Here is a 41315-nt window from a genome sequence, read left to right as displayed (position 1 = left end):
CAACGCTGATAAGACATACAAATACGATTTGTCAAACGCGAATGCTGCAATTGTTGGTGTTACAGGATTGACTTTAACTGCCGATCAAGTTTCTGCAACAGGTACTCAAAGTGCCACTGATGTCAAGATTGGTAAGTTTGCTTTCGGTGTAGGTGACAATGCACGACTTTCTGGAGAAGCTATTACCTTCAATAAAGACGCTAATCAAATTAGTTTCAGCGGTAGCAACATCAGCGCACTTGTTGGTAACGGCGCCAGCACCACCGATACCAGCGATGACCAAGGCTTGTCTCTATTAGGTGCAACACTTAGTGTCACTCTCAACGCTGATAAGACATACAAATACGATTTGTCAAACGCGAATGCTGCAATTGTTGGTGTTACGGGGCTAACCCTTGAAGCTAAGGGTGTTAGTGCGTCGGGCGACAACACCAGCACCAATGTCAAGGTAGGTAAATTTGACTTTGGTGTTGGTAATAATGCAAGACTTTCTGGCGAAGCGATTACCTTTACTAAAGATGCTAACCAAATCAGCTTTAGTGGTAGCAATATCAGCGCATTAGTCGGTAACGGTGCCAACACAATTGATACCACGGATGACCAGGGATTATCTCTATCAGGCGCAACACTTAGTGTTATTCTCAACACTGACAAGACTTATAAGTTTGACCTGACAAATGCTAACGCTGCACTTGTTGGTGTTACAGGACTAACTCTTGACGCTAAAGGAGTTAGCGCGTCGGGTGACAACACCAGCACGCTAGTCAAAGTAGGTAAATTTGACTTTGGTGTTGGTAATAATGCAAGACTCTCTGGCGAAGCGATTACCTTCACTAAAGATGCTAGTCAAATTAGTTTCAGTGGTACTAATATCAGCGCGCTTGTAGGTAACGGCGCCAGTACCACCGATACTACAGATGACCAAGGTTTGTCTCTATCGGGTGCAACACTTAGTGTCACTCTCAACGCTGATAAGACATACAAATACGCTCTGTCAAACGCTTCGGCTGCAATTGTTGGTGTTACAGGATTGACTTTAACTGCCGATCAAGTTTCTGCAACAGGCACTCAAAGTGGCACTGATGTCAAGATTGGTAAGTTTGCTTTCGGTGTAGGTAACAATGCACGACTTTCTGGAGAAGCTATTACCTTTACTAAAGACGTTAACCAAATTAGTTTCAGCGGTACTAGTATCGAGGCGTTTGTTGGTATTGGAGCAGATACAGCTGATACTCAAGATGATGTAGGGGCAAAACTCAGTAATGCTGCATTTAGCTTTAACCTCAACCCTGATAATACTTACAGCTATAACATTACTAATGCAGATATAGCGCTCGTTGGCATAGATTTATTCAATTTCTCTGGTAAAGCTAGTGCTATTGGAGATCAGAACAAAGTTAGTCTCCAACTAAACGACCTCAACTTATCAGTTTCTGACTATGCAAGGGTCAACGGTAACTTTAGCTTTGATGTCACCTCAAATAATGGCGCCCAATTCATTAACTTAAGCGCTACTAATGCATCCGCATTCGTTGGTATTGGCGCCAGCACCTTAGATGAAAAAGATGATGTGGGTCTCAAGCTCAGTAGCGTTAATGGTGGCTTACAACTACAGAAGAGTCAGGATGGTAAGAGCGCTATTGCTTACAGTCTATTAGGTGATGTCGCAATTGTTGGTGTCAATGGCTTAACCCTCAAAGGCAGTGTCGCTGCCCAAGCGAATAAGACAGGTGCAGATGTCACTATCAGTAATACCACCATTGCCGCTGGTGTTAATCAAGTCAGCGGTACAGGTCTGGAATTAAGCATTGCTGACCTGACGAGCCTCAAGGGTGATGTCATATTTAATATCCGTGAATCCGATGGAGCAATAGTAGCAGCAGGTAAAAACCTATCGGCATCGGTGAAACTATCGGATGGTTTAGAAGGTGGTTTAAGTGATGGCACCTTGGGGATGGTAATGTTCGGTGGTGGACGCTATGCCCTCCAAGGAAGTGGTAAAGCGAACCTAGCACTGGGAGCTGATTTACAATTTACAGGCGATTTGGGTATAGAAGTTAACCGCACTGGTAAAATCGTCGATGAAAAGATTCAAATCGGCAACCAAACTGTAGCAGTTAACTTTGTCAGTGCTAGCGATATCACCCGCTTCAATGCCTCGAACTTAGATATGCTCCTAACTCAGGCTATTAAAGATGCCCTGATTAGCGGCGCCGATAAGTTAATTGACCTCAAAGCTAGCTTGACACCTAAATACGCCAAAGATGGCACATTAATTTCCGAAAGCTTGCTGTCTAAATCATTGCCAGGTACTAATGCCACCATTGATAGCATTTTAGGAATTAGCACCTATCTCTCCCTTGGCGATTCAATAAAAGGTTATATTTCCCCCACCACTGCTAACCAAAGTACTCCACAGACCTTACAAGGATTAATCAAACAATTACGAACAGCTTGGTTGCCTACCCTACCTATCGCCAAAGGTCTTGATTTTGTTATCGGTCAAAGTGGCTTCTCGCTATCCTATGCAAGTGATAGTAAGTTTAAACGAAATATCGGTTTATCGCTCGACCAAGAAGCTAATCTATTTGGTTTGGAATTAGAAGGTCAAGCAAATGTTGAATTTGGCGTTGATTTGGGTATCAATTTTGACCTTAGCTTCGACTGGAAGAAATTTACTTCTAACTTTAACCTTAATAAACTTTCCTTCAAGGCGACTGCTGCGGCAAATGATATAGTTCTGGGTGGTTATTTTGGTCCAGTTGGTTTAAGCATTGGTTCCAATGAAGTTGGTAAAGAGAAAGGTAAGGCATCTCTAAGCCTCGGTGGTAGCATCTCTTATGTAAATAGCGAATTTAAAGTCAATACCAACGACAACCGTATTGATGTTGTCCTCCCCGTGTACGCAACTTTGGCAGGTAACGATTTATCGGGTGGAGCAGCACCAGCCAAGGCATATCTAGAAGGTCAATTATTTGGCGGTACTGGCGTTAAATTCCGTCACGAGAACTTTGATAAACTGCTTAACTTCCGCAGCTTCGGCATTGGCGATGTACTGGTGATGTTTAAAGATTTGGTGGGCTGGGCGCAACAGTACCGTGAATACGACATTATGCAAACGGAGATTCCGTTTGTAGACCTCTCGCTCGGTAGTGCCCTTGATTTTGCAACTGCCATCAACGATAACGTTCTCTCGAAGATTGATTTTTATCGTCCACGGGTAGATTTGATGTCGGGTGTAGGTGCTGGAATTAGCGGTGGTAAGTTGACGGCATCGGGTGCAAACTTTGGTAGCAATTTAGCAGGCAAGTTTGTAACGATCAACGGCGCCTCCTACCAAGTTAAGTCGGTAGAAAATAGCACTACTCTCGTTATTGATAGTAGCGCCGATGTAAGCATTACAGGCAAGGACTTTGTAGTCCACGAGAAGCGCCAACTCCTCCGCACATACCAGGAATTAATAGTAGCAATTAACAACTCCGGTATCTTACCGTTGAGTGTGCCGCTAACCTACGACCCAATTAAAAATGAGCTTGTAATACCGTTTAGCTTCCGCAAAGACCTACCGGTGCTGAACAACCAACCGCTAAACTTGGGACTTGATTTAGGTGATGTGGCATCGCTTTCTACCAGTGCCAAAACCTCAATTAACGCTGGTGTTGATGGGCGCATGGATTTTGTCATCAACTTTGGCACAACTCCTGGTAGTCAAGGTGTCAATCTATTTATCGACAATGTAGAACTCAACGGTCGGGCAAGCTTAGAAGTTACAGATTTGGAAGTGGCGGCGAAACTGGGCTTTGTCGGCTTAAAAGCAGGTGGAATTGGTACAGGCTCAGGGGTAAGAATGGCTGCCTCAGTCTCAACTGGTCTCGATCGTGACCCGAATACAGTCACTCCAGGCGACCGTCGCTTTAGTTTTAGCGACCTAATGAGTGGCGACCTCCTCAAGTCGTTCTACTTCAAGTTGGACGGTGATGCCCAAGCTAAACTAAAGGGTCTCAAGGTCAATGGTGGTTTTGGCGATATCTCCATCGCGCCGAACGCCGAACTATCGGTTTACGTACCTACACTGACTAAGTTTAAAGCTGGTGTACAAACTGTAAACCAACCAGTTACTCAAGCATTTGACCTCAAAGCAGCCATCGCCAGTGGTAAGGTCAAAAACGAAGGCATTGTTGTAGTAATGCCCGATGTATCTGACCTCCTCAGCCTCAAGAACCTCAGCTTTGAGACGGTTATTCAGGGTGTGCGTGCGGGTATCGACTTTATGAGCGATTCCTTAGCAAATGAATCGTTCTACAACACACCTATTCCAGTTATTAATCGCTCGTTAAGCGAAACCTTTAATTTCCTCGATAGTCTGGCAGCCAAGCTAGAAATCGCAGCGAAAAATCCTGCTGGCATGATTCAGGAAGTTGAAAATACTATCGAATCTGCTCTCGGTATTAACGATAACAACTCCTTGGCTGCTGACCAGCAGAAATTCTCTCTCTCCCTCGCGAATGGCGCCTTAAATGTCCGCTTTAATTGGGAAGCAGTATTCTCTGATAAATTTGACTTCAACCTTGATTTAGACACCTTTAAGCAACTATCTGGCAATGTTGGTGCGGCGGCACTTGATGCGATTGATGCCCTAGCCGACCTCAAAGGTGGTGGTAAGCTAACCCTAGAAGCGATAGCCAAACTCAACTTTGATATTGGCGTTGACCTGAACAGTATCCTTCAAGGCAGTCCCAAGATTTTCCTACGAGACTATAACGCCCAAACAGGCAAGGGTACTCACGCTCAAATTGGCGCCCGTCTTGTTGGTACTGGACTAGATTTAGACTTCAAAGCAGGTCCAATCAACATTGGTATTGATAACGGTACTGTCGTACTTGATGCAGATGGTAAGGCTGATACCAAAGACTACGCAGGTCTATTAGTTGCAATTGACCAAAAAGCAGGTGCGTTAACTGACGACGGATTATTCTACATTGGAAAGGAATCCTTTAAGGACAACTTACAAGTCAAACTTCAAGGTGCCTTTGATGTCAACTTGCCAGTACGGATGGAAATAGCTGGTGCTGACTTCAAACTTAGCCCAATCCAAGTTAAAACCAACCCAGTCTATGGTGACCAAGGCTTAGTACAATTGTTTAAACATTTGGCTAAGTCTGCTGACAAAGGACAGCAAGACCCCCTCGTCATGAGCTTCCCAGATATTCGCGGCGAGTTTGCGAAACTGGGTGGTCAATTCTCACTGCTTGGCTTAATCAACGACCCATCGTTTATTCTCGATAGCGTCGATACTGCAGTAGGTACGCTACAAGATGTCCTCAGTTCCAATTTAGCGCAGGATATCCCGCTGATTGGCGATAAGTTAGGTGACGCGGCTTCGTTCCTACGGGATATGCGCCTGGGTATATTGAGTGACCTACGTAAGAAATTAAGCGGCAACGGTAAGGCGATTGAGTTTATCCGTGAAACCTTATACAACATTCTTGGTCCCGATAAACTCAACATCCTACTTGATACCAACAAGGACAGTCGTATCTCTATTGACGACGTAATGGTGGGTTGGTACGACAAGTTTGGTAACTTGATGCAAAATTGGCAGGTTGGCGGCGCCTTAGTAACTGGAGCAGACGCAATCCAATTTGATATGGATTTGGGTGGAAGGTTAGTAGGTACAGGTATAAACTTACCGCTTGACTTCAGTATCCCTGGCTTTAGCCTTGATATAAATGGTGGTTTTGCACTCGATATTGGTTGGAAATTTGACTTCGGCTTTGGCTTTAGTCTCCAAGATAGTTTCTATCTTTCTACCAACAAAGATGGTAGTAAACCAGAACTTGAAGTTGGTATCAAAGCTTACTTAGACGGTAGCCCCACTGACCCCAATGTCATCACTCCTTTTAGTGGAGAAGGTAAGTTGTTGTTCTTTAAAGCCAACATGAAGGACAATAACCCAGGTGGTAAAGCCAGTGGTATATACGGTGGGCTATCGCTTGACCTTAAAGGTGACAGTCGCGGTCGGATGGCGATGGGACGTATCCTCTCAGGTCGCACTAAAGACTTATTTGGTATCAGTTTTGGGGTCGATACCAAGTTAGACATCGGCATGACCCTAGAAATAGATGGCGCCAAAGGACTGCCAAGGATAGGTGCCGACCTAGAGTTTGATTGGAGTTGGAAACTAGGTCAAAAAATGATGGCTCCCAGCTTTGGTCTGCGTAATATGCGGATTGACATGGGTAGTTTCGTAAGCGACTTCTTGACACCTATAGCTGAGAAAGTTCGCGATGCCCTTAAACCAATGGAGCCGTTGATTGATGTTCTCGATGAGAAAATAGCTGGTTTAGATAAGCTTATTCCTGATGACCCCACCCTCAAGGGATTAATCAATAAAATCATGGTGCTGAAGGGTCGCAAACCAATTGATTGGAGTTTCATCACCGAAGCCAAGCAAATGCTCAAGTTGGTAGACCAAATTGCCTCCTTAAAAACAGGTGAATGGCTCCCATTAGGTAGCATTATGGGGCTGGGCACCAATAATGTTCAAACGGTAGCGGCTACCAATGTTCCCCAGTCCACCGAGGTTGATCAATTCCTCGCAGCAAATACCCGTCAAGCTGGTTCTGTAAATAAGAGTTCTGGAACAAACAAGACACCTCGCTCTGGCTTCCGAATTATGGAGTACATCAAGGATATCTCCAATTGGAAGAATATTATGACTGGGGGAAGCGCAACACTGTTTACATACGAACTACCCTTGTTAGAGTTTAGCGCTGACTTTGATGCACTACTAGCAGTAATTCCTTTAGTTCCGACTCCAGCTACAGTTAATGTTTCTGCTAGAGGTAGCTTTAGTGCCAAAGCTGATTTAGGTTTTGGCTACGACACCTCCGGTATTCAAAAAGCAATTAAGTCTAAGAACCCGCTGGATGCTTTTGATGGCTTCTTCCTGACAGACTTTACCATTCCTACCCAGAAGGGTGTGAAGCCAAAAGAAAAGGATGAGTTTACTGTTGATGCTTATTTAGGTTTAGAAGCCGCTCTGGCACTAGGCATTCTTGAAGCAGGTATCGGTGGTGGTATTAAGGTCAAGATGGGTGTTGATTTACAGGACATTTCTAAACCTAAGCTTACTAAAGATGAGTTAGGGTTTGTGACAAATCAAACCTGGGAGAGTGATGGCAAGATTCATCCTTCGGAAATTGCCACAATGTGGAGCTATGACCCCAACAATGATGGTCAAGCAGGGGGTATTAAGAACTTGGCAAACGTCAAGACCGAGGTAGACTTGTTGATCAATGCCTTTGTAGCTCTGAATTTATTCGTTGGCAAGACTCGGATATTAGACGTTAAGTTGATTGAAGCCAATTTGCTCACGTTAGAGTACAAGGCGCCTAATGTGCAGCCTCACTTAGGAAAAGTCGAAAATGGTGTGCTGTACCTCAATAGCGGTAGCCGCTCTAGTCTCCGTAAATATGGCGACACTACAGATAGGAGTGAAACATTTACCCTATACGGGCAAGGCGACAAAGTTTATGTTGAATTTGAGGATTATTATCAGGAATTTACAGGGGTAACTAAAGTTGTTGCCGATGGTGGTGCAGGCGATGATACCTTCGATGCAACTCGTTTATTTGGCATTGGGGTTGAGATTACTGGTGGCGCCGGCAAAGATACTATTCTCCTTGGTACTGGCGGAGGTATCGCTGACGGTGGCGATGGTGATGATGTACTCGATGCATCGGTTTCTTGGCTTCTCGACACTAAAGATGCTCGATACCAGCAATATCGCAACACCTTTAAAGGTGCAACGTTAATAGGTGGCGCAGGAAGAGATAAATTAACTGGCAGTATTGCCAATGACGTGCTGCGTGGTGGCATTGGCATTGATAATCTGTCTGGTGGTGAAGGTGATGATACTTACCTATTTGAGGATGACTTTGCACTTGATAGAATCAATGACAATGAAGGTAACAATACCCTTGACTTCTCGCTAGCTACTAAACAACTCAATGCTACTGTCAATGCCCGTGGTTTTGCCGTCACTCAAGGTGAAGGAAACGAAATTAAGGGTAATTTGACCTTTAATCGCCTAGTTATGGGTGGCGGTAATGACCTAGTAAACATTACGGACTTTGGCAACCGTACTATCTTTATCGACGACAAAGGCGGTAACGATACTTACTTCGTGCGCTTGGGCCGCGCGCAAGGTTCCGGCGCAGATAGCATCATCAACTTGAATGATACGGCAGGAGATTTTGATGAGGTTATCGCCGAGCAGATGATGGTAGATGCAATTGCTCTCAACCAGAACCAGCTTCGCAACGGTCGTGAGATTCTCAACTACACCAGTGGCTTAGACCGCCTCACGCTCATTGGTCGAGCAGGTAAGGTAGATGGCACAAATATTCTCGATTTTGGTGGTAATGTCACGCTAAACAACACTGACAACAACGGTATATCTCGCAACAGCACCACTGATGTCAGGGTCGTTGCTTCCCAGGCTAACTTCCAAAGTCAGATTAATGCCGATGCGATTATCGTAGAAACCCTCAAGAATATTACAGTCACCAAAACCCTTAACGCAGTACAGAATGGTTACGTAGATTTACGTACCTATGGTGATAAGTCTAATATTCTCCTTGAGTCTAATATCAAGGTTTCTACAGGTGAGAGCGAAGATGGAAAAGGCAGCGGTTGGGTACGGTTGATAGCCGCAGATGGTGCGATTATTAATTCCAACGCCTCTAGCATTGTTGGTAGTGATAGCCACTTAATATTGAAAGCGAAGAACGGTATTGGCAGCGACAAAGCCGCCCTATTAACAGAAGTCGGAACATTAACTGCTGCAACATCACTCCACGGGACAGGCAATATCGTAATTGAAGAAGTCGATAGCTTAAAACTTACTAACTTAGAAAAGACAGCAACGGTTGTTAACAAAGGACTAACAATTCCTACTGTTAGCGTCACACCTGCTTGGATGCAGAAAAATCAATGGGTAACATCACTAAGTGACGACTGGCGCAGTTTGATCACAGATGGTAATGAAACCTATGCAGTTGCTGCGGGTAATGGCGATATTAGCCTCACCCTCAAGAAAGCTGATGCCTTATTGAGCCTCGATAGCGGTAGCTTGGTAAACCGTAAGGCAGGCGGTAATATTACGCTAACAAGCGATGATATCAACTTCCGCAGTGGTATCAACCAGGTACAAGGTAGTGGCAATCTTACCATCCAAGCTAACCAAATGGCATGGCAATATCGTTTAGGCGGCGCCGCTGAGAATGCTTGGGGTGAAGATTTGATTGACCTTAACCTTGAAGATGCCATCCCAGCGATGGAACTTTCTAACCGTGATTTAGCTGCCTTAGCCGATGGCTTTGCTTCCGTCACTATTGGGCGCCGAGATGCAGGTAACAAGATGGTCTTGGGTGATATCTTCAAAGGTGATATCGTTCGCGTTGGTACCGATAGCGTAACTCGCCCTCGTAAAGCATTTGCAACACAACCAGAATTCCGCGATACTACAATCCTACTAACAGATGAGTTAGACGTATTCGGTGATGTACGTGCAACTGGCGAAAGTTTGACAGTTAAAGCAAACAATGCAGTAGTTAGAAGACAAAACCAATATATGGTTCCTGGTGCCGGTATTACAGCTGGTAAACTCCAGGTTAATATCGCAGAACAAATCACAGTCAGTGGCTGGCTACGGGCAACCGAAAGCATCAATATAAAAGCTGGTCAATTAATCAGTGATATCGGTAGCGATATTACTATTACCCAAGCTGGTGGTCGCATCGATAGTACTACTACCGACTACACCAAGATTGCTGGTTTAGTTGAAGCAAAAGGCGCCTCCTCACAAGCGAATCTTTACGCAGCTACTAATTTAACTGTGATGGAAGGTGGTATAGTAGCTGCCCGTGATCAAGAAGGACAAATTAATATTGGTGCAGGTAAGGTTGTCACAATTGAAGCTGGTGGTGCTGTCACCGCAGGTGCCCGCTTCGATGATGTTGACGGCAAACCAGTAGCAGTTAAGACTGGTGACGGTGCAGATGTACGGATTATTTCGCCTCATGAGTTAGTAATTAAAGGCACTGTTACTTCTAGCGACCAAATGTTGCTATCTGCGGGTACACCTCTAAACAGTTACTACGATAGCTACTTTAGTAACTTACCTACTGACAGTAGAGGCAATGACCACTATCTCAAACAAATTGGCGAAGACAAATTTAGTATCCTGCTAACTGGTACATTAACCAGCCTTGCGGATAATACTACCCTTGATTTAGCAGCTAAAGACGACATTATTATTCGCGGTAACATCAACGTCTTTGGTCAAAACTCGAACCTGAATGTGCGTTCGGAAGGTTGGATTTACCACGAAGGCATGATGGATGTGCAAAATAACATCACCATTAAAGGTGGATTTGATGCTGAAGATAAATTAACAGGTGGCGCCAATAGCGAAGGCTCAAGTGTCTATGTCCACACTACATCTCGTACAAATACGAAGCAGGCAGGTAGTAAGATACTCATCGAAGGTACGAAAGATGTAGACATCATGGGCGCCGTTGTTGCTGGTGGTACCATTGGTGAAAATGGTGTAACTTGGGCAGGCAATGACTCAGAAGTAATAGTTATCGCAGGTGAGCAAGTATATCTAGATTCAGGTTTGCTTGGCTCAAGGTCGGTAACAGTTCGCGGCGGAATTGGCGGCGCTGATGATAGAGGTCTAGGTGTACTAGTAACAACCGCAGGTGGTGTTACCGCAGGTGGTTACGCATCTGACAACAGTGGCGGTACCATCAACATCTTCAGTGATAGCAACCTAGAAATAATGGGTACCTTGGTATCCGCTGGTAAGCTGTTGCAAGAATTTGATGATAACGGCAAACTCAAGAAACAAACCATTGACTGGTCAGGTAATAACGGTAAAATCCGAGTTGAAGCAGAAGGACAAGCCTTTATTGGTGGCAATACAACTAATAAACAGGGCCAGGCAATTCAAACCGGTGGCTATTTATTCGCAAGTGAGCGCATCGAAGTAGTTGGTAAACAAGCTAACGGTACAGGTGTATTTGTTCAAGCAGCCAGTGAACTTGTTACCCATAACGCTAATAGCTCAATCTTTATTAAGTCGAGTAGCGATGCTGATGTCCAAGGGTTATTGTTACCTGGTGGCGAAATTAATCAAGTTCGCGATTTAGATGGGGTATATCTAGGACGTACTGTCACCCACTTCAATGGAGATTCAAGCATCCGTATCGAAGCTGATCACCAAATTCGTATCGGTCTAGATATGCGCGCGGGTAAGCAAATTGACTTAGTTGGTGGCAACGACCCGTTAGAACCAAATCCCGCTAATGGTTCTATAAACCACTCTGGCAAGGGCATTGTATTATACGGTTCCACTCGTCTGGAAACATGGCGCCAAAATAGCCAAATTAATCTTAATGCTCCCGGTCGCGTCGATATCTTGGCACCTGCACATACGAATGAAATTAAAGCTACAGGTTTTGCACAACGAGCTAACGGTCAACTCAGCGACAATGTTTCCCTCAAGATTTACATCAACAAAGTTGACTTTGAGGTAGAAGCAACCGTTACCCTCAAAGCTAGTGATACAGCAGATAATAAGACCATCGAAAACTTGATGGCAGATTTACAAACAGCCATTGATACAGCTAGCTGGAAAGTATTGCGCTCTAACAACGCTAACTACACCGTCGGAAGCAACTACACTCCATCGACAACCGACCCCGACTTGAAAGTGAAGCTCAACAACGGTAACTTCTTACTAGCAGGCGCCTATGAATTCAAGCTTCTTCAATCTGGCTCTAGCAATGCTAACTTGCTTGGCTTTACCAACTTAACAACTGACCTTACCTCCTCACTGCCTTACACTATAAGCGCTAAAGAATTAGGGTCTGTAGTTTCTATCGGCGCACCAGCCGGACCAAACGGCAAGCTTTATATCGCAGGTAAAGTCTTAGCACACGATGCTATCAAACTTTACAGTGGCACATCTCCTGATGGAAAAGATATTGAGCTTGATGCTAGTGGTAAACTCGAAACTATTAATGGCTCGATCGCGATAAACGTTGGTAAGTTCGGGGTTATTAAAGGTGATATTGTTGCAGGTGGTATCGGTTCCGATATTACACTCTCCGCAGAAAACACCCTTGAACTACATGGCAGCTTAACAACCAATGACGAAATTACACTTAAAGCTGGCACTGTTATCACTCCTGGGGAAACCAGCATCGAGACCTTTGGTACGAGTCGCATTGATGCCCGCAAAGTTAGCATCACAGGTTTAAATAATGTCATTATCAATAGTTCGATAGGCGAACAAAGCAACCGTCTGCAAACAATTGATATTAGCTCCACTGAAGGCAAGCTAACAATTGAGCGTGTATCCGGACGCATTGTAAGTAATGCTACTCTCAACCTCCAAGGTAAGGATATTGATGTCTTAGGTGTAGTTCGTAATACTGCTGCTGATGGCAATTCTGCAACTAAGGAAGTCATTATTAAGGCAACCCGCAACGCAAACCTAATGACTGATTTAATCAGCGAAGGTTCAGTATTAATAAAAGCAGGTGATAGTATCGCTATTTACAACGGTCAAGTTGTCGTAAAAGGTACTGGCGAAACCCTTAGCTTGATACAGAACAATACTGGTGGTCAAATTAACCTTGGTCGCACCATTGGCATCGACGGCAAGCTACAGCAACAAGGCGCGTTGTTAACAGCGATTGATGGTGTAGACATTCAAGGTACAGGAACCGTCAACATCAACGCAGGTGTACAAATTTTCACTAGTGGCGCCAACAGCAAGTTAAATGTAGCGGGTGGAACAATTAACTTAATTGGTTCGTTGCAAGCAGGAGCAACAATCCAAAATAACCAAGTTAGCTGGACTGGTAAACAATCGACAGTCAACGTTACCGCAACCGATGCAATCATTATCGGTGGCATGGGCGCCAATGAAAGTGGTCAACTAGTCAAGCGGGGTGGTTCTATCGAAGCGACAGGCGAAATTAATATCAACGTTCAAGGTGGAGCAAATCAACTTGACTTAAGCTTGTCTGCGGAAAGCTTCCTCAAAACCAACACCATTGATAACATTCCTAGCCGTATCAATATCAACACCGTCAAAGATGCTCAAATATTCGGTGCCATTCAAACCATCGATAAAGGTTCCGACATCAGCATCAAAGCTCAAGGGTTGTTGTTAGTCGATGGTTACATCAAAGCAGACGATACATTAACTCTTGATGGTGGACGTAATGCTAATGGTTACGGTTTAATTGTCAGACCATTGCGCTACCGCGACTCTCAAGGACGTTTAATTGATGCAAACAGCTTCTATATTGATGCCTTGGGTAACTTCGTCGATGCTACAGGTAATCTTCTTGCTGCTGGCACCAAACCTGTATCAAGTACTGATAGCAACCTGAAGCGTGAAAGCGGTGGTACGCTCGATACTAACGATGGTGGTACTATATCCATCGCTGCCGAAGAAAATATCCTTCTCGAAGGCGCCGTTGCTCCAATGCAGGAATTAAGCGCATCAGTGATTGGTGTTCGTTCCAATACTGTTACCATTAACAGTCGCAATGGTGATGTCACAGTTACAGGTATGGTTGGCGCCCGTAATCAAATTGGTATCACAAGCAAGAACCTCAATATTATTAACGAGGCTAAAGTTAAGACTTATAGCGACGGTAGCTCAATTAGTCTCCAAGGTTCAGAGCGAGTTCTCGTGACTCGCAGTAGCGTAATGGAAAGCCGCGCAGCAGTTGAAACCAAGGGCAACCTGAATGTAACAGGGCGTGAACTGTGGATTGATGGCTTCCTCAGAGGTAATAAAGTACTATTAAATGCTGACGATAAAGCGGTTATTACTGGAAAAGTCCGCTCCGAAACCAATATTGATGTACGCGCTGGGGTTGACCTCTCTTGGAATGCTACCAAACTTCAAGGTGTACTCACCCGTGCTGACCTTAATGGTGGCGATATTCTCCTAAGTCTCGATGGTTTACTTGATGCAGCAGGTAAAGTAACCTTACTTGCAGGTGGTAACGTCAGCATTGATGCAGCATCCGCACTACAAGCAGGTACAAAAGCTGCTGCTGCACCATTTCTCTCACAAAAACCGATAGAAATAACGGTTGTCACGGGTACTTATCAGGTACAAGATCCAAACAATCCTACTATTTCCGTCCCAGTCATCAACTGGATTCCCACCACTGTTACCGAGCAAGTTGGCTTTGACGAAGTACGGGTAGGTAGCGAGTTCTTCACGATGGATGTTACCCTCACCCAGGATGGCTACTGGAACGAAACTACGAAAACCAAGCGTGAATGGTTTGTTAACAAAGTTGACTACAACGTTAACAGCGTTGACTGGGGTAGCGCTGTTAAACCCGCAGATGACCACAACTTCAACGACTTGACAGATGCTCAAAGAAATGCAGTACTCAAGTCTCTGGGTTACAGCAAGCTTTATGACTTTAGTTTCAGTAATGCTAAAGCAGAACGGACAATTAACGGTAATCCAACTAGCAACGATATCTACTGGAAACTAACCGAAGCTCAAGAGTCTTTTGAAAACGAGTCTATCAACGGTATAGTTTCCCGCAAAGAATTTATTGGTGGAGGGGATTACAAACAAGGATTTACTAACGGTGTTGACTACGATGTCGATAGCGTAAATTGGGGAACGGCAGGTAAACCAGATGCAAATCATTTGTTCAAGGATCTCACACAAGCTCAAAAAGATGCAGTCGCGCAACACTTAGGTTACGCCAGAGGATATGATTTCACGAAGACTACCGTAGATACTAATATCGTCAACGTTAATATTGACGGCTGGCAGGATAAATACATCAGCTTACCCCAAGGAATGTCAGCAGATGTACTTGGTGTACTGCGAGTAGTTTCTCAAGGTGAGGGTAGGTTACTGAGTGGCGATACTACTATGGATGGAAAATCCAATGGTACATGGGTTTCTGCCCCCACAGGTACGATGGGAGAATTTGTAGGACGCTATAGAGATGAGGCAAATGTTACCTACACCCAAGATAGATCTAACTACTATTTCCCCACAAATGGATATCCTGGTGGATATAATGAACCACACGCTGCAAACGAAGACGGGCAGGGACGCTGGAGTATAGGTTATGTAGGCGGTTCTGGCGAGAGAGTTTTTGATATTGTCAGCAATAGCATTGTTTCTGAGAAAAATCGAGACCCCGACTGGCAACGTGAAGCATCAGCTATAAGAGATGGTATGGATCCATTTAATAACGGTCGCTTTACTCAGAACATTTACGCGAAGGATAACTTCATTCGAGCCTTAGAAAACACAACACAATTCCTCAAGCAAAATTCTTCCACTGTCAGAAGTAACCAACTATCATTCTCCTTCAAGTACTGGGGTGACTGGGAAAGACTCGGAGGATGGTATCAGGATAATGATGATGGTTCCGATAATATGAATGGTTGGGAGGACGATGAGGTACCCACATGGGATTGGACAGACCTAAACCCAGACCACGAAAACATAATGGACGGTGTATGGCATGATAGAGTTGGTGGACTCAATGACCTCTCTGATGACGATCCAGGTGGCTGGCCACGTGTTGGTCTAACTCACGCCAATTTCAACATTTGGAAATCTCAATATCAACATATCCGAACTCATAGCTTGTATACGACCCAATTTGGTGGTGATGACGTAGGTGGCTTTGTTATCGGACGTAAAGAACTGACTCAAAATATTTACCAAGACTGGATGGACTACCAGTATCACTGGGCATCGAAGTGGAACGACATCTATGACAATCGCCAGCAATTCAGCTACCAATGGGTGAGCAAAGCACAGGATATCTTTGATAAGCGTCCTCGCTACGAAACTAGAGACCAACTAACTAAAGTTGTCCTCACTGATATTCAAACGAATTACATCACCAAGCAAATTACACAAAAACAGCTTGTTTGGACAACCGACCGTCTCTCTGGCGACCAAAAAGGATTCGGCGCCTTTGGTAGTGACTCTATCCGTGCGCTGGATAATATCTCTATCGATGCAGGTGGTAATGTTAATGTCAGCGCGAAATTAAGCACCGTTGGTGGCACCATCTCCATCAACGCGGTTGGCACTGCTGATATCAAGGGCAAATTACCCGAAGGTCAAAATAGTAACAACACCATTGCGGCGCCTGCTGTACTCAGTGCCCAAAGAGCGATTACTGTAATTGCAAACCAAGTTAATGTTACTGACCTGAGCCAACTTAATACGAGCAGCACTACGAGCCAAATCACCTTACGTTCCACAACCGACCTCAACTTTGGTGGTGTGGCAATGGCTGGCAGCACAACGGGTAATGGTCAAGTATCCCTCGAAGCAGGTAAAGACCTCAACCTCAGCGGACAAGTAATAGCTGGCACCAGCATTAATGCTAGAGCAGGTTTACAGTCAGGTATCGGCGACATCAACGGTAATGCCTTAACTTATTTAGGAACAGCAAGCAACGGTCAAATTAACCTCACGGCAGGTACTAGCAAGGGCGATATTAACCTCCCAGGTTCTTGGTTAAATAGCAACACAGTGCAGCTGACTGCAACCGCAGGTAGTGTTAATAACTACCAGAGAGCCACCGATGCTAACGGTAACATCACAGCTAATAACGATGGTTTAATTTCCAGCAATACTCTAAATGTCAACGCTAAAAACACTGTTTCTTTGAACCTGAGAACTGGTTTTAGCAACGGCGCCGACCTCGCTACTACTCCTACAGCTACCTCAGCAGTAACAATTAACGCTGCTACTGGTGATGTGAACTTAACTTCCTTCGGTAACATCGGTATCCAGCAAATGACAGCAGGTGGTAACTTCAATCTCACCTCAACAGGCAGCGTAAGCCTTAACAGAGTCACTGCTTCTAATAACATTAATGTCGATGTTCTACAAAGCAGCCTCGCTGTTGGTAGCGTTACCGCAGGAGATACCATCAAGCTCAATGTCCAAGGCAATATCACCAGATTTGGCGGCAGCAATGTCAACGGTCGCTTCCTTGATATCGCAGCAAAAGGCAATATTGACCTCAGTACCGCTGTCTCAGAAATGACAATCGACGGTATGAGCAATGGTACTTTTAACATTGCCAACACCTCTTCTAGTCTAAAAATCAACACCAGTACCTTCGACGGTGGCCTGGTTAATATCACTACTACCGGGGACATAACCTTCGATACTATTCGCTTGCTCACAGATAGAGCAGGTCAAGCAATTAACTTGATAGCTGGTGGTCAAATGAACTTTGGTTTAGTAGATGCAGGTGCCAATTTTGGTACCGCTTCTCTAACTGCGGTCAATGGTAAACTCTCTGCCTTCAAACCCAACGACCAAATAGTTGACGTAATAGCGAAGAATGTCATCACCAAATCTGGACAATCCGTAAGTTTAGAAATAGCCAAACAGGCAAGCGCGTTATCTGCAATTGCTGAAACTGGCGATATCTTGATTGAACGACTTGGTGAAGGCAACAAGGAAGAAACGCTAGTATTAGGCACCCTCATCGCCAAGCAAGGTAGTGTTAAAGTTACCACCAGAGGCGACTTAATCGGAACTGCGGGTATTCAGTCAGCAATTACTGGCAGTATCGAGTTAACGAGTAAAACGGGTGATATTGCGATAATTCCAGATAGCTCGAATACAGTGCTTAAGAGCCAGACTATTAAGCTGCGGGCAACTGGACAAATCAATATTGATACAAATGTTACCCTTGATGCCCAGAACTTAGAACTTGCTTACGGAACAACTGGCATTATTCAGGGTTCTGTCCGACTGCCAAATATCAAAACTAACAACTTAACACTGGAATTAGGTTCAGGTAGCATTATTGTGGCGCCAGAAACCTTTAAATCGCTAATTGACGCAAGTGGTAAACCAATTGCTCTAGATAAAGTCAACCTAGTGGCGCGCGGTAACCAAATCCTCGAAGGCAATTTTGCTGGATACTACAAGTACCGCGATGCCATTACAAATGCTACCTACTACCTCGATAAACCAGAACTAGCTTTAGGCGCCAAGATATACCGTGAAGTCAGTGGCAAGTTAGAGGCATTATCTGCTGCCCAAGTTGATATCCTCAAACTGGCGCCTGTACTTAATACTCTCAGCTACCAAGTACGTGAGGAAATGAGTGGTCGCTACATCTTCATCGGTAACGATGGTCGTGAGTACTATAAAGACCGGGTGATCGATGATCCAAACACACCGGATGCGAATAAAGTTTACACCCGCCAAAATGCACAAGGATTGTATGCTTACACAGTTTTTGCTCCAAGTGAAACTAAAGATGCAAATGGAAATTCCGTAGTAGTTGGTTATACGGTTGTTTACACAACAGAGTCAGATTACAAGAAATTCATCGCCCAAAACCCGCAGTACGAGGATGTACAAATTAACTTTACCGAGGTGCAAAACCCTGCATCCTTAAATCTGCGAGCCAAGATGCAGGAAGAATTAGCTGGTAGTATCCAATTAGTCACCCCAGTAGGATTATTGAAAAACGAGCGTTCTGGATTCCCAATGCTGGCAGACTCTATAACCCTGAAAGCACAGCGCGACTTAGGCAACATTAGCTTCAAAGATATCATTGGAACCGATGTTGAAATTTCTACTGGTGACAACCTTGATATAATTGGGGCGCCGACTGTAGCACGAAACTTAAAGGTATCTTCTAATGGTTACTTCGATGCCCAAGGTCGCTTTATCGGTGGTCGCATTACTACTGGTAAGGAAAAAATAGTTGTAGACAATGCTTTCGTTGAGAGAGACGTTATCCTCAAGGCTTCTGGTTTAGAACTTGCTGCCTTTAACGGAATTGATGTTAAGACCGATGTGCAACAACTCAAAGCAGCAATTATAGACAGAGGCGATATTACCATCAGTGAGGCTAATTCGATTGCCCTAACTGATGTCTCAGTCAAGCAAGGAAACCTGACAATCTCCACTGTCGATACAAACGCCGTCATGACTATTGGCAAGGTGGAAGCTGGTAACAGAGTTAACATCAAAACTGGACAAATATACAGTGCTGCGAGCGATGGTGTTGTTGACTTAAGTGGTGAAAGTTTAACTGTCCAAACAACTCAAGGTATCGGTACAGACAACGCATTACTAGAAACCTCAGTTAAGAATGTAAGTGTTATCTCAGGTGGCGCCGCTAACCTCAGCAACTACGGTGCGTTGACTGTCGATAGTGTAACTGCTGGCGGTGGTGTCCAGGTAGAAACCCATAGCCCCTTAACTATCGCAGGCACCGTATCAGCAGGTGGTAGAATCCGCTTGCAGTCGGGTGATTCTCAAGGAAGCGGCGATGATTTGACGATTAGAGCGAATGTAACCACAATAAGTGGCAACATTATCCTTAATTCGGGCGATAACCTCTCAATTGCTGAAAATGCCTTGATTGTGGCGCCGGGTGAAATTACCATCCAAGGTGACTTTAATAACCAGGACTTTGGAGTTGGTAGCACCATTACTCTTAGCGGTACTATCAAGAGTATCGGTGTAACAATTAACAGCGGAGATGACAGTGATGTTATCAACATCGATGGCAGCCTTATTAACTACTCAGCAACTGGTATCCTCACCACTGTAATTAGGTCGCAAAACGGTAACGATATTATTAACTTGGGCAATAAGTACAAAACCCTCAACAACATTGCGGGTTCAATAGATATCAATACCAGTGATGACTTTGATACCTTAAATATCGAAAACAGCGGCAACCCGTTAAACAATAACCTCAAGGTAACGGTAGATAGAATCTCCGGTTTAGCGGGAATGACTGGTGATATTACTTACTTCAGGGTTGAAAAAATTAACATTAACCTAGGTTCCGGTAATAACTTACTCAATATTGCTTCCGATATTACCGCCGAAGTTAACGTCAACTCCGGTAGTGGACAAAACACAATCTTGATGGACTATGCCAACAAGACGGAAGCATTCGACCTAGTTCTTGATAATGGTGTGATTACAGGCTTTACAGGTGCGGGGAACCTACAATACACTAACTTCCAGGCAATTGATGTTAGGTTGGGTACAGGTGACGACAAGTTCACAGTCAGGGACACCAGCTTTACACAGAAGATTTCGGTAGACGCAAGTGCTGGTTACAACGAGTTAATAGTTGATATCGCGCGCGAAAGCAAGAGCCGTAACGAAACCGTTAATATTGGTCAAAACAATATCTTTGGTTTGGGACTTGATCAACGCTTCACATACTCAGGTATGAAGGAAATCGATGTCCAGTTAGGTTCCGGCGCCGACAATATTAACTTGGTCAACAATTTTACTGGCAAGCTCAACTTTAATACTGGTATCGGTGCCGACACCTTAGTTTTAGAAAAGACTGTGGGTATTACCAACATCGGCACCCAAGAAGGCGCCGATATGGTATTCATCAAGACGATTAGTGCCGCAACCTCAGTTGATACTGGTGCTGGTAATGACTATATTGAGGTCGCGAACAATATCAACACTGTCGATAGCATTGCTGCCTTGCTAACTGTCAGTGGTGGAGAGGGTCAAGATTACTTAACAGTCAACGATTCTGGTGATAGCGATAACAGTAGCCTGACTTTAACCAACAATACCATCAGGGGTCTAGATTTAACTGCTGGCATTAACTACAGCCAACTGGAAATGCTCGATATTCTAATGGGTTCTGGAAACGATACCATTAAAGTTGAAAGTACCCACCAAGGAATTACCTACATCTCTACAGCTGCTGGCAGCGATACTGTAGACGTGGAAACAACAGGTGGGGAAACAAACGTTAAACTCGGTGCTGGTGACGACACTATAAATATCAGGAACCGCAACAAACAACTCGATGATATTGCTGGCGCCCTGATTGTATCGGGTGGTATGGGTAACGATACACTAAATATCGATGATTCTGGCGATACCAAAGACAATACAGCCATCCTTAACGATACCCTACTGGTTGGTTTGGGAATGAATGGCGAAATTAATTATGGTAACTTTGAGAACCTAGATATCAAGTTTGGTTCCGGTAGCGATATCCTGAGCATTGAAAGTACCCATCAACAAAGAACTGATATCAGTATGGGTATCGGCAACGATACAGTGATTGTCGAAAGTATTGTAGCTGATACTAAAATTGACCTTGGCACCAATGATGACACAATATATATTGGCAACATCAACCAGCTAGCTGATAATATCTCAGCAGTACTGACCGTAAATGGTGGTATGGGCAGCGACAGTATTATCGTTGATGACTCAGGTGATAAGCAGGATAATACAGCCATCCTCAATGACACCTTAATTACTGGCTTCGGTATGAATGGTGCAATTGACTACGGTAACTTCGAGAGTTTAGATATACTGATGGGTTCAGGTAACGACATTCTTAGCATCGAAACTACTCACCAGGGATTAACTTATGTTGATACAGGTGCTGGTAACGACACAGTTAATGTCGAAACCATCTCCGGTGAAACTAATGTTAAACTCGGTGCTGATAACGACACTATAAATGTCGGCAATATTAGCCAACTTGTTGATGATATCTCAGCAACCCTTATTGTCTCCGGTGGTATCGGTATCGATACATTAAATATCGATGACTCAGGTGATACCAAAGACAACACAGCGATTGTCAACGATACCTTAATTACTGGTTTAGGTATGAACGGTGAAATTAACTACGGTAGCTTTGAGAATTTAGACATCTCACTTGGTTCTGGTAGTGATATTGTCAGCGTTGAAAGCACTCACCGAGAATTGACAAATATTAATACAGGTGCAGGTAATGACACAGTAAATGTCGAAAACATCTCTGGTGAAACTAATGTTAAACTCGGCGCCGGAAATGACACCGTAAATGTCGGCAACATCAACCAACTCGTTGATGATATCTCAGCAGCACTGATTGTATCGGGTGGCACAGGTAGCGACATATTAAATATCGATGACTCAGGTGATACGCAGGACAATACAGCTATTATCAATGACACCTTGATTACTGGCTTGGGTATGAACGGTGAAATCAACTACGGTAGTTTCGAGAGCTTAGATGTGGTAATGGGTTCTGGTAGCGACATTCTCAGCATCGAAAGTACTCACCAGCAATTAACATATGTCAATACAGGTGCAGGTAACGATACGGTCAATGTCGAAACCATCTCTGGTGAGACTAACGTTAAACTTGGCGCAGGTAATGACATAGTAAATGTTGGCAATATTAGCCAAAAAGCTGATGATATCTCAGCAGCCCTCATCGTCTCTGGTGGTACTGGTACTGATAACATCAATATCGATGACTCAGGTGATACCAAAGACAACACAGCAATTGTTAATGACACCTTAATTACTGGTTTGGGTATGAACGGTGAAATTAACTACGGCAACTTCGAAAGCTTAGATATAATGATGGGTTCCGGTAGCGACATTCTCAGTATTGAAAGTACTCACCAGCAATTAACATATGTCGATACAGGTGCAGGAAGCGATACGGTCAATGTCGAAACCATCTTCGGTGAAACTAATGTTAAACTTGGTGTCGGCAATGACACAATAAATGTCGGCAATATTAGCCAACTTGTTGATGATATCTCAGCAACACTCATTGTGTCTGGTGGTATTGGTATCGATAACCTTAATATCGACGACTCAGGTGACATTAAAGACAACACAGCCATTGTTAACGACACCTTAGTTACTGGCTTAGGTATGAACGGTGAAATCAACTACGGCAGTTTCGAGAACTTAAATATCTTACTTGGTTCTGGTAGCGATATAGTCAGCGTTGAAAGCACTCACAGTAATGCAACTGAAATTAATACAGGCGCCGGTTATGACACAGTAAATGTTGAAAACATCTCTGGTGATACAAAAGTGGTTCTTGGCACAGATAACGATACTATTAATATCGGCAATATCAACCAACAACTCGACGATATTTCTGCTGCATTAACTGTATCTGGCGGTATGGGAGTTGATAGCCTTAATGTCAATGAATCTGGTGATGTTCAAAATAATATCGGCGCCATTAACGACACCTTAATTACTGGGTTCGGCATGAAAGGTGATATTGACTACGGTAGCTTCGAGGATATGAACGTTGAATTTGGCTCAGGTAACGATATTATTACCATCGGTAGTACTCATCAAAATATGAGTCATATCACTACAGGTGACGGTGATGATATTGTAAATGTCGAAAGTATCGTTAGCGAAACTATCATCAAACTTGGTCAAGGTAATGATACAGTAAATGTCAGAAACACTAGCCAAAAACTCGATGATATCTCTGCAGGACTTATAGTTTCTGGTGGCATGGGTAGCGACACACTAAATATTGATGACTCAGGAGATACTCAAGACAACACAGCCATCCTCAACGACACTTTACTTGTTGGCTTAGGAATGAATGGCGAAATTAATTACGGCAACTTTGAACAACTAAACATTGGTTTCGGTTCTGGTAGCGATATCCTTAGTATCGAAAGTACCCATCAAGCATCAACCACTATCACCACAGGTGCAGGTATCGATATGGTAATCGTGGAAAATATTTCCGGTCAAACAAACATTGATACAGGCGCCTCGGATGATTTAATAAGTGTAGGTAATATCAATCAACAAGTTGATGACATTAGAGCAAAACTTATAATCTCCGGTGGCATAGGTATCGACAGTCTCTATGTTGATGACTCAGGCGATACAAAAAATAACACAGGTGTAGTTAATAAGAATTTAATTACTGGTTTAGGTATGAACGGTGAAATCAACTATCAAGACGTTGAAAACTTAAGTATGCTACTTGGTTCAGGCGCCGATTTAGTTGCTATAGATTCCATCTCAGTTAACACTGACATAGATACTGGCCTTGGCGAGGATTTTATTACTATCAAAGACCTCAGCTTACTGTCGGCTCAACTTATTGTTGATAAACAACATAAGAACTAATAGTTTACCGAGAATTTTCTAATTGCCGATTTGTAGAGACGCGATTTATCGCGTCTCTACATTTATTTTGTTTGTTCATAACAGAATTAACTTTTTTACACGCACCATTCAACTTGCTGTTTGCTTATATCAGTAATTATACGATATCACTAGCCTGAATGGCAAGTAAATTACGTATAAATATCATTGCTAATTGAAAAACTGGATTCAAACTAGATTCCCGACTTCTTAAAGAAATCGGGAATCTGAATAGTAATCAAAATTTAATACTGTGCAGGTTTTGAAAATAGCTCTTCGTGATCCTCCCCGACCCCCTTCCCAAGCTACCGTGTTTAAGAAAATTTACTGATGTCATAATTATACAGTGTTGTTAAAATAACAAAGTGTATAGGTTCACAAGGGTGCCAATATTTAATTCTGTAACATAGTGCCCACTTGGTTTCCTTCTACTCAGAATTATTTCCAATTATCAATCAGTTTAATTTTTAATATCTATTCATAAACAGTGAGCAAAAGTATGAAATATAGTCAGTCCTTATCTTTTCAAGAAAATAGCTCTGTTCTGGTATTCATCGATTCAAAAGTACAAGATTATCAAAGCCTGAGAAATGGCATAAAACCAGATGCAGAGGTTTATGTTTTGCACCCGGAAGTTGATGGAGTCGAGCAAATTACACAAACTTTGTTCCAGCATCAGGATGTTGAGAGTATACACATCATCTCACACGGGGCGCCGGGAACACTTTATTTAGGTAATGCAGAACTGAGCCTAGATACTTTAAGACATTACAACCAAGAACTTCAAACATGGTTTAATTTAACTTCTACTCACAACCATACTCCTGCACTTGTTCTTTATGGTTGTAATGTTGCTACAGATGCAGGAACTGAGTTTTTAGAACAATTACATCAATTAACTAATGCTACTATATACGCTTCTAGTACTGTTGTTGGTAACTCGAAATTAGATGGTAATTGGGATTTAGATGTTTGCTACGGTAAAAATACCTCAGCTTTTCCTGGTTTAGTATTTCAACCTGAAGTGTTAGCAAGTTATGCTGGAGTATTTGGAACAGGTGCCGATAAATATTACACGTACTATGATTCAAAAGAGGGTACTAAAGGAACAGTCTCTTTTACAGATATTAGTAGCACTGGTACTAGTACCTTGCAACTTGTAGGTCGAGACCAGTCAATTTATGAAATTAGTTTACCTTTTACCTTTAATTTTTACGGAACTAATTTCAGCAAAATAGTTATTGCTGAAAACGGAGGAATTGCTTTTAAAGATAGTGGAACTGCCTCATTTAGCACAATTAATGCGAATATCCCCTCAACTAGTCCTGCTGTTCCAGTGAATAGTATTTTTCCTTTTTGGGATGATTTAGATGCACAAATAACTGCTAATAACCGTACAGGAAAAATTTACACCAAATCAGATGCTGACCGCTTTACTGTACAGTGGACTAACTTTCAAGTCGTAGATCAACCAGGTAAGAATATAACCTTCCAAGTTATTCTATACAAAGACAGTAATAATATTGATTTTATTTATTCAACAGCAACACCAAATAATGGCAGTACTGCCAGCATTGGTTTTAACAAAGGTACGTTAGAAGATGGCAAACCAGTTGGTATAGCATATTCAGTCAATACATCTAATTTGAATGGTATTAATTCTATCCGTTTTTTCACAGAACCTCAATTAATAACTAATACTATATCAGTCAAAGAAGGGGAGACAATTACCCTGTCTTCTAGTAACTTGAATGCGACGGATGTTGATAATAGCAGCGACCTTAGTCAAATTACATATACCATTAGCAATCTTCAAAATGGGCAATTTCAAGTAAATGGTACAGCTGCAACTACATTTACTCAAAAGAATATCAACGACGGAAATGTTCAATTTGTTCACAATGGTAGTGAAAATGCTCCATTGTTTAATATAACTCTTAGTGATAGCTTCAACACTTCCAGTCAAAAAGCTGCAATTATCAACTTTACGAATCTTAATGATAGTCCTATACTGACAGATGCAACCACTGCTGTTGGTTTTAGCGAGAATGTGTTGAATGCTGCTGCATCTATTATTAGTAGCAGTATTACCCTTACAGATACAGATTCCTCTAACTTTGCCGGAGGTAATCTCACGGTTAACTATACTAGTGGAAATGGAGCAGAAGACCAGCTTTCAGTTAGTAGTAGTAATAGTATTACCTTAAGTGGTGGAAATGTTAGCTATAACGGAATTGTTTTTGGCAGCATTGATACTACTAATAACGGCGCTAATGGCAAAAGCTTAGTTGTTAAATTTACTAACATTAATGCTACTTTAGGTGCGGTTAAAGCTTTAATTCAAAATCTCACTTACCAAAACACTTCTCATACACCTAACGCTAGCCGCACTATTTCAATTACAGTCGATGATGGTGGTGGTGGAACTAGCACTGCGGTATCTAAAGTTATTAATGTTACTCCTGAAAATGATGCACCTGTTAACACTGTTCCAGCAACGCAAACTATCATTGAAGATGAAATTTTAGCATTCACAGGCGCCAATCTAATTTCAGTAAGTGACTTAGATGCTGGTAATAATTCTATTAAAGTCAGGCTTGAAGCTAATAAAGGTACTCTGAGCCTTAATGGTATCGGCGGTTTAAACTTTACTGGGGGTGTTGGTGATGGTACTGACGACGCAACGCTCGAATTTACAGGCGCCATTACCGATATCAATAAAGCCTTAAATGGCATGACATTTAAGCCGACTGCTAACTCTAACGGTGCTGCTTCGGTTCGCATATTAACAGATGACTTAGGCAATAGCGGTGCTAATAATATTAAATTAACCAGCGACAAGACGGTTAACATTAATATTACTGCTATTAATGACGCACCTGTAAATACTGTACCAGCAGCGCAAAGTGTTAAGGAAGACACTAATTTAGTATTTAACAGCGTTAATAATAATCTGATTAAAGTTGACGATGTAGATGTAAATGAAAACCCATCAGGAATTGTACAAGTCAACCTTTCTGTAAGCAAAGGAATTTTAACTCTAGCCTCAGTAACTGGTATTAATTTTGTTTCTGGTAGTAGCAATGGTAAGCCTAGTATTACTTTTACTGGAAAACTGCTTGATGTTAATAATGCTCTCAATGGTTTAATTTATAGCGGTAACGCTAATGTAAACGGCGCCGATACGCTCAAAATTATTACAGAAGACTTAGGTAATGTTGGTGCTGGTGGTAATAAGAAAGATGAAAAATTAATCAGCATTACTATAGATGCTGTCAACGATGCTCCTATTAATACAGTACCTGTTGCACAATCCATTGAAGAAGATAAAGATTTAATCTTTAGTACAGCTAAGGGTAATGCTATTACTGTTAGCGATGTTGATGTTAATGAAGGTACTGGTGAACTAGAAGTTACATTATCTGTAACTAACGGCGCCTTGACTTTAGCAGACACTACAGGTATAAGTTTTCAGTCAGGTACTAGCAACGGGAAACCTAGTATTTCCTTTAGAGGAACGCTGAGTGCTATTAACAAAGCATTAGATGGTTTAGCTTATCGAGGCAAATTAAATTACAACGGCGCCGATACCTTAAGTATTACTACTAGCGACTTGGGTAACTTTGGTATTGGTGGAATCCTTCAAGATGCAAGTAAAACAGTACAAATTAATGTTACTCCTGTTAATGATGCTCCAGTAAATACAGTTCCTGGACAGCAAAGCATTGAGGAAGACAAGAGTTTAATCTTTAAGAGTAGCAGTAACAATGCTATTACTGTCAGCGATGTTGATTTAGCTGCAAATACAGGAGATATTCAAGTAATTCTCTCTGTTACTAAAGGAAAACTCACTTTAGGACAAACAACAGGGTTAACTTCCTCACAAGGTGATGGCAGTAACTCAATTACCTTAAAGGGTACGCAAACAAGTATCAACAACGCTTTAGAAGGTTTAACTTACCTGGGAAATCAAGATTTTAATGGTGACGATACCTTAACAATTCTTACCAGTGACTTAGGTAATACTGGTACTCCCGGTGAACTGAAAAAACAAGATACTGTTCAAATTAAAGTTACAGCTATCAATGATAAACCTGAAATTACTATTCCTGTTAATCAAAGCATAGACGAAGATACAGATTTAGTTTTAACAGGTATTGATAAGGCTATCCAAGTTAAGGATGTAGATGCTGCCGAAAGTACTGGTGAAGTCGAAGTTAAGCTTTCGGTTGCTAAGGGAACTTTAACTTTAAAAGATACAAATGGTCTGACTTTTGATGCCACTAATGGTAATGGTAAACCGAATGTTACCTTCCGAGGTAAAATTGCCGATGTTAATATCGCCCTCAATAGTCTTGTTTATCGTGGAAACCTCAACGTTAACGGTGCCGATACATTAACAGTTACTACTAGCGACTTAGGAAATACTGGCAGTGGTGGTATTTTAACTGACACTAAAAATGTCGAAATTACTATCAATCCAGTTAATGATAGTCCAGTAAATACCGTTCCTACCCAACAAACGATTGATGAAGATGTCAAATTAGTCTTCAGTGCTGCCAATGGCAATGCTATAAGTATTACCGATGTAGATGCAGTCGAAGGTACTGGAAAAGTCGAAGTTAAATTATCTGTCGGTAAAGGTTTATTAACTTTATTTAATACTTCTGATTTAAATTTTACTGAAGGTGATGGTGTAAGCGACTCTAAGCTGACATTTACTGGCACCGTTGATAAAATTAACCAAGCTCTTAATGGTCTAGTTTATCTTGGTGATCAAGATGCTAATAGTAGTGCCAATGGTGATGATACTCTAACTATCATCACAAGTGACTTAGGAAATACTGGTAGTGGTGGCACAAAGACAGATACCGATACTGTAACAATCAAGCGAACTGCTATCAATGACGCACCTGTAAATACGGTTCCTGGTAATCAAAGTGTAGATGAAGATACAGATTTAGCTTTAACTGGCGCCAAAGCTATCCAAATTAAAGATGTTGATGCTCTTGAAGGTACTGGTGTAGTTGAAGTTAAGCTGTCGGTAGGCAAAGGTACTTTAACTCTACAAAATCCTGCCAATTTGACCTTTGATGCCAACAATGATAATGGTAAATCCACTGTAGTTTTTCGTGGTAAAGTCGCGGATATCAACACTGCTTTAAATACTCTTGTTTATCGCGGCAATCTGAATGTAAATGGCGCCGATACTCTAACTGTTACCACTAACGATTTAGGTAATACTGGTGTAGGTGGTGCTTTAACTGACATAGATAGTTTCCAAATTACTATCAACGCAGTAAACGATGACCCAGTAGTTACTGTTCCTAGTGATCAAAACGTCAATGAAGATGTCAAATTAGTTTTCAATGACGCTAATAAAAATGCTATCACTATCAGTGATGTAGATGTCAAAGAAGGAACAGGAATAGTAGAGGTAACGTTATCTGTTACCCGTGGTTTGTTGACTTTGGGCAGTACCACAGGCATAGATTTTACTAGTGGTGATGGTCTTGGCAATGCTACTATGACCTTTAGAGGCAGCATTGATCGAGTAAATCAGGTTCTCAACGGCTTGACTTATCTAGGCAATAAAGATTTAAACAGCGATGCCAAAGGTGAGGATGACCTAATTATATCAGTTAGTGATCTAGGTAATAAAGGTAAAGGTAACATCCTCGAAGACAAAGACACAGTAAAAATCAAGCTGACTGCAATTAATGATGCTCCTGTAAATACTGTTCCTAGTGAGCAATCTGTCAAAGAAGATACTGATTTAGCCTTTAGCACTAATAATCAAAATACTATCAAAGTTAGTGATATTGACGTTAATGAAGGTACAGGAAATTTAAAGGTGACAGTTGGTGTCGCCAAAGGTGCTTTAACGTTAAAACAAACTACAGGGTTACAGTTTACGGAAGGTGATGGAACTGCTGACACCAGCATGACTTTCGAGGGCACAGTTACAAATATTAACAATGCTCTTGAAGGTTTAGTTTATCGAGGAAATCAAGATTTTAATGGTGAGGATACCCTTACCATTACTACTAATGATTTAGGTAATAAAGGTGAAGGTGGACCGTTAACAAAACAAGATACCGTTAAAATAAAGGTTAACGCTGTTAACGATGCTCCACTTAATACCGTACCTGGCGCCCAAACTATTGAAGAAGACACGAATTTAGTCTTTAGTAGCGCTAAAAATAACCTCATTAGCATCAGTGATGTTGATGTTAAAGAAGGTACGGGTGAATTAGAAGTAAATTTATCTGTGATTTCAGGCGCTCTTACATTACCCGATATTACAGGCATTAGCTTTGTAAATGGAAGCACCAATGGTAGTCCTAGTATCACTCTAAAAGGAAAACTAGATGCCATTAATAAAGCGCTTAATGGCTTGACTTATCGTGGAAACCTCAACTATAACGGTCAAGACACTCTCAGTATTGTTACTAGTGACCTTGGTAATTTTGGTGAAGGTGGAATCCTTAAAGATTCGAGCAAAACGGTTCAAATTAACGTAACGGCCGTTAACGATGCTCCTGTAAATACTGTACCAGTAGCCCAAACTGTTGAAGAAGATAAGGATTTAGTATTTAAGAGCAATACCAGTAATGTTATCCGCGTTAGCGATGTTGATGCAGCAGAAGGAACTGGAGATATTAAAGTTACCCTGTCTGTTACTAAAGGTAAATTGACTCTAGGTCAAACAACAGGAGTAACTTTAACAGGTAGTAATGGTAGCGCGACCTTTAGTTTAACTGGTACCCAAGCAAGTATTAACAATGCTCTAGAAGGTCTAACTTACAGAGGGAATGAAAACTTTAACGGTGTTGATACCTTAAATATCATCACACAAGATTTAGGTAATAAAGGTACTCCCGGCGAACTCAAAAAAGAAGATTCGGTTCAAATTACTGTTCTTGCTGTCAATGATGCTCCTGTAAATACTGTTCCTGTAGCACAAACAGTTAAAGAAGACACAGATTTACTGCTCAGTGGTGCTAAAGCCATCAAAATCGACGATTTAGATGTTAAAGATGGTACGGGTGAAGTCGAAGTTAAACTTGCGGTTGATAAGGGTACTTTAACTTTACAAAACACCACAAATTTAATCTTTAATCCCAACAATGGTAACGGCAAATCGACTGTTGTTTTCCGTGGTAAATTAGCTGATGTGAATACAGCACTCGATAGTTTAGTTTATCGAGGCAATCTTAACGTTAACGGCGCCGATACCTTAACTGTAACTACCAGCGACTTAGGCAATACAGGTATTGGTGGCGCCTTAATCGACAGCGACACCATACAAATTACCATTGATGCAGTAAATGATGCCCCAGTAAATACTGTACCTACAGAACAAAACATTAATGAAGATGCAAGACTAGTTTTTAACAGCTTCAATAAGAATGCCATAAGTATTAGTGATGTAGATGCTGCGGAAGGAACTGGGGAAGTTGAAGTCAAACTTTCTGTTAGTAAAGGTGTATTAACTCTAGCTGATATCTCAGGACTTAAGTTGACTGAAGGTAATGGCACTGCTAACATGAGCATGACTTTCACTGGTAGTATCGACAAAATTAATAAGGCTTTAGACGGTCTTATTTATCAAGGCACTCAAGATTTCAACAGTGAAGATACTCTAACTATTACCACTAAAGACTTGGGTAATAAGGGTGAAGGTGGAACCCTGAGTGATATAGATACCGTTAAAATAAAACTTGCCGCAATTAATGATGCTCCGATAAATACTGTTCCTGGTGAGCAATCTGTCAACGAAGATACTGATTTAATCTTTAGCAGCGTCAAGCAAAATGCCATTACCGTCAGCGATATAGATGTTAACGAAGGAACAGGGGACTTAGAGGTAACAGTTGGTGTCACTAAAGGTGCCTTAACTTTAAAACAAACTACAGGGTTAACCTTCTCGAAAGGTGATGGAACTGCTGACACCAGTATGACTTTCAAGGGTAAAGTCAAAGATATCAATGATGCTCTTGAAGGTTTTGTTTACAGAGGAAATCAAGATTTTAACGGTGATGATACCCTTACCGTCGATACTAATGACTTGGGTAACTTTGGTTTAGGTGGACTGTTAACAAAACAAGATGCCGTCAAAATTAAAGTTAGTGCTGTCAACGATGCACCTATTAATACAGTACCATTAGCCCAAACCGTTAATGAAGATGAAGATTTAATCTTTAGCGGCGCCGAAAATAATCTCATCAGCATCAGTGATGTAGATGCTAACGAAGCAACGGGTGAAGTCGAAGTAACGCTTGCTGTTAATAAAGGTGTACTAACACTCAAAGATACAACAGGATTAACTTTTGCTGCCAACAGTGCTAATAGCAAACCTCAAATAACTGTTAAGGGGAAAGTAGCGGACATCAATAAAGCTTTAGATGGTCTTGTTTACCGAGGCAATAAAAATTACAACGGTAAAGATACTTTGACCATCACTACCAATGACTTAAACAACACTGGTTTAGGTGGTAGCCAAAAAGATATTGATACTGTTGATATTACACTTACCCCCGTTAATGACCCTCCAGTTAATGCTGATGTCCCAGGCGCCCAAAGTGTTAATGAAGATACGAGTCTTATATTTAGCGCTGCAAATCAAAACGCCATCAGAATTTCTGATGTAGACGTAGACGGCGACCAAAACGGACCAGTTGGTGATGTGCAAGTAACGCTTGCCGTTACCAAGGGTAAAGTTAACTTAGCGCAAACTACAGGTTTAACATTTGCACAAGAAAGTAGTAACGGTAGCGCTAACATCATAGTTACTGGCAGCGTTGAAAATATCAACAAAGCTTTGGATGGTTTAGCTTACCTGGGTAATCAAGATTTCAACGGCGAAGATACCCTTACTATTAGTATCAATGACAAGAGTAACGGTGGTACTGGCGGTGAGTTATATCAAAAAGACACTGTTAAAATAAACGTCAAAGCTATCAACGATACGCCTATAAATACAGTTCCTAGCAAGCAAAGCGTCAAAGAAGATATTGATTTAGCTTTTAATGCAGTCAACGGTAATGCTCTTAGTATCAATGATGTTGATGCGAACGAAGGAACAGGTGAGACTGAAGTTAAACTCTTTGTCACCAAAGGTTTACTAACTCTTCAAGAAACTACAGGGTTAACTTTTAAAGAAGGAGATGGCAAGGGTAACACTGCAATATCCTTTACAGGTAAGTTGACGGATATCAACAAAGCATTAGCGAGTTTGACATATCGCGGCAATGCTAATTTCCACGGTCAAGACACCTTGACTATCACTACGAACGATAAAGGAAATAATGGTGATGGTGGCGCCTTAATTGACACTGATACTGTTGATATTACTGTCACTCCAGTTAATGACGCTCCTGTAAATAACGTACCTCAGAACCAGAAAGTTGACCAAAACAAACAGTTAATTTTCAGCTCTCAGAAAAGTAATGCTATCAGCGTTAGTGATGTTGATGCTGGGGAAGGAACAGGTGAAGTTGAAGTAACGCTTACTGTTACTAAAGGTGTTTTAACTTTAGGGCAAGTCGCGGGAATAAGCTTCAAAGCTGGAGATGCTAAAGCTAACGCGACAATGACTTTTACTGGCAAAGTAGAAGACATCAATAAAGCCCTAGAAGGTATAGTTTACCAAGGTGATAAAGATTATAATGGTCAAGATAATTTGACTATTACTACCAGCGACTTAGGCAACTTTGGTTCTGATATCTTAATCGACACAGATACGATTGGTATTAGTGTTATTCCTGACACAGATGACGATGGTGCTAGTAATTCCACTGAAGAACAAGTTGCTGCGGAAATTGCCAAGCAGAACCCAACTGATAGTAATTTCAAGAATTTGAGCCAAAAAGCTGCTTCTGACCCAGGAATTGTTGCTATATTCGGTCAAGATGGCGCCAAGAAGCCAATAATCATTGCCATTAACGAACAAGACCAAAAGCAACTTGGTGGAACTTCTCAAACACCAGCTTTAGTAGTTGGTTCTGTAACAACTCAACGCTTTGATGATGTTTTCCCAGACCCCATCACTGCTTTTGATAGCAAAGACCTCAAAAAATCATCTTTGAAAAAATTGGCGCCTGTTTTAGATGTCATTAACTTTGAAGTGAAGCCTAACCAAGTAATCAAGGAGGAGGGTTTACAGCAGAAAATTAAAGACGGTATTAAACAAAAACCTGTGAGGGTAGAAATTAAGCTACCTGATGGAGCCGATGAGCAAGCAGTAAATGCTATTCTGAAACGCTCCGCAGACGGAACCCTTTATGATGGACGCCGACAATTTAACCCAAATCGCGGAGACTTAGATTTTGATGATTTAACAGGAGCAGTACTCCAAGACCGAAATCTTGATGGCAAAGCTGACTGGGCTGTAGTTTATCTCCAAGATGGCGAATGGGGTGACTCTGATGGTCTTGTTGATAGTCAAATTGGACATTCTCTAGTTGCCGCTAACTGGGATTTAGGAACTAGCCGTATGGAGGCTCGTTCGAGTCAGGATGGATTAAACTTCTACGGCAACCGTAGCTATGTTCAATTTAGTCTCGACCGTTTCTCTGGTGTCGAAGCTTCAGAGGTTGGGATGGCGCGCGTTCGGTTTGGTTCAGATGGGCAAATTATTGAGGTAAATGGCAAAGCCGTTAAATCGCTTGAAGAAGCCAAACAAAATATTATTACGCGGGGCGAAACCCTTTTTAGCAGCTTAAGGAATAAAAATCGCAACCCTGATATTGGCACTCAAACTCGCACGGTTGCTTTTGAAGAAGGAGAGCAGGCAGTCTTTTTCGTAATTCAAAACGGAACGAAAGACGATTTGCTTTTTAAAGGTCTAAATTCTAATACTGTGCAATTTTCGCTTCCCACCCTTAATAATGGTGCGGCAATGATGACTGCCAACAACGATGAACGCGGACTTTCAGCCAAGTTATCGCTAGCTAAGTTGTTCGATGTCAGCGCAAAGATTTTGACAGCCGAAGAAGCACGTCCCCAATTAGGATTATTCGCAGTAGGTCAAAGTCAGGCACAATTAAATGCCACTGAAGAATTAATTGACCTCAAATCTTCCGGTGCTTTCGATGGCAAGCAAGTGAAACTGAGCTTATCACTCCAAAGGGAGGCTGCATATAACAACACTGCTTATTTATATCGGGTCGATGATGCCAAAGGCTCAATTCGAGACCCACTAACTGGTATGTTACTTGATCCAACCAAAAGTTTAAGTACGGAACAAAAGCAGCGTTATTTAGAACTGGCAACAAAAGACCGTCTAGTTCAAGGAACAGAACTTCAAACACCTAACTTCCAGACTAGGGAAATTTCTGTTAATGTAACAGGTGGCGAATACTACCTACCGTTCTTAGTTTCTAACGGCACGCTTTCCAGCATCAACCAAGATTTCAGTCGTATCCTCACGCCATATCTGGGTATCAATAGCAACGGCGTAGACCACATTCGCAGCTTAGGTAATAACAAATTTGGTTTCGAGGACATAATTGGCGGTGGTGACCACGATTATAATGACATGATTCTTTCAATCAAGCAGGTTCAAATTATTGGTTAATTAGTTAAGTCGGGTGGGCAGTGCCCCACCTTACTATTCGCGTATGTTTTCTGCAACTTGCTTCAGGCGCCTCAACTGCGCTTGCATATCCTGTTTGGTAAAATTAAGAGCAAATATCTTGAAACCCCAGCTAATTACGGGGTTTGGTATTTGAAATTCAAAACGATTCAGTAAACGTGTACCATTATAGTCTGGTTGACATTCCCAACGGTCTCTGCCTTGAAAAAATCCCTCAAAACCCCAAACTACCAGTCCAGGTTGTCTTTCCAGAATTATACTGTTAAGTGTTGGTTTGAGTAATGGTACTTCAATCACAAATCGGCTTTTTCCTCCAACGTTTGTATCCCAGTCGCCAACGGGATAACAACGTAAAACTGGATTCAGCCAACGGTGCATTAAATTTAACTCAGTAATACAGCGTTCAACCGTGGTAGCTGAAGCGTTGATTTGTATTGACTGCTCGAAAACTTGGGTAGAAGACATATATTTTTATTTGACAAAAGGTGTTGTATCGTAAAATATTTAGTCAATTGGTAAGCTGAGATGTTATTAGCTGCCTCTTTAAGGAATATTAAACTAATGAAACAGCCTTTTCGATATTCTACAATTGAGCCTGAAGTAAAGGCGCCGACTTTAAAGCGACTGCGACAACTGGCACGGGTGCTTGATAAAGCCATTGTGATACCGGGTACGCAAATTGGTATTGGTATTGACCCTATAATTGGGTTGTTACCTGGCGCCGGTGACTTTTTGGGTGTGCTGCTGTCTAGTTATATTGTCCTCGAAGCTGCACGCTTGGGGGTGCCGGCTTCAACGTTGGGAAAGATGACATTTAATATAATACTTGATGGGCTTGCTGGCTCAGTTCCATTGGTAGGAGACTTATTTGACTTTGCGTGGACTGCCAATACCAATAATATTAAGTTGTTAGAAGAATATTTAAAATTCCCCGGTCAAAGAAATCCTGCGAATAAGTGGTTTATAGGAATTGTACTGGCTGTATTGTTACTGGTAGCAGTTGTGCTTGTCGCAATACCCGTTATTTTAGTTAGAATAATTATGTCAATTTTGACAGGTGGTTAAATAAATCACTTTTAGATTTTGACGTAAATAATGTTTTCGCTCAATTCCACAAACATATAGTTTTGGATTAAAATCTACAATCTAAAATCTCAAATCTAAAACCTAAAATGAAAGATTGGTGGCGTGCGAATTTCCCTTTAGGCAAGCAAAGTCTAACAATTGCAGACGCTAACGGGTATCCGGTTAAAATCGCATACGGTGAAGTAGGAAGTGGGAAACCGTTATTTTTACTTCACGGTATCGGTAGTTGGAGTTATAACTGGCGTAATAGCATCAAACCTTTATCGAAGTATTTTCGAGTGATTTGCTTTGATGCGAAGGGTTATGGTTTTTCTGATAAGCCAGTATCGCGTCGAGAGCAACAGGGACACCAAGTTACAGAACTAGCTCGCGTCATTCGTGCATTATGTAATGAACCTGCTGTCATAGTCGGCGAATCTTTAGGTGCTTTGGTTGCATTAGCCTTAGCACAAAAGTATCCTTCTTTAATCGCCAGACTAGTTGTAGTAAATGTACCTATTTTTGCCAAGCGTTTACCGCATTGGGGAATGTCACTACTTTCTCAAGTCCCGCTTGAAGTTATCCAAACTATCGACACTTCACGTCTTAGTTACTTTTTTGCCCCTTTGGTTCGAGAAGTTATGGCAATCGAGCGGCGTAGTGTTTTATACGACCCTTCTACACTAACGCCAGAAGATGTATACTGGATTACGTATCCATATATTGAATTTCCAGGTACTTTAACCAAAGTTGCTGAAGAGTTAAAAATTGCGGCACTGGAAATAGAGCTAGCGCGGGTAAATAAACCTAACTGGCTAACTAATATCCAGAACAATCTTCCTAAAATTAGCTGTCCAACATTAATTTTATGGGGTAAGCAGGATTCGTGGTTTCCAGTTGCCGATGGTAAAAAGCTGCAAGAATGTATTCCAAATTCCTATCTAAACATTATACCCAACTGCTGTCATGATGCATCTTCAGGTGCCTCTGCTATTATTAATAAAACCGCAGTTAGGTTTTTACAGGAAAGTGGCTACTGCTAAATATTAAACCAATGAGTGGAACGGGCATCCCTGCCCGTCCGCAAATGTACTTCATTTGAATAGGAGCCGCTATAAGCATCTTAAATAATTGTATCAATTTATTCTACTATACTGAAGTTACTTGACGTTATATAATTTAGTCAAAATAATACCAGCTTTATAAGAAAGACATAATTCTATAGTCAGTAGAATAAATTGCAATAAAAGTAATGTAGAGACATTACGTGTAACATCTCTATCGGCGCCGACAAATGAATTGAAAAATAAAATCAATGCATACAATCAAGATTATGTCTTGTATATATTTTAAAGACATAAGAATTAAGTACTATTGCTCTTCTATACCAAATAAATGGTCAAGAATATTACGGTTTTCTGACTGTAAGCCTTTAATTTGACCAACAACGACTTCAAAGTTTTTCTGAATTACTTCAAAATTCTGTTGACTGATACTGACAATATTGAATATATTTGCAACCGCTGTGTTCAATTCCTTAATTGAGGCAGCATTTGACTTGATTGCTGCTTCTATCTTATCCATTCTTTGCGATGCCGCAATATGTACTTCCTCGATATGAGTCATACGTTGTGACGCTGCTAGGTGTTCCAACTGTAAATTGCTGATAAGTTGCGATGCTGCAAAGTGAGCTTCTTCCAGACGAGTTAAATTCTGTACTGTTTGCTCATTATCATTCTTACTTTCTATGATTGAAAGAACACGCTTAACAATTTCATCCACTTCTTGGTGCTTTTCTGGGAACATGATTAACTCCACTGGTTTAATAACTATTTTAGTTAATTTAAAATTTGATGTGTAGTCTTTTAGAGATATTAAATACTTTTTTTTATTTTTTTTCTACGTTTTTATAACTCCAATATATATTTAAATAAAAAATAAATTCAACGCAATAAACCTGGTTTAATCTAAAAAAAAGAGCGGGAGGAAGCATATCAAGCGCTTATCACTCCCGCTCTAGCATTCACCGCTGAAGCGAATAGAAGTTAGTATAAGCGTTATCCTTTAGGGGGCTAATTTGTGGATAACAGAGCTTATACATTTTACTTCTGATGCGGCGAATACCAAACTTAATTTTTTAAAATAAATCTGATATTTTTTAGATACAATTACTTAAGTAAAGGTACTTGTTATCAGGAAGTAGATACTTTTTAAGCTGATTTATTAAGCTTATTAAGTATTTGCCAGATGAACTCTGGCAATGTTTTTGGTAGTTGAGTACACCCTGATAACAACACCCTTGAAGTCGTTTATCTTTGTTCAAGATAACCGAGGAACTATAGAGTGAGTTGCCAATCTGGCAAGTTTCTTGATATTTTGCTTTTGTGAAATCAATATAAAGCCAATATGAAATGTATATTTAAGTTCAGACAAACAAAAACCGGGTTGATTCATAAACCCGGTTCTTGACCTAACCTAGACTTTTTACTCATTAATTTATGAGTAGAAATTTGTAGACTATTACTTACGCACAACAAAAGATATTGGGTTTTGTCGGCGAAGGTCTGCTGCTACAACAACAGATTCTTGACGGATAGCGTCAAAATTACTCTGTGGTGGCAAGATAGTGACTGTCGTCTTTAGCTTGCGTGTTGTTGGAGGAGCATTTTTATTCTTAGGCGGCACAAAAACCGGGGGTTTTTTGGGCGCCTTTGGTTCGGTTTGAGGATAGCGGCGTTGAGCTAAACGTTCTTCATAGCGGTTAACCCGTTTCTGGTTTTTTTGAGAACCAGTAGAACTGTTGAGCAAGCGGAAAATAAATAAACATCCGCTCCCGCAACTCAAAGCAATTGCAATTACGACCCATAAAGGAAATGGACTAGTTTTTTCAGCAGGTGGACTAGCAATGGGCTGAACGATTTCAACTTCAGTTTGTTCTGTCGTGTTAGAAGACTGGGGTTCTTCTATACGTCCAACGTTTCCCAAACTCAGCACTGCTAGCACGGCGCCACCAGCGAATATACCGAGTAAAGCTACCACCAAAAGCCAAGGATGGAAGACAATCAAGCGTAACAGTAAGCGCAAACCTCCGTTATGCTTTGATTTCAATGTTCCTGGTTTGTTTTCAGGTGCTGGAGTACCAGCGTCACTGTTCTCCATATATTTGCAAATTTTTTACCCCTCTATCCGGCTAATTGTACATCTGGAGTACGCCGTGAGTATCCGTAGCAAAATACAAGCTTACGGTAGCATTTTTATAATAGATAAACTCCAAAAAGCTCTGTATTTTGCTCAATTTTGGTATTTTTTAAGACTTAACTCAGTAATGTATTGTTCTTAAAGATTATTCTCCCTGCTTGCTTACAGAGTGTCGTTCGAGTGCAAACTGTACTAACTGGTCAACTAAGCTAGGAAAAGTTATACCAGTGTTTGCCCACATTTGAGGATACATGCTTGTAGCCGTAAAGCCAGGTAGTGTATTAATTTCATTAATCAGTATTTCCCCTGTTGATTCGACGTAGAAGAAATCCACGCGCGATAACCCTGCTGCATCAATTGCCACAAAAGCTCGTAGCGCCATCTCCTGAATTCGCGACACTACCTCAGCAGGTAGCGATGCCGGAATCAGTATTTCTGCCATGCCTTCAGTATATTTAGTTTCGTAATTATAGAAGTCGCTACTGAACGTAATTTCACCTAAAACCGAAGCTTGAGGATTATCATTCCCTAAAACAGCGCATTCAATTTCTCTGGCTTGAACTCCCTGTTCAACAATAATTCGACGGTCATAGCTAGCAGCATTATCAAGAGCAGCTTCTAACTCAGTACGATTACGAACTTTTGCAATACCAACTGAAGAACCTAAATTTGCAGGTTTAACAAAGCAAGGGTATCCCAAGGTCGCTTCAATCTCATCACAAAGTTTAGGAAATACACAAGGATTAGAATAAACTTGCGTGCGCGTCACCACAACATACTTAACTTGAGCCAAACCAGCTTGTGCAAAAACGTCCTTCATGGCAATTTTATCCATACCTGCCGCAGAACCCAGTACACCAGAACCAACATAAGGAACTTGCATCAGCGTCAGTAAACCTTGAATAGTGCCATCTTCACCGTTAGGACCGTGGAGGATAGGAAACCAAACATCAATCGAAGCAGTTTCAGCAGGGAATTGCCATAAATTTGGAGAAGGGGCAAGATTTTGTAATGGTGTACCACTAGTTAAAACTTGTTGTGCAGTTGCAGGTGGTTGCCACACACCATCTTTTTGGATATAAAAAGGCAGCACATCATATTTACCAGCATTTTCCTCCGCACTCAAGGCGCCAAAGATCGCGCGTGCAGATTTTATAGATACTTCATGTTCGCCCGAACGACCACCAAACAACACTCCCACTTGCAGCTTTGCCATGACATCCTCCGGAAACTCAAATTCTGAATAGATTACCACAACACGGCACTTTTACTACAAGAGCAAAATATAACATTATTTTTATTATTCATAGTAAGCACTTCAGTGCTTCTCCCACATCAACCAAAAAACTCCCCCAAGCAACCCCATCAAACTAAAAAAAGCTTGCAACGCGCGATTCCTAA

The 41315-nt window shown here is 41.7% G+C and carries 8 protein-coding genes; 4 read left to right on the top strand and 4 right to left on the bottom strand.

All coding sequences use genetic code 11. The features are described from left to right. The first annotated feature begins 28 nt into the window (after window positions 1–28). Window positions 29–24034: a beta strand repeat-containing protein gene (locus AC2JBO_RS16070; RefSeq protein ID WP_496954655.1), complete on the top strand. Its 24006-nt coding sequence runs from the start codon at window positions 29–31 to the stop codon at window positions 24032–24034. Between the two features lie 517 nt (window positions 24035–24551). Beyond that, entirely contained in the window at window positions 24552–35633 is an 11082-nt protein-coding gene (locus tag AC2JBO_RS16065) for a DUF4347 domain-containing protein (RefSeq protein WP_496954654.1), read from the top strand. Between the two features lie 33 nt (window positions 35634–35666). On the opposite strand, the gene AC2JBO_RS16060 is transcribed toward AC2JBO_RS16065, so the two are convergent. Then, a complete protein-coding gene (locus AC2JBO_RS16060; RefSeq protein ID WP_496954653.1) occupies window positions 35667–36116 on the bottom strand; it encodes an SRPBCC family protein in 450 nt (149 codons plus the stop codon). Between the two features lie 96 nt (window positions 36117–36212). Here AC2JBO_RS16060 and AC2JBO_RS16055 point away from each other — a divergent pair, with 96 nt between their 5' ends. After that, on the top strand, window positions 36213–36716 hold the full coding sequence (locus tag AC2JBO_RS16055) for a DUF4112 domain-containing protein (RefSeq protein WP_496954652.1): 504 nt from the start codon (window positions 36213–36215) through the stop codon (window positions 36714–36716). A 107-nt stretch (window positions 36717–36823) separates the two neighbouring features. Next, window positions 36824–37759: an alpha/beta fold hydrolase gene (locus AC2JBO_RS16050; protein WP_496954651.1), complete on the top strand. Its 936-nt coding sequence runs from the start codon at window positions 36824–36826 to the stop codon at window positions 37757–37759. A 328-nt stretch (window positions 37760–38087) separates the two neighbouring features. Here AC2JBO_RS16050 and AC2JBO_RS16045 read toward each other — a convergent pair whose 3' ends face one another. The 3 genes from AC2JBO_RS16045 to AC2JBO_RS16035 form a co-directional block, all read right to left on the bottom strand. After that, window positions 38088–38522, bottom strand: a complete 435-nt coding sequence (locus AC2JBO_RS16045; protein WP_496954650.1) for a hypothetical protein — start codon at window positions 38520–38522, stop codon at window positions 38088–38090. Between the two features lie 714 nt (window positions 38523–39236). Beyond that, window positions 39237–39875: a hypothetical protein gene (locus AC2JBO_RS16040; RefSeq protein WP_496954649.1), complete on the bottom strand. Its 639-nt coding sequence runs from the start codon at window positions 39873–39875 to the stop codon at window positions 39237–39239. Between the two features lie 184 nt (window positions 39876–40059). Then, window positions 40060–41130 carry a D-alanine--D-alanine ligase family protein gene (locus tag AC2JBO_RS16035; protein ID WP_496954648.1) on the bottom strand — a complete coding sequence of 357 codons (1071 nt, stop codon included), beginning with the start codon at window positions 41128–41130 and terminating at the stop codon, window positions 40060–40062. Between the last annotated feature and the right edge of the window lie 185 nt (window positions 41131–41315).

Source organism: Calothrix sp. CBUCES-K 9914 (assembly GCF_059640475.1).
Note: the sequence above shows the minus strand (reverse complement) of the source record. Positions and strands in the feature narration are given on the sequence as shown.

What these genes read in the sequence shown, in the direction of transcription:
- AC2JBO_RS16065 (WP_496954654.1), top strand. Translation starts at nt 24,552, where the DNA reads ATGAAATATAGTCAGTCCTTATCTTTTCAAGAAAATAGCTCTGTTCTG.
- AC2JBO_RS16060 (WP_496954653.1), bottom strand. Translation starts at nt 36,116, where the DNA reads ATGTCTTCTACCCAAGTTTTCGAGCAGTCAATACAAATCAACGCTTCA.
- AC2JBO_RS16055 (WP_496954652.1), top strand. Translation starts at nt 36,213, where the DNA reads ATGAAACAGCCTTTTCGATATTCTACAATTGAGCCTGAAGTAAAGGCG.
- AC2JBO_RS16050 (WP_496954651.1), top strand. Translation starts at nt 36,824, where the DNA reads ATGAAAGATTGGTGGCGTGCGAATTTCCCTTTAGGCAAGCAAAGTCTA.
- AC2JBO_RS16045 (WP_496954650.1), bottom strand. Translation starts at nt 38,522, where the DNA reads ATGTTCCCAGAAAAGCACCAAGAAGTGGATGAAATTGTTAAGCGTGTT.
- AC2JBO_RS16040 (WP_496954649.1), bottom strand. Translation starts at nt 39,875, where the DNA reads ATGGAGAACAGTGACGCTGGTACTCCAGCACCTGAAAACAAACCAGGA.
- AC2JBO_RS16035 (WP_496954648.1), bottom strand. Translation starts at nt 41,130, where the DNA reads ATGGCAAAGCTGCAAGTGGGAGTGTTGTTTGGTGGTCGTTCGGGCGAA.